This window comes from Streptomyces sp. NPDC048142 (assembly GCF_043202835.1).
In the GTDB taxonomy this organism is placed as follows: domain Bacteria; phylum Actinomycetota; class Actinomycetes; order Streptomycetales; family Streptomycetaceae; genus Streptomyces.
In genome coordinates, this window is sequence record NZ_JBIDBC010000045.1 from 1 (window position 1) to 48,496 (window position 48,496).

49 protein-coding genes and 1 pseudogene are annotated in these 48,496 nt (G+C 70.0%); 28 read left to right on the plus strand and 22 right to left on the minus strand.

Annotated elements, in window-relative coordinates; genetic code table 11:
- From ACGF2Y_RS33725 to ACGF2Y_RS33745, 5 genes are all read left to right on the plus strand, one after another.
- The coding region (locus ACGF2Y_RS33725) for a transposase (RefSeq protein ID WP_392955301.1) at positions 1-368 on the plus strand (368 nt) is incomplete at its 5' end.
- A 103-nt stretch (positions 369-471) separates the two neighbouring features.
- Positions 472-1,038: a hypothetical protein gene (locus ACGF2Y_RS33730; protein ID WP_392955303.1), complete on the plus strand. Its 567-nt coding sequence runs from the start codon at positions 472-474 to the stop codon at positions 1,036-1,038.
- Between the two features lie 753 nt (positions 1,039-1,791).
- The gene (locus ACGF2Y_RS33735) at positions 1,792-2,526 is read left to right on the plus strand and encodes a DUF6879 family protein (protein ID WP_392955382.1); all 735 of its coding nucleotides are present in this window, start codon (positions 1,792-1,794) and stop codon (positions 2,524-2,526) included.
- Positions 2,527-2,546: 20 nt separating this feature from the next.
- The gene (locus tag ACGF2Y_RS33740; protein WP_392955304.1) at positions 2,547-3,398 is read left to right on the plus strand and encodes a helix-turn-helix domain-containing protein; all 852 of its coding nucleotides are present in this window, start codon (positions 2,547-2,549) and stop codon (positions 3,396-3,398) included.
- 175 nt (positions 3,399-3,573) lie between these two features.
- On the plus strand, positions 3,574-3,816 hold the full coding sequence (locus ACGF2Y_RS33745; RefSeq protein ID WP_392955306.1) for a hypothetical protein: 243 nt from the start codon (positions 3,574-3,576) through the stop codon (positions 3,814-3,816).
- A 118-nt stretch (positions 3,817-3,934) separates the two neighbouring features.
- Here the strand turns inward: ACGF2Y_RS33745 and ACGF2Y_RS33750 are convergent, their stop codons facing one another.
- The 5 genes and pseudogenes from ACGF2Y_RS33750 to ACGF2Y_RS33770 form a co-directional block, all read right to left on the minus strand.
- Positions 3,935-4,210, minus strand: a complete 276-nt coding sequence (locus tag ACGF2Y_RS33750) for a hypothetical protein (RefSeq protein ID WP_392955308.1) — start codon at positions 4,208-4,210, stop codon at positions 3,935-3,937.
- 220 nt (positions 4,211-4,430) lie between these two features.
- Complete coding sequence (locus ACGF2Y_RS33755) at positions 4,431-4,619, minus strand: hypothetical protein (protein WP_392955310.1); 189 nt, start codon at positions 4,617-4,619, stop codon at positions 4,431-4,433.
- Positions 4,620-5,558: 939 nt separating this feature from the next.
- Complete coding sequence (locus tag ACGF2Y_RS33760) at positions 5,559-6,788, minus strand: AAA family ATPase (RefSeq protein ID WP_392955312.1); 1,230 nt, start codon at positions 6,786-6,788, stop codon at positions 5,559-5,561.
- 122 nt (positions 6,789-6,910) lie between these two features.
- Complete coding sequence (locus ACGF2Y_RS33765; RefSeq protein ID WP_392955383.1) at positions 6,911-8,146, minus strand: IS701 family transposase; 1,236 nt, start codon at positions 8,144-8,146, stop codon at positions 6,911-6,913.
- Positions 8,147-8,566: 420 nt separating this feature from the next.
- Positions 8,567-8,710, minus strand: a pseudogene (locus ACGF2Y_RS33770) (XRE family transcriptional regulator); the annotation flags it as partial.
- 652 nt (positions 8,711-9,362) lie between these two features.
- Between ACGF2Y_RS33770 and ACGF2Y_RS33775 the strand changes: the two are divergent.
- The 4 genes from ACGF2Y_RS33775 to ACGF2Y_RS33790 all read left to right on the plus strand — a co-directional run bounded on the left by ACGF2Y_RS33775 (position 9,363) and on the right by ACGF2Y_RS33790 (position 13,250).
- Positions 9,363-10,115, plus strand: coding sequence for a LytR/AlgR family response regulator transcription factor (locus ACGF2Y_RS33775; RefSeq protein WP_392955314.1), 753 nt, complete (start codon positions 9,363-9,365; stop codon positions 10,113-10,115).
- An 86-nt stretch (positions 10,116-10,201) separates the two neighbouring features.
- Entirely contained in the window at positions 10,202-10,564 is a 363-nt protein-coding gene (locus tag ACGF2Y_RS33780) for a hypothetical protein (RefSeq protein WP_392955316.1), read from the plus strand.
- Positions 10,561-12,063 carry a cation acetate symporter gene (locus tag ACGF2Y_RS33785; protein WP_392955318.1) on the plus strand — a complete coding sequence of 501 codons (1,503 nt, stop codon included), beginning with the start codon at positions 10,561-10,563 and terminating at the stop codon, positions 12,061-12,063. Before ACGF2Y_RS33780 ends, ACGF2Y_RS33785 begins: the two co-directional genes overlap by 4 nt.
- The gene (locus ACGF2Y_RS33790; RefSeq protein ID WP_392955320.1) at positions 12,060-13,250 is read left to right on the plus strand and encodes a sensor histidine kinase; all 1,191 of its coding nucleotides are present in this window, start codon (positions 12,060-12,062) and stop codon (positions 13,248-13,250) included. Before ACGF2Y_RS33785 ends, ACGF2Y_RS33790 begins: the two co-directional genes overlap by 4 nt.
- A gap of 9 nt (positions 13,251-13,259) precedes the next feature.
- On the opposite strand, the gene ACGF2Y_RS33795 is transcribed toward ACGF2Y_RS33790, so the two are convergent.
- On the minus strand, positions 13,260-13,775 hold the full coding sequence (locus ACGF2Y_RS33795) for a hypothetical protein (protein WP_392955321.1): 516 nt from the start codon (positions 13,773-13,775) through the stop codon (positions 13,260-13,262).
- A 112-nt stretch (positions 13,776-13,887) separates the two neighbouring features.
- On the opposite strand from ACGF2Y_RS33795, the gene ACGF2Y_RS33800 reads away from it, so the two are divergent.
- A complete protein-coding gene (locus ACGF2Y_RS33800; RefSeq protein WP_392955323.1) occupies positions 13,888-14,085 on the plus strand; it encodes a zf-HC2 domain-containing protein in 198 nt (65 codons plus the stop codon).
- Here the strand turns inward: ACGF2Y_RS33800 and ACGF2Y_RS33805 are convergent.
- Complete coding sequence (locus tag ACGF2Y_RS33805; RefSeq protein ID WP_392955325.1) at positions 14,019-14,591, minus strand: sigma-70 family RNA polymerase sigma factor; 573 nt, start codon at positions 14,589-14,591, stop codon at positions 14,019-14,021. The two genes, ACGF2Y_RS33800 and ACGF2Y_RS33805, sit on opposite strands and share 67 nt — an antisense overlap.
- A gap of 267 nt (positions 14,592-14,858) precedes the next feature.
- On the opposite strand from ACGF2Y_RS33805, the gene ACGF2Y_RS33810 reads away from it, so the two are divergent.
- On the plus strand, positions 14,859-16,079 hold the full coding sequence (locus ACGF2Y_RS33810) for a CapA family protein (protein ID WP_392955326.1): 1,221 nt from the start codon (positions 14,859-14,861) through the stop codon (positions 16,077-16,079).
- Here ACGF2Y_RS33810 and ACGF2Y_RS33815 read toward each other — a convergent pair.
- Complete coding sequence (locus ACGF2Y_RS33815; protein ID WP_392955328.1) at positions 16,063-16,524, minus strand: universal stress protein; 462 nt, start codon at positions 16,522-16,524, stop codon at positions 16,063-16,065. The genes ACGF2Y_RS33810 and ACGF2Y_RS33815 overlap by 17 nt on opposite strands.
- A 203-nt stretch (positions 16,525-16,727) precedes the next feature.
- Between ACGF2Y_RS33815 and ACGF2Y_RS33820 the strand changes: the two genes are divergently transcribed.
- Complete coding sequence (locus ACGF2Y_RS33820; protein WP_392955329.1) at positions 16,728-17,579, plus strand: polysaccharide deacetylase family protein; 852 nt, start codon at positions 16,728-16,730, stop codon at positions 17,577-17,579.
- Between the two features lie 80 nt (positions 17,580-17,659).
- Here the strand turns inward: ACGF2Y_RS33820 and ACGF2Y_RS33825 are convergent, their stop codons facing one another.
- The gene (locus ACGF2Y_RS33825; RefSeq protein ID WP_392955331.1) at positions 17,660-18,322 is read right to left on the minus strand and encodes a class F sortase; all 663 of its coding nucleotides are present in this window, start codon (positions 18,320-18,322) and stop codon (positions 17,660-17,662) included.
- A 360-nt stretch (positions 18,323-18,682) separates the two neighbouring features.
- Between ACGF2Y_RS33825 and ACGF2Y_RS33830 the strand changes: the two genes are divergently transcribed.
- On the plus strand, positions 18,683-19,162 hold the full coding sequence (locus ACGF2Y_RS33830) for a hypothetical protein (RefSeq protein WP_392955333.1): 480 nt from the start codon (positions 18,683-18,685) through the stop codon (positions 19,160-19,162).
- A gap of 89 nt (positions 19,163-19,251) precedes the next feature.
- Here the strand turns inward: ACGF2Y_RS33830 and ACGF2Y_RS33835 are convergent, their stop codons facing one another.
- From ACGF2Y_RS33835 to ACGF2Y_RS33845, 3 genes are all read right to left on the minus strand, one after another.
- On the minus strand, positions 19,252-19,809 hold the full coding sequence (locus tag ACGF2Y_RS33835) for a hypothetical protein (RefSeq protein ID WP_392955335.1): 558 nt from the start codon (positions 19,807-19,809) through the stop codon (positions 19,252-19,254).
- Between the two features lie 150 nt (positions 19,810-19,959).
- A complete protein-coding gene (locus tag ACGF2Y_RS33840) occupies positions 19,960-20,745 on the minus strand; it encodes a DUF4239 domain-containing protein (protein ID WP_392955337.1) in 786 nt (261 codons plus the stop codon).
- A gap of 13 nt (positions 20,746-20,758) precedes the next feature.
- Positions 20,759-21,307, minus strand: a complete 549-nt coding sequence (locus ACGF2Y_RS33845; RefSeq protein WP_392955389.1) for a hypothetical protein — start codon at positions 21,305-21,307, stop codon at positions 20,759-20,761.
- A gap of 228 nt (positions 21,308-21,535) precedes the next feature.
- On the opposite strand from ACGF2Y_RS33845, the gene ACGF2Y_RS33850 reads away from it, so the two are divergent.
- The 4 genes from ACGF2Y_RS33850 (at position 21,536) to ACGF2Y_RS33865 (ending at position 25,429) form a co-directional block, all read left to right on the plus strand.
- Positions 21,536-21,829 (plus strand): hypothetical protein, encoded by a 294-nt coding sequence (locus ACGF2Y_RS33850; RefSeq protein WP_392955339.1) that lies wholly within the window; start codon positions 21,536-21,538, stop codon positions 21,827-21,829.
- Between the two features lie 25 nt (positions 21,830-21,854).
- Complete coding sequence (locus ACGF2Y_RS33855; protein WP_392955341.1) at positions 21,855-22,184, plus strand: hypothetical protein; 330 nt, start codon at positions 21,855-21,857, stop codon at positions 22,182-22,184.
- 255 nt (positions 22,185-22,439) lie between these two features.
- Positions 22,440-23,258 (plus strand): SAM-dependent methyltransferase, encoded by an 819-nt coding sequence (locus ACGF2Y_RS33860; protein ID WP_392955343.1) that lies wholly within the window; start codon positions 22,440-22,442, stop codon positions 23,256-23,258.
- Complete coding sequence (locus ACGF2Y_RS33865) at positions 23,255-25,429, plus strand: putative bifunctional diguanylate cyclase/phosphodiesterase (RefSeq protein WP_392955345.1); 2,175 nt, start codon at positions 23,255-23,257, stop codon at positions 25,427-25,429. Before ACGF2Y_RS33860 ends, ACGF2Y_RS33865 begins: the two co-directional genes overlap by 4 nt.
- A 165-nt stretch (positions 25,430-25,594) precedes the next feature.
- Here ACGF2Y_RS33865 and ACGF2Y_RS33870 read toward each other — a convergent pair whose 3' ends face one another.
- Positions 25,595-26,491 (minus strand): LysR family transcriptional regulator, encoded by an 897-nt coding sequence (locus ACGF2Y_RS33870; RefSeq protein ID WP_392955385.1) that lies wholly within the window; start codon positions 26,489-26,491, stop codon positions 25,595-25,597.
- 132 nt (positions 26,492-26,623) lie between these two features.
- On the opposite strand from ACGF2Y_RS33870, the gene ACGF2Y_RS33875 reads away from it, so the two are divergent.
- From ACGF2Y_RS33875 to ACGF2Y_RS33885, 3 genes are read left to right on the plus strand one after another with little or no spacing between them, the layout of a single operon-like run.
- Positions 26,624-27,292, plus strand: a complete 669-nt coding sequence (locus tag ACGF2Y_RS33875) for a succinate dehydrogenase cytochrome b subunit (protein ID WP_392955387.1) — start codon at positions 26,624-26,626, stop codon at positions 27,290-27,292.
- Position 27,293: 1 nt separating this feature from the next.
- The gene (locus tag ACGF2Y_RS33880; RefSeq protein ID WP_392955346.1) at positions 27,294-29,243 is read left to right on the plus strand and encodes a fumarate reductase/succinate dehydrogenase flavoprotein subunit; all 1,950 of its coding nucleotides are present in this window, start codon (positions 27,294-27,296) and stop codon (positions 29,241-29,243) included.
- Positions 29,240-29,986 carry a succinate dehydrogenase/fumarate reductase iron-sulfur subunit gene (locus tag ACGF2Y_RS33885; protein ID WP_392955348.1) on the plus strand — a complete coding sequence of 249 codons (747 nt, stop codon included), beginning with the start codon at positions 29,240-29,242 and terminating at the stop codon, positions 29,984-29,986. Before ACGF2Y_RS33880 ends, ACGF2Y_RS33885 begins: the two co-directional genes overlap by 4 nt.
- 144 nt (positions 29,987-30,130) lie before the next feature.
- On the opposite strand, the gene uvrA is transcribed toward ACGF2Y_RS33885, so the two are convergent.
- Entirely contained in the window at positions 30,131-32,554 is a 2,424-nt protein-coding gene (uvrA, locus tag ACGF2Y_RS33890; protein WP_392955350.1) for an excinuclease ABC subunit UvrA, read from the minus strand.
- Between the two features lie 213 nt (positions 32,555-32,767).
- Positions 32,768-33,886: an MsnO8 family LLM class oxidoreductase gene (locus tag ACGF2Y_RS33895; RefSeq protein ID WP_392955352.1), complete on the minus strand. Its 1,119-nt coding sequence runs from the start codon at positions 33,884-33,886 to the stop codon at positions 32,768-32,770.
- 73 nt (positions 33,887-33,959) lie between these two features.
- On the opposite strand from ACGF2Y_RS33895, the gene ACGF2Y_RS33900 reads away from it, so the two are divergent.
- A complete protein-coding gene (locus ACGF2Y_RS33900) occupies positions 33,960-34,448 on the plus strand; it encodes a hypothetical protein (protein ID WP_392955354.1) in 489 nt (162 codons plus the stop codon).
- Here ACGF2Y_RS33900 and ACGF2Y_RS33905 read toward each other — a convergent pair whose 3' ends face one another.
- Positions 34,449-34,664: a dodecin gene (locus ACGF2Y_RS33905; protein WP_392955355.1), complete on the minus strand. Its 216-nt coding sequence runs from the start codon at positions 34,662-34,664 to the stop codon at positions 34,449-34,451.
- Positions 34,665-34,867: 203 nt separating this feature from the next.
- Between ACGF2Y_RS33905 and ACGF2Y_RS33910 the strand changes: the two genes are divergently transcribed.
- From ACGF2Y_RS33910 to ACGF2Y_RS33920, 3 genes are all read left to right on the plus strand, one after another.
- The gene (locus ACGF2Y_RS33910) at positions 34,868-36,124 is read left to right on the plus strand and encodes an extracellular solute-binding protein (protein ID WP_392955357.1); all 1,257 of its coding nucleotides are present in this window, start codon (positions 34,868-34,870) and stop codon (positions 36,122-36,124) included.
- Positions 36,125-36,409: 285 nt separating this feature from the next.
- Positions 36,410-37,276: a GNAT family N-acetyltransferase gene (locus ACGF2Y_RS33915; RefSeq protein ID WP_392955359.1), complete on the plus strand. Its 867-nt coding sequence runs from the start codon at positions 36,410-36,412 to the stop codon at positions 37,274-37,276.
- On the plus strand, positions 37,273-38,154 hold the full coding sequence (locus ACGF2Y_RS33920; protein ID WP_392955361.1) for a lysophospholipid acyltransferase family protein: 882 nt from the start codon (positions 37,273-37,275) through the stop codon (positions 38,152-38,154). The genes ACGF2Y_RS33915 and ACGF2Y_RS33920 overlap by 4 nt, the downstream gene beginning before the upstream one ends.
- Here ACGF2Y_RS33920 and egtD read toward each other — a convergent pair.
- From egtD to egtA, 4 genes are read right to left on the minus strand one after another with little or no spacing between them, the layout of a single operon-like run.
- Positions 38,097-39,059 carry an L-histidine N(alpha)-methyltransferase gene (gene egtD / locus ACGF2Y_RS33925; RefSeq protein WP_392955363.1) on the minus strand — a complete coding sequence of 321 codons (963 nt, stop codon included), beginning with the start codon at positions 39,057-39,059 and terminating at the stop codon, positions 38,097-38,099. The two genes, ACGF2Y_RS33920 and egtD, sit on opposite strands and share 58 nt — an antisense overlap.
- Positions 39,056-39,811 (minus strand): ergothioneine biosynthesis protein EgtC, encoded by a 756-nt coding sequence (gene egtC / locus ACGF2Y_RS33930; protein ID WP_392955365.1) that lies wholly within the window; start codon positions 39,809-39,811, stop codon positions 39,056-39,058. The genes egtD and egtC overlap by 4 nt, the downstream gene beginning before the upstream one ends.
- Positions 39,811-41,223: an ergothioneine biosynthesis protein EgtB gene (egtB, locus tag ACGF2Y_RS33935; protein WP_392955367.1), complete on the minus strand. Its 1,413-nt coding sequence runs from the start codon at positions 41,221-41,223 to the stop codon at positions 39,811-39,813. The genes egtC and egtB overlap by 1 nt, the downstream gene beginning before the upstream one ends.
- A complete protein-coding gene (egtA, locus tag ACGF2Y_RS33940; protein ID WP_392955369.1) occupies positions 41,220-42,677 on the minus strand; it encodes an ergothioneine biosynthesis glutamate--cysteine ligase EgtA in 1,458 nt (485 codons plus the stop codon). The genes egtB and egtA overlap by 4 nt, the downstream gene beginning before the upstream one ends.
- A gap of 146 nt (positions 42,678-42,823) precedes the next feature.
- On the opposite strand from egtA, the gene ACGF2Y_RS33945 reads away from it, so the two are divergent.
- A complete protein-coding gene (locus ACGF2Y_RS33945) occupies positions 42,824-43,645 on the plus strand; it encodes a TIGR02452 family protein (protein WP_392955371.1) in 822 nt (273 codons plus the stop codon).
- Between the two features lie 106 nt (positions 43,646-43,751).
- Here ACGF2Y_RS33945 and ACGF2Y_RS33950 read toward each other — a convergent pair whose 3' ends face one another.
- A complete protein-coding gene (locus tag ACGF2Y_RS33950) occupies positions 43,752-44,219 on the minus strand; it encodes a type II toxin-antitoxin system PemK/MazF family toxin (protein WP_392955373.1) in 468 nt (155 codons plus the stop codon).
- A 145-nt stretch (positions 44,220-44,364) separates the two neighbouring features.
- Here ACGF2Y_RS33950 and ACGF2Y_RS33955 point away from each other — a divergent pair, with 145 nt between their 5' ends.
- Both ACGF2Y_RS33955 and ACGF2Y_RS33960 read left to right on the plus strand, forming a co-directional pair.
- Entirely contained in the window at positions 44,365-45,387 is a 1,023-nt protein-coding gene (locus tag ACGF2Y_RS33955; protein ID WP_392955375.1) for a LacI family DNA-binding transcriptional regulator, read from the plus strand.
- Between the two features lie 55 nt (positions 45,388-45,442).
- On the plus strand, positions 45,443-45,715 hold the full coding sequence (locus tag ACGF2Y_RS33960) for a hypothetical protein (protein WP_392955376.1): 273 nt from the start codon (positions 45,443-45,445) through the stop codon (positions 45,713-45,715).
- A gap of 173 nt (positions 45,716-45,888) precedes the next feature.
- Here ACGF2Y_RS33960 and trxA read toward each other — a convergent pair whose 3' ends face one another.
- Positions 45,889-46,287 carry a thioredoxin gene (gene trxA / locus ACGF2Y_RS33965; RefSeq protein WP_392955378.1) on the minus strand — a complete coding sequence of 133 codons (399 nt, stop codon included), beginning with the start codon at positions 46,285-46,287 and terminating at the stop codon, positions 45,889-45,891.
- A gap of 125 nt (positions 46,288-46,412) precedes the next feature.
- Between trxA and ACGF2Y_RS33970 the strand changes: the two genes are divergently transcribed.
- On the plus strand, positions 46,413-47,861 hold the full coding sequence (locus tag ACGF2Y_RS33970; RefSeq protein ID WP_392955380.1) for a dihydrolipoyl dehydrogenase family protein: 1,449 nt from the start codon (positions 46,413-46,415) through the stop codon (positions 47,859-47,861).
- The last annotated feature ends 635 nt before the right edge of the window (positions 47,862-48,496 follow it).

Sequence of the window (48,496 nt, forward strand, 5' to 3'; positions counted from 1 at the left end):
AGAAGGTCCGCGTCGCCCGCCCGGGCTCCGGCCGCCCGCGCACCAGGCCCCGCCGGGTCCGTGCCGACAAGGCGTACGCCTCCCGCAAGAACCGCCGCTACCTATGCATACGCGGGATCAAGGCGGTCATCCCGGAGAAGGCCGACCAAGCCGCGAACCGCAAGAAGCGCGGCAGCGCCGGCGGCCGACCCATCTCCCACGACGCCGAGCTGTACAAGGACCGCAACACCGTAGAGCGCTGCATCAACCGGCTCCGCAACTGGCGTGGCATCGCCACCCGCTATGACAAAACCCCGCAGAGCTACGAAGCCGGACTCCACCTCTGCGGCGCGATGCTCTGGATCCGCAGCATCACACCGCACTCATGATCCGAATCCCAGACAGGACCTAGCGGTCCCCCTGGCGGCGGCCAGTGGAAGGCGGACGCATGATGGATGCAGAAGCAGGGGGGCAACCCGCCGGAGAATCGTCATGAAGCTCAAGGCCGCAAGCATCGCAGTCACGACAGCCCTCTTCTTCGGTGGTGCCGCAGCCTGCGGGGACGGCGGCAGCCCCAGCGAGACCTCGCCGACCAGTACACCGCCCATCAGCACGCCGCAGACGCCGTCGCCTCATAAGGCTCCGCGTGAGCTGAAGGAAGGACAAACCATCAAGGTCACGACCGAGGACGGACCTGCCGAGATCACCCTGCTGGCCGTCGACAACACCACGGCTATCGGCGACGCGAAGTCGGATGCCGGACAGCAGTACATCGTGTACACCATGAAGGTAAAGAACCTCGGTGAGACAGAGTGGGACACCGGCTGGCTGGAAAGCCCACGCTGGTCCGGCACGGACGGGGAAGCCGTCAACCCTGTCTTTGTGGTCGGCCCCGAAGACCTCAAGCTAATCCCATACAGGCCGTTCTCCAGCACGCCCGAACCGCGCCCCGGCGAGAATGTCAAGGCAACCGAGGTGCTCGGAGTCCCGGACAACTCCGGCACGTTGCAGTTCGAGGACAGCAACGGCAACGCCCAGTTCAACATCGTCATCAGGTAAGGGGCCTGAAGGAGGAGACCCCGCCCGGCACGTCGGGGGGTGCACTGGTTCGGTAGGCAGTACACGGAACGCGAGTAGCCCTCCGCCTGGAGGCATGGCGCGCGCCGGACCAAAATGGGTGGGTGGCATCGCCCTCCGCTTACGGCTCTGCCCTGACGACGATCGCGAACGACGTCCGGATGCGCCTGAACGCCTTGTGCCCGCTCCGCCCTGTGTGGCTCATGCACTCGACATCGACGGGCTCCGGATCTGTCGCCGGTGTCGACTGCCAGTCGCACCACAAACACTCAGCCTCGTAGGTGACTTCGGTGTCCGGATGCTCAGTGATGCGGTGCAGGACGTACCGGTACGCGGCACGAACAACCCCGGTCACTTGTGCCGCCACCCAGCGCGGTGACGGCCGATCTCAACGTTGACGTCGGTCACCTTCGACCAGTCGCCGGCTCGGGCGGCTTCGGTCCGCTCCCCGACCAGCGCGCCGCATACGTCGCACCCCTTATGAGGCCTCGGAGCTTCCGGAGGGGGCGTCAGGAACACGGGGGGAGCCATCGTCGTCTTTGCGTCGTCCATAGAACGCGACGCTAGAGACAACGAGTTGGTCGCACCATCAAATGTTCTCGCATGTTCTCGCACATTGGCAGGCTGTTCGCCCGTGGTCTCACGCTGGGTCAGGAAACGGGTACTGGCGAGGACGGCCCTCCGGTGATGATGTTGCCGACAGGCAAGGTCTGGACAGAAGAGGATGTGGGGACAGTGGCTCGGAACCTCCGCTTCAACGGCACGGGCTCAGGCGGCGGCGGATGCCCGTCCGTACACGAAGACTTGGACAGCGGCGAGGTGATCGTTCACGGCCCGCCGCTCACCGACGCCGACGATGTCGCCCAGCTTCAGCACCTCAACACCGGAGAGGTTCCGATCGTGGTGCCCCGGGACCTGTTGGTCGACTTCGCGCCCAAGACCCGCACCCCGCGCATCGTCGACCTGGACGAGTTCGGGAAGCTGTTCGAAACGTTCAAGCACACGGCTTGGCGTCTGGAGACGCGCCGCCGGTTCGCGTCCGATGAACTCACCGAAACATACGCCCAGTTCGCCGCTGGCTTGCCCGTCGAGTGGGACTACGATGACGACTGGTGCCGGAATGTCCGGGCTCAGACCGTGGAGGGAAAGCGGTTCGAACGAGTCCGGATCATTGACAGCCCGCCGACGCCGGGGCAGTTGTACTTGCTCGACAACGCGAAGCGTAACTGTGCCGCCGGGGAGGACATCCGGAACTTGGAGCGTGCTCACGCCGACCGGCTGGGGCTCCCCGCCGAAGACTTCTGGATCTTCGACTCACGGATCGTTGCGCTCCTCAACTTCGACGGGGACGACGACCTTGTGGATGTTGAGCTGATCACCGAGCCGGCTGAAGTGAACCGCTACGCCCAGGCTCGGGACGCGGCATGGCATCACGCGATCCGGTACGACGTCTTCGCGGCGAACCTCTGACAGTTAGTAGCGTGTGACCGGTGAGCAGCACAGACTTTCAAACGGCACGGGACGCCCTCGGCGCACGGCTCCGGGAGCTTCGGGTCTCGGGCCCCGGGGGGCGGCTCACCGGTCCGCAACTGAGCGAACGGCTCGGCTGGCCGCACTCCAAAATCTACAAACTGGAGAACGGGCGGCAGACCGCGACCGCCGCCGACCTCCAAGCATGGGCGGAGGCCACCGGGCAGCCCGACGCCGTGGCCGACCTGCACTCACGACTCAAGGGCCTAGAGTCCCACGTCCGGTCGTGGCGACGTCAACTGGCCGCAGGGCATCGCCCGGTTCAAGACGCGATCACCGCCGAACACGCCCGGACAACCACCCTGTACGTCTGGGAGAACGCCCTCATCCCGGGGATGGTTCAGACCCCCGGGTACGCCCGCGCCGTGTTCACCCGGCACGCCCAGTTGATGCGCTCCCCCAGGGACACCGAAGAGGCCGTCCGGGCCCGGGTGCGACGCCAGGAAGCGTTGTACGACCCCAGGAAGCGGCACCGGATCATCATGTGGGAAGGGGCGCTGCGAGCCCTCGTATGCTCCCCTGCGGTGCTGGCCGCACAGCTTGACCGGCTGTCCAGCCTTACCGGACTCGACACGGTGGAGCTGGGGATCGTCCCATTCACCGCACCACTGAAGATCCATCCGGCGAATGGCTTCTGGATTTATGACGACAGGCTGGTCGTCGTAGAGGACTGGCACGCGGAGCTGTGGATCGACGACGCCGACAGCATCGCCGTCTACCAACGCACATGGGACCTTCTACGCGGGTCGGCCGCGTTCGGTGCGGATGCCCAGCGGGTCATCGGCCAGGCACTGCGCGGCATCTCAAGCTGAGGGATCCTCTCATCACTCAGGCCCACTCGGCACCCGGGGCGAAATGCCCACCCCGGGTCGGAGCGCAAGCAAGGTTGGCCTTGTGGGAGTTGAGTTGCTGACGTCTGTGGTCGAGAGCATGATGTGAAGGGAAACAACGTCTTGGGTCGATGACGTTTCGTGAGGGAGTAACCCGATGGGCAATAGAGGATACACAATCAGCGGGAGCGCCGTCATAAATACCCGCGAAGTGACGGCCGAAAAAGTTGGCCTCATTGTCATGGAAATCGTCGCGGCAGGCCACCACGTCGACGTCGAACCTGAAATGTCCAAGGAAAAAGAGGGGATGCTCACAGCGATGATCCGAATCCACCTCATTGGAGACTCATCTCTGGAGCTGCTTCGTAGCCTGAAGCAGAAGTATCGAGACTACCTCTAAGATTGTGCTTGAGGCGTAGCTGGGGAGCGACCCCATTCGCGGCGGGCCGCAACGGGCCGAGAGGGCCCACAAGAGGTTTCGCTCACGCCTCTTTGTGGGCCCTTTTCTATGCCTTCAGTCAGGCAGCGTTCGGGTCAACGTCGTCGAGGTCTACGCCTCTTTCTGCTGCCCATTCACGAGTAGCAGCCCCGGTCGCTCCCTTACTCCGGGTGTACGTGCGTCCGGCTGCCTTGCTGGCAGCTTCCTCAGCTAGGGATTCAGTAAAGTGCCCGGCTCTCCATAGGCGTAACATCTCTTCTGGTGCTGAGCTTTTCAGACTTCTCATGTAGTCCAGGCTGTACTGCTCTACTTCGTTGGTGGGGTCGTTGTACTTCTTCTGGTCTTGAGATCCCATGGTTAGAATTCCTTCCGTGTTGTTTCACCCGTTGATGGGTGGTGGTTCACACGAGTTGTTCCCTGTGAGCGTTGGTTGTGCTGAATCACGCTGCCGTTTCCGTCCGGGATTAGGCATGTGCGTCCTAGGGTTACTTGCCCGTCGAGTCCGTTGCGCATCCAGGGCTTGTGGACATGATTTTCACAAAGGGTTGGATTCGCGTAGTCGGCATCGACAGGGCTCACGCTTTTGGGGAGTCATCAGCCTCCACAAGGCGAATGAGATTATCCCAATGGTCATGCCGAGTGGGGTCCTTGCGCTCGACGGTGAGCCCTGATTCTTTAATCTTGTCGAGTGGCGAACCTGTCATGGCAGACCATGAGAGCATCCATCGTTCGTATTCCAGTCCTCCGACTTTCAGGAAGGTCATGTAGCTCGATGTGTACGGGTTGAATCTGTTAAGCCATTCGGCGCTGCTTCCGTGCGGTCCATCGATACGAACGGTCCCGTCTGGAGAGACGATGACCCCGGCAACTGGGGCCCCTAGAGCGGGAATCCATGACCCGAGCCGGCGATTCGTGCTCTCTGGCCATGTGAAGCCTTCGGGTAACTCCCTAGCCACGGCTTGCATGTTGTCGAACTGTGGCTGTGTCAGAGGGTTTATGAGCGGGTTTTCTGGTGTTCTCTTAGGCATCTCGGCGGGTCTCTCTTTCTCTTCTGCGCATTGTCAGGTCGTAGGGGTCTTTCACGTTTCGGACTCTCATTGGGAGGTCGGCGTCCTCTATGGCTTGTGTAGCCCTGGCTACGTGATCATCGGTGAACCACTTCCGGAACGAAATCCCGCATGATCCACAGGTGTAGTAATAGACAGTGGTGTTCGGCTTGGTAGATGGTTCGCTTCGGGTTGGGATTTCGGTAACCCCTCTTACATACTGGGCACTCCGCTAAGTGGTGTCTGTTTGTCATAATTACTTCCAAAGTTCCCAGCAATCTTCGCAGTTACAGATCCGAGCATGTGCGATCTCTCGGTAGTGGTGAAATAACCTCCGCCATTCCTGGCAGATACCGTGGTCGCATTTGTTGTCGTCGCATACATCGTCATAGCGGGTTGAGTTCATGAAGTCCCGGAGCATACCGGCCTGGTAAAGAGCCATCTCTGATTCTGCTCATCTCTTGCCCTCTCGTTTTGATGATTACTTACTTTGGTTCATTGCCCGATAGGTTGGGCAAGTGGGGTCATGCTTGATCTCTAGCATGACAAGCCCCGGCTTTATCTCATTCAGTTCTGTTGTTGCCAGGCAGTCCCCACAGGGGTTCATCCGGCTATCCAGCATTGCTTCTGTGAGGACGCGGGCTACGTGGTGATGGTTCATGCTATTTCCTCACGCAAGTACCGGGAAACCTGTTGTGCTCGGTCCTGCCGGATTCCCAGCGTGGCTCGCACGTTCGCTACAGTCGGCTTTTCGTCCGGGGCTTCCTGCTGGAACCTGTCCGACAGCTCCTCAACCGTTTCCACTCTGGTGGCCGGGCTAGGCTCGCCCTTAATGCCCTTGATACGGGGGGCTGGTGACACAAGTACGACTGAACTCTCTGGCTCTCCCCAGTAGTTCAGGACTCCGTCCACTTCCCGGATGATGGGTTCTAGCATGACTTTCGATGTGCCGTCATCTTTTGCCTTGGAAGTCTCGACGGTTACCAGATTTTGCTTCCGGTCACGACGGATGAAGATTTCCGATTGCAGCGCCGCCTTAACAGCTCCAGCTCCGCGCCCTTTCAAATTTCCGCCCGTTGTGGACTGGTCTCCCGTGGAATGATGAACGAGAACCACACATACACCGGTCTCGGCAATAAGAGCATCGAGGCTGTTTACTACCTCTGACATCTCTTTATTGGAATTCTCCTCAAGACCTGCCGTACATCTTGACTGGGTATCAAGGACCAAAAGATCGATCTTCTGGTCCTTAATGGCGTTTCTTAGATTCTGCCAGTCCGGACGGTTTTCTCCTCGGTCAATCTGGATGGCCTTGGTAAGGAAGCTGACATTCTCCATGACGCGGCCGTAATACTGTTCCAGGGCTAGCTTTCTCTTACGGATTCCCTCTGCACCTTCTGCGACGACTATCAAGGTCCGGATTCCCTCGGACTGAACTCTATGTCCAAACCACTCTGCTCCCCAGCCCATATGAGCGGCCATTGAGAGCATCACAAAGGACTTGAAACTGGCCGAGTGCCCTACAACCCTGTTAAGCGTCTTCTTGTAGAGAAACCCTTCCAGGATCGGTTCCAGGGTAGGAATCCCGTCCAGGGATTCCGAGTCGTGCCAGTAGCCGGGGAAAGGCTTCTGTTCCTTGCGGGTGATCTCACCGAGCTGATCTTTAAAATCGTCAGGCCACTTGCTGCAAGAATAATTATGTACATGGCCTGCTAGATCGCCCTCGTTGTGTTCCTCTCCACAGGAGAAGGGACGCCAGTGATTCTCCGGGTTCCAGGATAATTTTTTGTGTAGGTCGGGGGTGTGGGTCCTATAGCATTCCCAGACCGCGTCAGCAATCTCGCGCTCTTCGTCGTGCAAGTCCTCGTAGGCTCTTAGTACGCTCACTTTATTGGTTATCTTTTCTGGGCTTGACGTAAGAACAGAAACTGCTTAATCGCTTCTCTGCCCAGGTGGGAAAGGCTTCTGTTCTCTTCTTTGGCTAGTACTCCAGCTGTAGATCGCAATCTTCATGTCTGGGCGGCTTGTCGCTGATAGTGGCTGGCCTGGGATCGGGCCTGGTGGCGGCGTCGCCAATGGGACCAGTCGAGCCGGTGGGTCGCGTCGTGGACGGGCCGGACGGCGAGCGCGGTGAACAGGTGCTGGATCTCGTTGCAGGTGAGTGGTATCAGCCCGTCCGGCTTCGAGTGGCGGGCGTGTTCGTCGGCGCGGACGACGGTGAGGAAGGCGTGGGCGAGCATCGCGAGGGTGACCCAGCGGTGCCAGGACGTCCAGCGTCTGACCTGGTGCTCGTCCAGTCCGGCCAGGCCCTTGCCGGACTGGAAGGTCTCCTCGACCGTCCATCTGCGCCCGGCGACCCGCACCAGGGTGGACAGCGGAACCCGGACTGCTGAGTAGCAGCGGTAGAAGGCAAGTTCACGGGTGCGCCGGTTGCGGCGGACGAGCAGCTGACGGTGGCCCGGCCGGTCGTCGGCGATGTCGGCCAGGGCCCAGTCGTAGAAGCGGTGCCCCTTGGCGCCGTCGCCGGCGGAGAGTTTCTGCCAGGCCCGCTTCGGCAGCATCTTGACCAGGACGTCGGCCCGGAAGTTGCCAGCTCGGGTGGTGATCTGGTGGTCACGGGCCACGGCGAGCACGTAGCCGGTCTCGTGTCTCTCCAGCTCGGTCCGCAGGTGCGGGTTGCCTCCGTAGACCTCATCGCCCGCCACCCAGGATGCGGCAACGCCGGCGTCCAGGGCGCGGCCGATCATGCGGGCGGCGAGGGCGGGTTTCGTGGCGAAGCCGACGGCGTCGGGTATCCCGGCGGCCCGGCAGCGGGCCGGTTCCTCGGTCCAGGAGCGCGGAACATACAGCTCCCGGTCGATCGCCGCGTGCCCGAGCGGGGTTGAGTAGGCGAGGTAGACGGCGACCTGGCTGTTCTCGATGCGGCCTGCGGTGCCGGTGTACTGGCGCTGCACGCCCACCGTGCCGGTGCCCTTCTTCAGGTCGCCGGTCTCGTCCACGACCAGCACCGCGTCCTCGTGGTGCAGGTGCTCAACGACGAAGCCCCGGATGTCATCGCGTACCGCGTCGGCGTCCCATCTGGCCCTCGACAGCAGGTGCTGCAGACCATGCGGATTCGCGTCCCCGGCATGCTCGGCGAGCGTCCAGCAGTTCTTGCGCGGCAGGCCCGACAACAACCCGAGGACGAACGCCCTCGCCCGGCGACGGGGTTCCACCCGGACGAACCGTCCCGCGATACGGCCCATCAAGGCCTCGAACGTCTCCTGCCAGCGAGCAGGATCTATGCTGTGACCCGCGGCCACCGTCTGATCTTCTGTCTTCACACACCGATGATCACCGGTGGCCGCACCCGTTCCCGGACCAGCCCCGCCCAGCAAGATCGCGATCTACAGCTGGAGTACTAGCTCTGCCAGTTCATTCAGTAAGCTTTCCGGTAGCAATACCTGAAGAGATTTTGTAGCCTCTCCATCGGCTAGCCTTGGAGCCCCTGGTCCTCGTGTTGTCATGTTTATACAATTCCTTCCTGATGTGTCCCGGAATGCATCCTGTTCATTAATATAGTATACACGACAATTCGGACATATGCAACCTACAACGAGTTTATGAAAAAACCCCTGGTCAGCCAATGCGGCTCAAGCTCAGGGGTTCTTCGGGTGCTGTCCTGGTTATTCCGGAACGCTGCTGTACCTCTCCAGGGTTGCTTTGCTGGTGGACGTGTCGAGTAGGCGCAGCTCCCACGGGCCTGTGTTTATGTCGAAATCCTTCCCGAACCCGACCCAATTCCCGGCCATACGTCGCCCGGTGGGCTTCAATGACACCGGTTTGACGCCCCCGAGTGACGCCCCTGTGTCGCCTCTTGGCCACCCTCTGTGTCGTCGCAATGGTCATGATCGGCATCGCAGGATCAGGCGCATGGCCACGACGAGAGTTCCCGAGTATCAGACGAACGTTCCGAGCGGACAGACTTGCACCAAGTGCCGCAAGATCATCGGACAGCCCGAATCCGCTCGCCGTATCAGGATTGTCGGCGGTCGCGAAGGCAGTCCCGATGTTGAGTACGAGCACGTTCGCTGCCTGCTCGCTGAGCGCGTGGACAAGTCTCCCCCGATCTTGCTCGTCCGGAAGTGCGGGTGCTCCTGTCATCGCTGAGAGGGCACAGGCAGGGCACAGCCCCCAGAGATACCCCGTGTTCTCCAGTGATCGCGGGGTATCTCGTTTTGGCTGCTCACAGAGGGTTTCAGAGAAGATCCCCAGGTGAGCGTGACTCTGCTGGCCGTACTGCCCGACCTGCCAGACCGGCGGGAAGCCCCTTGCCGACCGGCGGCTCTCGAAGTTCCTGAAGTGAACGCGGGCCCGGCGGTCCTGAAATGACCTGGGGCCCGGCGGTCCTGAAGTGAGCGCTGCCGCCGCCGGGGCCCTTTCCGGCCCCGATCCGCCCCGCACCCCCTAAACTCCGGCCTCATGCTGCGCGTACTCGCCGTCGACGACGAACAACCCGCTCTGGAGGAACTCCTCTACCTCCTGCGCGCCGACCACCGGGTCCGCAGTGCCGAGGGCGCCACCGGTGCGACCGAGGCACTGCGCCGCATCGGCGGCGCGGTGGACGCCGGCCCCGACGACCCGTCCGCGATCGACGTGGTCTTCCTCGACATCCACATGGCCGGACTCACCGGCCTCGACGTCGCCCAGCTCCTCGCCGGATTCGCCGCGCCCCCGCTGATCGTGTTCGTCACCGCGCACGAGGGCTTCGCCGTCCACGCCTTCGACCTCAAGGCCGTCGACTACGTCCTCAAACCGGTCCGCCGCGAACGCCTCGCCGAAGCCGTCCGCCGGGTCGCCGAACAGGTGGCGGACCGGTCCGCACCGGTTCACGACAGCGCGGGCGACCAGATCCCGGTCGAGCTCGGCGGCGTCATCCGCTTCATCCCCATCGAGGAGATCGCGTACGCCGAGGCGCAGGGCGACTACGCGCGCCTGCACACCTCCGCCGGCAGCCATCTGGTCCGCATTCCGCTCACCACCCTGGAGGAGCGCTGGCGCTCCCGCGGCTTCGTCCGGATCCACCGCCGCCACCTCGTGGCGCTGGGCCGGATCGACGAACTGCGTCTGGACGCGGGCAGCATGAGCGTGCGCATCGGGGAAGCCGAGCTCGCCGTCAGCCGCCGCCACACCCGCGCCCTCCGCGACCTCCTGATGCGCCAGGGCGGCCGCTGAAGGAGGCCGTGAGGCCGTCGCTGACCTGCTGCGTTCTTCGGTGATCCCTTCCCACCGGCGCCCGCCGACGCCTACACTCCGAGCCCATGCCCGCAGAGCCATCGCCCCGGCGCGAAGTGGTCACGGGGGAGCCGCGGCGGGTGCGCCCGCTGCCCCGCTACCGCACCCAGTCGGAGATCGACGAGCAGACCGCCCTCGGCGGCGCCTACGTGCGCTCGCTGATGCGCGGCCAGCTGCGCGCCGGGCTCACCGTCTTCGGCGTGCTCGCCCTCGTCGCGGGCACCCTGCCGCTCCTCTTCGCCGCGCTGAACAGCTCCGCCCTGGTCTGGGCGGTGCTCGGCTTCGCCACCTACCCGCCGCTCGTCCTGGCCGCCTGGTGGTACGTCCGCAGGGCCGAGCGCAACGAATGCGACTTCGCCCGGCTGGTGGAGGGCCGCCCCGCCCCGTGAGCACCCCCGCCCCCATGGCCTCCTGGGTGGCCGTCGCCCTCGTCGTCCTCGCCACCGTCCTCGTCGGCGGCTTCGGCCTGCGCATCTCCCGGACGACCTCCGACTTCTACGTCGCCTCCCGCACCGTGCGCCCCCGCCTCAACGCCGCCGCGATCAGCGGCGAATACCTCTCCGCCGCCTCCTTCCTCGGTGTCGCCGGGCTCGTCCTCGTCCACGGCCCGGACATGCTCTGGTACCCGGTCGGCTACACCGCCGGATACCTGGTGCTCCTGGTCTTCGTCGCCGCACCGCTGCGCCGCTCGGGGGCGTACACCCTGCCGGACTTCGCCGAGGGACGGCTCGAATCGCGGCAGGTCCGGCGACTGGTCAGCGCGCTCGTCGTCGGCGCGGGCTGGCTCTACCTCGTACCCCAGCTCCAGGGCGCCGGACTCACCCTGAAGATCCTCACCGGCGCGCCCGGCTGGCTCGGCGACGTGCTCGTCGCCACCGTGGTGACCGTCGCCGTCGCCGCCGGCGGAATGCGCTCCATCACCTTCGTCCAGGTCTTCCAGTACTGGCTGAAGCTCACCGCCCTCCTCGTCCCCGCCCTCTTCCTGGTCCTCGCCTGGCAGGGCGACGGCGGGCCCCGGGTCAGCTTCGACGACCAGCTCGCCGTCTTCCGCGCCGACCACCCGCTCTACGCGACGTACGGACTGATCGTGGCGACCTTTCTCGGGACCATGGGCCTGCCGCATGTCGTCGTCCGCTTCTACACCAGCCCGAACGGCCGCGACGCCCGCCGCACCACCGTCGCCGTGCTCGCCCTGGTCGGCCTCTTCTACCTGCTGCCGCCGGTCTACGGCGCGCTCGGCCGGCTCTACACCCCCGAACTGCGGTACGGGGGAGACGCGGACGCCGCCGTCCTGCTGCTGCCCGCCCGCGTCATCGGCGGACTCGGCGGCGACCTCCTCGGGGCGCTGATCGCCGGCGGGGCGTTCGCCGCGTTCCTGTCCACCGCCTCCGGGCTCACCATGGCCGTCGCCGGAGTCATCACCCAGGACGTCCTGCCCTCGCGCGGGGTGCGCCACTTCCGGCTCGCCACCGTCCTCGCCATCGCCGTGCCGCTCGCCGGTTCCCTGCTGGTGAGCCGGGTGCCGGTGGCCGACGCGGTGGGCATGGCCTTCGCCGTCTCCGCCTCCTCCTTCTGCCCGCTGCTCGTCCTCGGCATCTGGTGGCGGCGGCTCACCCCGCCGGGGGCCGTCGCGGGGCTCCTGCTGGGCGGCGGCTCCGCCCTGCTGGCGGTGGCCATCACCGTCAGCGGAGCCGTACGCCCGCCCGGCTGGCCGCACGCCCTGCTCGCCTGGCCCGCCGTCTGGTCCGTCCCCGTGGGGTTTCTCGCGATGATCCTCGTCTCGCTCGCCACCCCGGGGCGGATACCCCCGGGCACCAACGCCGCTATGACCCGCTTCCACCTCCCCGAAGCCCTCACCTCCGCGCGGACTGCCGGGCGGGAACGATGACCGGCGCCGTGATCGCCGTACTCGTCGTGCTGGTCGCGCTGCTGCTCGGCACCGGGTTCTGGCTGGGCCGCCGCACCGCCCGCCCGCTGCGCCCCAGCGACGTCGGCACACCCGTCGAGCACGCCACGTTCGAGACCCTGCACACCGCGTCGCTGGCCGCCCCGCCGCTGCGGGCGGGCCTCACCGAGGAGAGCGCCCGGCGCGCCGCCGGCAGGCTGCGCTCCCTGCTCGGCACCGACGCCCTCTGCCTCACCGACCGGGACCGGGTGCTGGTCTGGGACGGCGCCGGGCAACACCACGGCAAGGACGTGCTGGAGCACCTGAAGGTGCTGCTGGACAACGGCCGCGGCACCGCCTTCGACAGCGGCTGCGCCGACCTCGACTGCCCGCTCCGCTGGGCCGTCGCCGTTCCGCTCACCGTCGAGAACCGGGTCCTGGGCGCGCTCGTCGCCTACGCCCCGCGCGAATCGGCGGTGCTGGCACGGGCCGCGGGGGAGGTGGCGCGCTGGGTCTGCGTCCAGCTGGAACTGGCCGAGCTGGACCGCTCCCGTACGCAGCTGATCGAAGCCGAGATCAAGGCCCTGCGGGCGCAGATCTCCCCGCACTTCATCTTCAACTCGCTCGCCGCCATCGCCTCGTTCGTCCGGACCGATCCCGAGCAGGCCCGCGAACTTCTCCTGGAATTCGCCGACTTCACCCGCTACTCGTTCCGCCGGCACGGGGAGTTCACCACCCTGGCCGACGAACTGCACTCCATCGACCAGTATTTGGCCCTCGTCCGCGCCCGCTTCGGGGAACGCCTCGCCGTGACCCTCCAGGTCGCCCCGGAGGTGCTGCCGGTCGCGCTGCCGTTCCTGTGCCTCCAGCCCCTGGTGGAGAACGCCGTCAAACACGGACTCGAAGGCGCTGTCACCCGCAGCCGTATCACCATCAGCGCCCTGGACGCCGGCTCGGAGGCCGAGGTGGTCATCGAGGACGACGGAACAGGGATGGACCCCGACCGGCTGCGGCAGATCCTGCGTGGCGAGGGCGGCGCCTCCACCGGCATCGGTCTGCTCAACGTGGACGAGCGGCTGCGCCAGGTCTACGGCGACGACTACGGCCTCGTCATCGAGACCGGGGTCGGGGCGGGCATGAAGATCACGGTGCGGCTGCCCAAGTACCGTGCCGGGGTCCATGGTTCCTGAACAAACGGATCAGCGGAGGTGGACGGCCAGATGGCCCAGCGGCAGCCCCAACTGCCAGGCAGGGGTCCAGATCCGGACCTCGCCCCCGTCCCCGGGGCCGGCCGGGTCATCCCGGGGAGCGGAGCCGATCGCGTCCAGGTCCGCCGCGAGCAGCTCGGTCTCCTCCAGCCAGCGCCAGGCCGCCCGCGCCAGTGCCAGATCGGGGTCGCCGGGCGCGGCGCACCGTCCTGTCTCCGCCAGCCGCTCGCAGACCCAGGCGCGCCAGGCGCACCCGTACGCCGTGAGCGTCCGCAGCTCGTCGACCCGCGGTTCGGGCAGGGCCCGGAGGGCGGGGACGTCTCCGGGGAACGCGCACAGGAACATCGTCAGCGCGAGCGCGTCGCGCCCCGCCCGGAACTCCAGGGTGTCCGGCTCCATCAGATCGCCGGTCCGTAGCACATCGTCGGCGATGTACTCGGTGGACAGCCAGGTCATCGGTACCCGGAGCCCGCTCCCGCCGCTCCCATCCGTATCCTCGGGACGCATCCCCTCTCGCCTCTTTCCTTGCTCGGTACCGGGCTTCACGCAGCATTGAACCGGGGGCGGGCGCCCCGCGTGGGCAGAAGGGGAGGATCGCCCAGGAGATACGAGGCTGTGAATGAGTGCCGACCCCGGTGACGACGGGCATGTGCGCCTGCTGCTGGGCGCGTACGTCCTGGACGCCCTGGACGACGGGGAGACCTGCCGGGTCACCGGCCATCTCCAGGGCTGCGACGACTGTGCCCGGGTCTACGCGGAGGTGGCCGAGGCCTCCGCCCTGCTGGCGCTGCTCCGGGCGGAGGACCTGCGGGAGTAGCCGGGCAGTGTGCGCGCAAGGACCCGCAGGGCGTAGTACGAACGGGACTTGACGGTCCCGGCGGGTATGCCGAGCGCGGCGGCCGTCTCACCGACGCTCAGCCCGCGGAAGTAGATCTGCACCAGCACCGCACGGTGCTCGGGGCTGAGGGTGCGGACCGCCTCGCGGACGTCCAGGGCCCGGACGGCACGGTCCGCGGTGTCCAGGGCGGCCGGAGTGCTCTCCAGCACCGTGTCGCTGACCTCCACGGGGCGGGCCCGGCGCGAGCGCCGCGCGTCGATGGCGAGACGGCGGCCGACGGTGAACAGCCACGGTCGCATCGAGTCGTAGGGCGCGTCGAAGGCCTCGGGATGCTGCCAGGCGCGTACGAGCGTCTCCTGCACCAGGTCCTCGGCCCGCTGCCGGTCCCCGAAGGTCAGACCGAGGAGGAAGTGGAACAGGGCGGGGCCGTGGTCCCGCTGCAACTCCGCGAGGGTCCGCTCATCGGTCGTCGTGGTGGTGTTCATGAACGTCCTCTCCCGCCGAGGCCCCTGACGGCCTCGTTGCCGACTCGCGTATACGAACGCATTCGGCGGCGCGGGAACAGGCGGTACGCCAAGGCGTGCGACGAGCGGTCGCTCAGTGCGGCGAATGGTGCGGTGAACGGTCGAGGGGCCGTCGGGGTCGGCCGGTACGACCAGTTCAGCTAGGTATGCGGCAATGCTCCTTGCTTATGCGGTAGGAAGATATGTGTATTCGGATGGTCTTAATCATCCGGATATGGAGTCGAGCAGATGACGCAGCGCATCCGACCGGGCACCGTCGCCGCCTTCGCCCTCCTGCTCGCCGCGGCCACCGGCTGCACCGGGCAGCCGTCCATGGCCCCCGCGCCGAGCCGACCGCCCGCCGCCCCGGGCGCGGGCGGCCAGGACGCCGATGGGCCCCGCCCGTTCACGCTTCTCGCCGCCGGCGACATCCTGCCGCACTCCTCCGTGATCGACCGGGCCGCCGCCGACGCGGGCGGCAGCGGCTACGACTTCGCCCCGATGCTGGCGGGCGTCGCCCCGGTCGTCTCCGGCGCCGACCTGGCGTTCTGCCATATGGAGACGGTGTACGGGAAGGAGGGCGGCCCCTACACCGGCTACCCGAACTTCAAGTCACCGCCCGAGATCGCCACCGCCCTGCGCACCACCGGGTTCGACTCCTGCTCCACCGCCTCCAACCACACCCTCGACGACGGGTCCGAAGGCGTCCGGCGCACGCTCGGAGCACTGGACAAGGCGGGCATCCGGCACGCCGGCTCCGCCCGTACCGCCGCCGAGGCCGCCCGGCCCACGATCCTGCCCGCCGGACCGGGGAAGGGCGCGGCCAAGGTCGCCCACCTCGCGTACACCTACGGCACCAACGACATCCCGCTGCCCGCCGACCGGCCCTGGACGGTCAACCTGACCGACGAGCGGAAGATCATCGAGGAGTCCAGGGCGGCCCGGCGCGCCGGGGCCGATGTCGTCGTCCTCTCCGCCCACTGGGGCACCGAATGGCAGGACGAGCCCGACGCGCGGCAACTGGAGCTGGCCCGGCGGCTCACCGCCTCCGCCGACGGGGGCCGCCCCGACATCGACCTGATCATCGGCACCCACGCCCATGTGCCACAGGCGTACGAGAAGGTCAACGGCACCTGGGTCGTCTACGGCATGGGCGACCAGATCGCCGGAGCGATGATCAACTACGAAGGGGCCCAGGACCCGCGCGGCAACCAGAGCTCGATGGGCCGCTTCACCTTCGCGCCGCCCGCGAAACCCGGCGAGCGCTGGACGGTGAAGAAGGCGGAGTTCGTCCCGCAGTGGTACGACACCGTCACCGGACGCGCCGTCAACCTCAACGCGGCCCTCGACGACGGGGCCGAGCATCTCCGCGAGGTCCGCGACCGCATCCGTACCGTCGTCCTGGGCCGGGGAGCGGACGAGGACGGGCTGCTCATGGGCGAACAGGCACCATCTACGGCACCACGGTGACCGGCCAGCGACCCGCCTTCACCAGGCGTACGGCCACCGAGCCGACGAAGCGGTGCCCGGCCGACTCCGAGGCCCCGACCACCACCGCGTCCGCCTTCAGCTCGTCGGCCGCCGTCACCAGGCCGTTGTAGGCGTCGCCCCGGAAGGTGTGGAACTCCCAGCGCACGTCCCACGTGTCCCCGAAGCGCTCGGTCGCCGCGCGGATCTCGGCGGCCAGCTCCTTCGCCACCTCGCCCGTGATGTCACCCGCCGGCACGCCCAGCGCGGTACCCGCCGCCATGACCGGCTGGACGTACACCAGGGCCAGCACGGCGTTCTGCCGACGGGCGAGTCCGGCGGCGTAGGCCGCCGCGCGCATCGACGAATCGGAGCCGTCGAGCCCCGCGACGATCACCTTGGGTCCGTCCGTACCGCGTTCGAACCGATGAGACTGCTGCTCTTTCACGGCTCCGAGGCTATCGGCTCACCGTGCAGGGAAGGGTGTGGGCCGTTGGCCGGATCCGGCTGGGACGAACAGGGCGGGCTTCGGCGGAGAGGGTACGAGGCGGGCTCCGGCGGAGAGGAACATATTGCGTCGATCGGGTGCAAAATGGGCGGCGTCCGGTGTCGGCGGCCGGCGCGGACGTCCGGCCGTGCGAGCAGTTGGCCATGAGAAGTGATCGCACCGGACCCGAGCGCCGGACCCTGCTGGGATGCGCCCTCGGCCTCGGAGTCGCCACCACCGTGCACCTGATCGCCGCCGATCCGGCATCGACGCCCAGCCGCCCCGCGCGCGCCGCGGACACCCCTCCCGCCCCGGCGCCAGGGCCCCCGGCGAACGTCCGGGGCCGGCCCTCCCCGTACCGGCTCGACCCGATGACCGCGAACAACCCGCCCCGGTTCAGACCGGCCAGACCGCCCGTGCGGACCCGGCCCTTCGAGCACCTTCCCGAGCTCGGGCACTCGATGGTCCTCAGCTTCGACGACGGCCCCGACCCGCTCCACACCCCCGACATCCTGGCCACCCTGCGCGAGCACCGGGTCCGCGCGATGTTCTTCGTCTGCGGTGAGATGGCCGAGGGCAATCCGGACCTGCTGCGCGAGATGGCCGACGACGGACATGTGGTGGGCAACCACTCCTGGTCCCACCCGCTGATCCCGAAGCTCTCCCGCCCCGCGATCCGCGACGAGCTGGGGCGTACCAGCGAGGTGGTGGAGCGGGTGCTCGGGGCTCCACCGCTGTGGTATCGCGCGCCGTACGGTGCGTGGAACCGCAACTCCTTCGAGATCGGGGCCGAGTTGGGCATGGAACCCATGGCCTGGACCGTGGACACGCTCGACTGGAAGACGCCGGGGACCGGCACGATCGTCCGCCGGGTGCTGGACGGAGCGGCGCCCGGCGTCGTCGTCCTCTCGCACGACGCGGGCGGCGACCGCTCACAGAGCGTCGCGGCCCTGCGCCGCTATCTGCCCCGGCTGCTGGACTCCGGCTACCGCATCACGGTGCCGCACCGCGTCTGAGCCGAGGAGCGCGTACGCGCCTGGCTGTGCCCCCTGGAATTCGCCGACCGCCGGGGGCGCAGCCAGGCGCGTACGTTCGGTCAGCGGGTCTCGATCAGCCGGGCGAAGACCACCACGTTGCCGTCGTAGCCGCCCGCCTTGGAGTAGCCCCCGCCGCAGGTGATGACCCGCAGCTCCGCGTGGCCGGTGTCGCCGTAGACCCGGGGGCCGGGGAAGTCGTTCTTGGAGAAGACCTCCACCCCGTAGACCTCGAAGACCGCGACCCGGCTGTCGTAGCGGGTGACCTCGACGTGGTGCCCCTTCCGGAGCGAGCCGAGGCCGTAGAAGACCGCGGGCCCGGACATGTTGTCGACATGGCCGACGACCACGGCGGTGCCCTGCTGGCCGGGGGCGATGCCGTTCTGGTACCAGCCGGCGAGGTTGGGGTCCTCGGCGGGCGGGGCGTCGATCCATCCGTTGGCGTCCAGGTTGACGTCGATGACGGGGGCGTCCACGTCGATGGACGGGATCGTCACCCGGGAGGCCGGGGCGTACGGCAGCGGCTGCACCGGCTCGCCTTCCACCGGCGGTCCCGCGGTGTCCTTGCCCAGGTCCAGCGAGGCGGCCGCGGCGGGCTGCGGAGGGCCCGCCTCCCCGAACTCCGTGCCGTTGCGCATGAGGGCGAGGCCGCTGAGCAGCACCAGGGCGATCGCACCCCAGGGCACACGTCTGGTCCGCTCGGCGCCAGCGTAGTCCCGGCCCATGGTTCTCCCTTCGTCGCGACGCTGTGAACGCTAAGGGCGCCGCGTCCGGGCGGCGATCAGAGAGGGGCGAACGGGTGGCGGCGGGGCTGAGGGTGTCCGGCCCTGATCCGCCGGACACCCCCTGGAGCCCACCGGATGGCTGCCCATCGGAGTAATGAGCAGATAAAAGTTCTGACGGTCGGTGACCTGCGACTCCGTCAGGTTCGGGGGTTTTCGTACGGCGTGTCGCGTCACCGGGGTGGAGCAACACCGAAGTGCGAGCCGCCGGTCCGCTGGTGAGTGTTCGTCATGGGAGGCGTTCTCGTCGATCCAGCCCGGGGGAGAAGCCCCCGGGGGCGTTTCCCGCTGGAGGTTCACACGATGCGTGTTTCACGCGCTCTCGCGGTCACCGCGACCGCTTTCGCGGCCGTCGGGCTCGCGGCCCCCATGGCCGCGGCCACCAATGGTCCGAGCAACATCACCGTCAACCCGTACTCGGTCCACCAGGGTGCGACCATGAAGGTCACCGCGCAGGGCTGCGGTCACGGCGGGAAGGTCTGGTCGAACGCGTTCCCGACGACCGAGCTCTCCGCGGGCGGCACCGGGCATGCGAAGGCGCACATCCGTCACAACGCCACTCCGGGGCACTACAACCTGTCCGTGAAGTGCAGTGACAACAACCGGATCGAGACGCACAAGTTCACCGTGCTCGCCGGCAACGGCGCGCAGGGCGGGCTCGGCGGCTCGATGGGCCCGAGCTCCGTGGAGATGCAGGTCGGCGGCGGTCTGGTGGCCGCATCGGCCATCGGCGGCGCGGTCTTCCTCGTCCGGCGCCGGCGGACGAGCCATGCGGCGTTCTAAGGCGTCGAACCTCCCGCCCGGCCCGATACGCCCGTCGCCCCGAGTCCTGGATCAGGACCCGGGGCGACTGTCGTGCGCCGCATGCGCGGTCAGTGGCGGCGGTCGGTGGTGCGGCGGCGCGCGAAGTAGAGAGCGCCCGAGGCCGCCGCGACCACCAGGGCCGCTCCGGCGGCGACCTCCACCGTGTCGGTGGTGCCGGAGCTTCCGCCGAGGCCGCCGCGTACGCCACTCGGCACGAGGGCCGTCGAGCTGGCGGTCGGGACCGTGGTGGGTGTCGGGGTGGGCGTGCTCGTGGCACTGCCGGTGATGGTGAGGTTGACGTTCCGGGAGGTCCCGGTGGAGCCGCAGGAGAACGTCACCGCGTAGACGGCGCCCCGGCGGGCGTCCGTGTCGACGGTGGCGGTGGTTGTCGTGCTGCCGCTCGGGATGGTGGCGGTGTCGAAGATGCCCGAGGTGATGGTCGTCTCGCCCGTGCAGCCACCGGCGCCGAGGGTGACCCGGCCGCCCGGTGCGATGACCGACGGACTGATCGTCGGATTGAACGTGCTGGCGGCCCCGTCCGGCGCGGCGTGGGCGGCGGACGGGGCCAGCAGTGTCAGGGCGCCGGCGCCGAGCAGAGCGAGCGGTGCGACACGTATCGCGCGCATGGTGGATCCTCCGGGTTCCCCGAGGGGCAGCTGCGGAACCAATTTCCACATAGCAGGAAAAATGCACCTCGATGCCCGACACGCTAGGAGCGGTCCGACCAGCCCGCGATCGGGGTCCGGCGAATGGGTCAGCGCGGTCCCCCGGCCGGCTCACCGGCCAGGGGGCAGCCCTTGGGCAGCGATCTCCGGGAACATGTCGAGGAAGGGTTCGGCGGTGGCCGAGATGCCCCGGCCGAAGGGCGCGTCGAAGTCCCAGATCAGAAAGAGCAGGAAGGCGATCAACGCGCTGAACAGGCCCGCCAGGAGCAGTTCACGGAACGTTCTGCGGATCTGGAGGGTGAAGATCAGCCCCACGGTCACCAGCGCCCCGATGATCAGCCCGAACCAGACCACCCCGGGCATCGTCGCCCCGGCGTTCTGCCGGCGTGAGCTGCGGGCGTCGTCCGCCGCCGCCACCTGGTCGACCAGCGGCTGGTACGCCTGCCCCTCGTGGTCGGTCTTCGGCTCGTAGTCGGTGACGTCCGCCCGCACCTTGTCCAGCAACTGTGTGCCGCGCTCGGTGAGGGTGTTCCGTTCGGACATCACCTTCCACTCGTCGTGGACGACATGGCTGACATAGGCGTCGACGTCCGCCCGGATGCGGTCGCGGACCTCCACCGGGTAGACGGAGGCCCGCGCCTGCACCTCGTGCAGCGCCTGCGCCTCGATGCGTACGGACTCCTGGGCGGCGCTGCGCCCCTCCCAGACCCCGGCGATGGCGAGCCCCAGGACGATCGCGTAGACCACGCCGATCATCATGGTCATGTACTCGATGACGTCGGGCGTCTCGGACGGGTCGTCGTCATCCCCGACCCGTCGGTTGTTCAGGACGGCGATGGTGAGGACGACCGCGCAGGCGGACGCCATGGCAATGCTCAGTACGAGCCATCCGGACATGAATCTCTCCTGGTCAGCGGGACGATCGCGGCCGCAGCACGGCGACTGCGAACACCGCCGGGGCGGTGATGAGCAGGGCCAGGGACACCAGTGACGGCCCGCCCTTCGGCTGCTTGCGAGTCGGTTTGCGGTACGTGGGCAGGGCGACGGCCCGGGGCTCCGGGGGCTCGGTCCGCTCGGGCGGCTTCGGCGAGGGTGAGGGCTTCGGCGGCGGTGGCGGCTTCGGCGGCGGTGGCGGAGCAGGTGGCGGTGGCGGAGGAGGCGGCTTCACGGCGACCGGAGGCGGGGGAGGCGGCTCCACGAGCACCGGTGGAGGCGGAGGTGGTGGCGGGGGAGGCGGTGGCGGTGGGGGTGGTGGCTTCGGCGGGGGCGGTGGCGGAGGCGGCTCCGGCTCGGAGACCGCGACGCAGCCCCCGTCGCCCGCCACGGCGACCGAGGAACTGCCGTCGTCCTGCCCGATCCTGGCCACCGCGCAGCTGTCGGCGGTCGCGGGCAGCGGTACGGCTGTCAGCCAGATGAGTGCGGCGGCTGTCGTGAGCCGCGCGATGCGTGATCCGTACACGACGGGGAGCCTGATCCACGCCGTCGCGGTGCACGCGGTACTTGCGGGTGATTCGCCTGATCGTGCGAATAATGGGCCATTCGTGTTTACGCCCCGAATTCCGGCCCGCCGCATGCTTCCCGGCCTTCCCTCGAACACGACCCCGACGGCGTTCCGTACCCGGGGTCATGGCCGGCGCGGTCCGCGCCGGCCTCGGAAGCGGTACGACGAAGCACCACGGGAGTCGACATGAACTCCTGGTGCGACGCCTCGCTCGCGGTCACCGCCGACGCCGAGCTGCTCGGGGCGTCCGGCCGTGCCGGCGGCACCGGCCAACTCACCGTCGGCGGCCGGTCGGTGTGCCGGTACGTGAAGGACACCGCCCCGGGCCGGGTCAACGGGCAGGGGGCCGGCGGCACCTGGTTCGCCGCCGCGCCCGACGGCAGCTACGGCACCTCGCCGCGTTGTGGGAACGCCCGAATGCATCCAGTAGGCGGACGTCCCTCCGCCATGCGACGCACCGCGTCCGACGCCGCGCGCTGATCCACCAGGGATGGCGGGACAGCCCTTGGGCGACATCGTGGTGGACGGCCGGGGCGTGACGGTTTACCACTTCACCAAGGACTCCGCCTGGCCGATGAAGACCGCGTGCACGGGCGACTGCCTCAAGAAGTGGCCGGTAGTGGCCACCCTGGCCGAAAATGCGGTGGCCGGTGTGACGGCGAAGGGATTCGTCACCTTCGACCGCCCCGACGGCGTCAAGCAGCAGACCATCGACTACCGGCCCATCCGCACCTTCGCGGGCGACGCCGAGTCCGGCGACACCAGTGGGCAGGGAGTCGGCGAAACCTGGTATGCCGTTTCCCCCGATTTCGAACTCATCGCCGTTTCCACGTAATCACGGACCCCGGCGAACCATCGCCCAGGAGCCCCAAGTGGCCCCGAACCACCGGGAAACGGTGTCCGGAGTGCCGGTCCGTCGTTGTACGCATACGCGGAGCGACGGATCGGCCGTAGATGCCACCGGAGTGTGACCAATAACGGATCCCTGATTTCCGTTTCCACTCGCTCTCTTGGCGGCTGATCAGTAGCCTCTGGTCAACACTGACCATGAACATGGCCGGATCGCCGTGGCGACTTGTTGGAGACATCGATGGAGCGTCCCGCCTGGGCACCGCAGGGCATTGACATTTCGGTGCCGAGCGTGTCTCGCATGTACGACTTCTATCTGGGCGGATCGCACAATTTCGAGGTGGACCGGGAAGCCGCGCGCAAGGCCATGAAGTTCCTTCCGGGCCTTCCCAAGATCATGCAGGCCAATCGCGCCTTTATGCGCCGGGCCGTCCGCTACGCCGTCGACTCGGGCATCGACCAGTTCCTGGACATCGGCTCCGGCATACCGACCTTCGGCAACGTCCACGAGGTCGCCCAGGCCGCCGACCCCGACGCCAGGGTGGCGTACGTCGACCACGACCCGGTCGCCGTGGCCCACAGCCAGGCCGTGCTGGAGGGCAACGACCGCGCGGTCATCGCCGCCGCAGACCTGCGCCGTCCCAAGGAGATCCTGGCCAGCCCGGAGATCACCGGACTGCTCGACCTGGACCGCCCGGTGGCCCTGCTGCTGGTCGCGGTGCTCCACTTCGTCGAGGACGCGGACGACCCGCGCGCCGCGGTCGCCGAACTGCGCGAGTCACTGGCCCCCGGCAGCCTGGTCATCCTGACCCACGCCTCGTACGAGGGCATCCCGCTGCCCGAGGAGCAGGCGGCCGGCACGGTCGGCGTCTACCGCAACATCCGCAACCCGCTGGTCATGCGTTCGCGCGAGGAGATCGGTCAGTTCTTCGAGGGCTACGAGATGGTCGAGCCGGGGCTCGTCTCGATGCCCGACTGGCGGCCCGACACCGCGCAGGCGCCGGAGCAGGAAGACCCGTACGCCTTCTCGGGCTTCGCAGGGGTTGGGCGCAAGGCGTGAGCATTCCCGCCCAGGCGTCCGGGGAACCGGACGCGGAGCCCGACGGTCCGGAAGGCCGGCTCCGGAGATTCGCCAGAATCTGGAGCCGGGCCATCTTTCCCCTGACGGCCACCTCCCTCACCCGGCCGGAGTTCGAACAGCATCTGCTGCCCCTGGCACGCGAGCTGAACGGCATCCTGCACGCCCGCCCCTTCGACGCCTCGCCCGCCCAGCGGATCGGCGCGGCGCTGATCGACGCGCACTGCACCGACCCGGACGCCCTCAGCTCCACGCTCGGCGTCGTCGACTCCTACCTCGTCCTGTACTGCGGCGGCAACGGACCCGCCGCGCTGTCCACCGAGGACGGCCGGGCCCGCTGCGCACGGATCCAGCACACGCTGGCCGCCGGCTTCTCGGCGGCCCTGCGCGAGCGCACGCTCGCCGAGCAGGAGGCCATCGCCCGCTCGGCGCTGACCGCCCGCTCGCACGCCGAACAGATCCTGCACGCGACGGAGGCACGCTTCCGCGCGGTCTTCGAGGACGCGGCCGTCGGGATCGGCATCGCCGACCTGGACGGCAACATCCTGGAGATCAACGACACGCTCACCAGGATGTTCGGCGGGCTGGAGCACCATGTCCGCAGCCACAAGGTCAACGAGTGGGTGCACCCCGAGGACTCGCCCCAGGTGTGGAAGTACTACGACGAGCTGGTACGCGGCGAACGCGACCACTACCGGGTCGAGAAGGCGTTCTACCGCAACGACGGCACCGTCCTGTGGACCAACCTCACCGTCTCGCTCCTGCGGGACGCCGAAGGACGCCCCGAGTACCAGCTCGCACTGATGGAGGACACCACCGAGCGGCGGCTGCTGAATCTGCGGCTGCGCTACGAGGCCACCCACGACGCGCTCACCGGACTGCCCAACCGGACTCTGTTCTTCGAACGTCTGGAGAAGGCCCTCGCCGCCCAGGAGGGGATCCGCTTCGGCCTCTGCTACCTGGACCTCGACGGCTTCAAGGCCATCAACGACAGCCTCGGTCACGCGGCCGGCGACCGGCTCCTGGTCGAGATCGCTGACCGGCTGCAGAGCTGCGCGCCCGCGCCCGGGGAGATGGTCGCCCGGCTCGGCGGCGACGAGTTCGTCGCTCTCACCACCGGCCCGGACACCGCCGAGAAGGTGGACGAACTGGCCGGCCGCATCCTGAACGCGCTCGCCTCCCCCATCCGCCTCGACGGCCGTGAGCTGACCGTCCGCGGCTCGATCGGCATCGTCGAGGGTCCCTCCGGGGAGCGCAGCGCCGCCGAGGTGCTGCGCAGCGCCGACATCACGATGTACCGGGCCAAGGCGGCGGGCGGCAACCGCTTCCAGCTCGCCGACGCGGAGGCCGACGCGCGCGCCATCACCCGGCACGGGCTGACCACCGCGCTCCCGGCCGCCCTGGAGCGGGGCGAGTTCTTCATCGAGTACCAGCCGCTCGTGCACCTGGGCGACGGCACCGTGCACGGCGCCGAGGCGCTCGTACGGTGGTGCCATCCGCAGCACGGGGTGCTCGGCCCCGACCGGTTCATCCCGCTCGCCGAGCACACCGGGCTCATCGTGCCGCTCGGGCGCTGGGTGCTGGAGGAGTCCGTGCGACAGGCGAACTTCTGGCAGGAGCGGCACAGCGACGGAGGTCCCCTGCGGATCAACGTCAACCTCTCGCCGACCCAGCTGCACCATCCCCGCCTCGTCGCCGAGACGGTCGACGTGCTGGAACGTTCCGGTCTGGAGCCGGGAGCGCTCTGTCTGGAGGTGACCGAGTCGGCCCTGATCGGCGCCGACGACGGTCTCCTCAAGCCGCTGCGGCAGCTCGCGGAGATGGGCGTCGACATCGCGCTCGACGACTTCGGCACGGGCTACTCGAACCTGGCGAACCTGCGCCGGCTGCCGGTGAGCGTGCTCAAGCTGGACCGTTCCTTCACCCGGGGCATGCAGCAGCACCCGGCGGACCCGGTCGACCTGAAGATCGTCGAGGGCATCGTGTCGCTGGCCCACAGCCTGGAGCTGGCCGTCACGGTGGAGGGCGTGGAGACGGGCGCCCAGGCCGAGCAGCTGCGCCGTCTGGGCTGCGACACCGCCCAGGGCTGGTACTACGCCCGCCCCGGGGCCCCGGACCGCATCCACTCCCTGCTGCTGGCGGACGCGGTCTGAACCGTCGCCGGGCGGGGGCGGGCCGCCCGGCGGACCGGTGGACGGCGCGCCCGGCAGGCCGAGCGTCCGGCGGACAGGCAGGCCGCGCGCCCGGTCAGCCGGCGGGTAGGCCGCGCGCTGGGCAGGCCGCCCGGCAGACCGTGTGCCGGCCGGCCCGCCGCCCGGTCAGCCGGGGACCTGGCCGTGCTCCAGGAGCATCCGCTGGAGTTCGCGCGCGGCCCGGGGCGGGGCCACGTCGCTGCGGTGCGCCAGCGCGATCGTGCGCCGCAGCCCGGCACCGGCCAGCGGGGTCCTCCGCAGGTCGTGGCCGGCCCGCGCGGCGGCCATGCCCGGCACCACGGCGATGCCGAGCCCCGCCCGTACGAAACCGAGCACCGCGTCCATCTCGCCGCCCTCGACGGTGAACGAGGGCTCGAAGCCCTCCGCGCGGCACGCGGCGAGCGTCAGCTCCCGCAGGTTGTACCCGTGCCGGAACATCACCAGCGGCGCCCCCTCCAGATCCGCGATCCGGATCCGGCCGTTCCGCCCGGGGGGCGGCTCCGCCGCCGAGGACACCACCACGAGGTCCTCGTGCAGCAGCTCCACCGTGGTCAGTGCGGGGGAGGCGGCCGGCAGGGGCAGCACCACCAGCGCCAGATCGAGCGCTCCCCGCGCCAGCTGACGTACGAGGTCGTGCGAGCCGCCCTCCTCCAGCAGCAGCCGCACCCCCGGATGCCGGTCGTGGAAGGCGCGCAGCACATCCGGCAGCAGTCCGGTGCACAGACTCGGCGTCGCCCCCAGCCGCACCCGGCCGCTGCGCAGCGAGACCAGCTCCTGGACCTCCTGCCGAGCCGTCTCCGCGTCGGCGAGGATCCGCCGGGCCAGCGGCAGCAGCGCCTCTCCCGCGTCGGTGAGGGCGATGTTGCCCCGGGCCCGGCTGAACAGGTCCGCGCCCAACTCCGTCTCCAGCGCCCGGATCTGCTGGGAGAGAGAGGGCTGTGACACATGCACCGCCTCGGCGGCCCGGGTGAAGTGCCGGGCCTCGGCGACGGCCACGAAATAGGTGAGCTGCTGGAAGTGCACCATCCGACGATAGCGTCAGTCGATAGCGAATGCCTATGGAGATCAGCCGGACCATGTCTTGGACTGATCAGGTCTCTCGCCCCTACCGTCGTGTCCATGGCATTGGCAACGCGGACGGACCGACGGCCGTCGATGACGCGTACGCTCTGGAACTCGACCGTCGGCAAGAAAACGATCATGGCAGGGTCCGGCCTGATCATGCTCGGATTTCTCGTCGTCCACATGGCGGGCAACCTGAAGGTCTTCTTCGGGCCCGGTGAGTTCGACGGGTACGCCCACTGGCTGCGCACCCTGGGCGAACCGGTCCTGCACTACGAGTGGGCGCTCTGGATCGCCCGAGCGGGGCTGGTCGCCGCCGTCGTGCTGCACGGCGTCTGCGCGTACCAGCTGAGCCGCCGCGACATCAGGGCGCGCCCGGCCAAGTACGTCCACAAGAAGCCACGGGCGAGCTACGCGACCCGCACCATGCGCTGGGGCGGGATCATCCTCGCGCTCTTCATCGTCTGGCACATCCTCGACCTGACGACCGGCACCGTGCACACGAGCTTCGAGGCCGGGCACCCCTACCAGAACGTCATCGACACCTTCTCGACCTGGTACGGCAACGTCATCTACATCACCGCGGTGCTCGCCATGGGCCTGCACGTCCAGCACGGCTTCTGGAGCGCCGCGCAGACCCTGGGCGTCGGCAACGCGACCCGCGACCGCGTCCTGAAGACCCTCGCCAGCCTCCTCGCGGCGGTGCTGACGGTGGGCTTCATCTCCGTACCCGTCGCCGTCATGACCGAAGTGGTGAGCTGACATGCCCGACTACTCGCAGTACCGCACGGGCGAGCCCGTGCTCGACACGAAGGCCCCCGAGGGCCCCGTCGCCGAACGCTGGGACACCCGCCGCTTCCAAGCGAAACTCGTGAACCCCGCCAACCGGCGCAAACACACCGTCATCGTCGTCGGCACCGGACTGGCCGGCGGAGCGGCCGGCGCCACACTCGCCGAACAGGGCTACCACGTCGTCCAGTTCTGCTTCCAGGACTCACCCCGGCGCGCCCACTCGGTGGCCGCCCAGGGCGGCATCAACGCCGCGAAGAACTACCGCAACGACGGAGACTCCATCCACCGGCTGTTCTACGACACCGTCAAGGGCGGCGACTTCCGCGCCCGGGAGTCCAACGTCCACCGGCTCGCCCAGATCTCCGTCGAGATCATCGACCAGTGCGTCGCCCAGGGCGTCCCCTTCGCCCGCGAGTACGGCGGTCTGCTCGACAACCGCTCCTTCGGCGGCGTCCAGGTCTCCCGTACGTTCTACGCACGCGGCCAGACCGGACAGCAGCTCCTGCTCGGCGCGTACCAGGCGCTGTCCCGGCAGATCGCCACGGGCGGCGTCGAACTCCACGCCCGTACCGAGATGCTGGACCTGATCGTGGTCGACGGCAAGGCGCGCGGCATCGTCGCCCGCGACCTGGTCACCGGGAAGATCGACACCTACTTCGCCGACGCGGTCGTCCTGGCCACCGGCGGCTACGGCAACGTCTTCTACCTGTCGACCAACGCGATGAACTCCAACGCCACCGCGATCTGGCGGGCCCACCGGCGCGGCGCGTACTTCGCCAACCCCTGCTTCACCCAGATCCACCCCACCTGCGTCCCGCGCACCGGCGACCACCAGTCCAAGCTCACCCTGATGAGCGAGTCGCTGCGCAACGACGGCCGCATCTGGGTCCCCAGGGCCAAGGGCGACGACCGCCCCGCCAACCGGATCCCCGAGGACGAACGCGACTACTACCTGGAGCGGATCTACCCCGCCTTCGGGAACCTGGTGCCCCGCGACATCGCCTCCCGCGCCGCGAAGAACGTCTGCGACGAGGGACGCGGCGTCGGTCCCGGCGGACAAGGCGTCTACCTGGACTTCGCCGAGGCCATCGGACGGATGGGCCGCGAGGCGGTCGAGGCGAAGTACGGCAACCTCTTCGACATGTACCAGCGGATCACCGACGAGGACCCCTACACGGTCCCCATGCGGATCTATCCCGCCGTGCACTACACGATGGGCGGCCTCTGGGTCGACTACGACCTCCAGACCACCATCCCCGGCCTCTTCGCCATCGGCGAGGCCAACTTCTCCGACCACGGGGCCAACCGGCTCGGCGCCTCCGCGCTGATGCAGGGTCTCGCCGACGGCTACTTCGTGCTGCCCTCCACGATCAACGACTACCTCGCCCGCAATCCGGCCGCCGAGAAGATCGACGCCGAACACCCGGCCGTGGCCGAGGCGGTGGCCGAGACCGAGGACCGCATCAACCTGCTGCTCGCCGCCGACGGCGACCGCACCCCCGACTCCTTCCATCGCGAGATCGGTGAACTCATGTGGGAACACTGCGGGATGGCCCGCACCGAGGACGGTCTGCGCGAGGCGCTCGCCAAGATCCCCGAGATCCGCGAGGAGTTCTGGCGCCGCATCAAGGTCCCCGGAACCGGCGAACAGTTCAACCAGTCGCTGGAGAAGGCGAACCGCATCGTCGACTACCTGGAACTCGCCGAGCTCATGTGCCTCGACGCCCTGCACCGCGCCGAATCCTGCGGCGGCCACTTCCGCGAGGAGTCCCAGACCCCGGACGGCGAGGCCGAGCGGCGCGACCAGGAGTTCTCCTACGCCGCCGCCTGGGAGTTCACCGCCACCGGCGGCGCCCCCGTCCTGCACAAGGAAGACCTCGTCTTCGCCTACGTCCACCCCACCCAGCGGAGCTACGCATGAAGCTCACCCTGCGCGTCTGGCGCCAGCGCAACGCCGAAGAGCCCGGCGCCATGGCCACCTACGAAGTCGACGGCATCTCCGCCGACATGTCGTTCCTGGAGATGCTCGACACCCTCAACGAGGACCTCACGCTCGCCGGGGACGAGCCCGTCGCCTTCGACCACGACTGCCGCGAGGGCATCTGCGGCGCGTGCAGCCTCGTCATCAACGGCGACGCCCACGGCCCGGAGCGCACCACCACCTGCCAGCTCCACATGCGGTCCTTCGCCGACGGCGACACGATCGACATCGAGCCCTGGCGGGCCTCCGCCTTCCCGGTCATCAAGGACCTGGTCGTGGACCGCTCCTCGTTCGACCGGATCATCCAGTCCGGCGGCTACATCTCCGCCCCCACCGGCACCGCTCCGGACGCCCACGCCACCCCGGTGCCCAAGCCGGACGCCGACTTCGCCTTCGAGCACGCCGAGTGCATCGGCTGCGGAGCCTGCGTCGCCGCCTGCCCCAACGGCTCGGCGATGCTGTTCACCTCGGCGAAGGTCAACCACCTGGGCGTCCTGCCGCAGGGCGCCCCCGAACGCGAGACCCGCGTCCTGGACATGGTGGCCCGGATGGACGACGAGGGCTTCGGCGGCTGCACCCTGACCGGCGAGTGCGCCACGGCCTGCCCCAAGGGCATCCCGCTGCCCTCGATCGCCGCGATGAACAAGGAATGGCTGCGGGCGACCCGTAAGGTCCGCCGCTGACGTCTGCCGGACGGCTGCCTCAACTCTGCGCTGAGGTCTGCCTCATGCCTGGGCCGAGGTCTGGGCCGATGTCTGCCTGATGTCCGCGCTGATGTCCGCGTCGACATCTGCGCTGATCCCGAACGGCCGCGCCGCCGGACGGGATCAGCGCCGCAGCGCCTTCGCCAGATACGACGCCGTACGGCTCCCGGTGGCACGCGCCACCTCCGCCGGGGTGCCGGCCGCCACGATCCGGCCGCCCCGGTCCCCGCCCTCGGGGCCCAGGTCGATGACATGGTCCGCGCCCGCCACCACGGCCATGTCGTGCTCCACGACCACCACCGTGCTCCCGCCGTCGACCAGCGAGTGCAACTGGCGCATCAGCACCTCCACATCGGCCGGATGCAGTCCCGTCGTCGGCTCGTCCAGCAGATACAGCGTGTGCCCGCGCCGGGTGCGCTGGAGCTCGGCCGCCAGCTTGATGCGCTGTGCCTCACCGCCGGACAGCTCCGTCGCGGGCTGGCCGAGCCGCAGATAGCCGAGTCCCACCTCCAGCAGGGTGGTCAGCGCACGCTCGGCGGCCGGGGTCCCGGCGAAGAAGTCCGCGGCCGACTCCACCGTCAGATCCAGGACTTGAGCGATCGTCAGCCCGCTCAGGGTGACCTCCAGGGTCTGCGGGTTGTAGCGCGCACCGTGACAGTCCGGGCAGGGCGCGTACGTGCTGGGCAGGAACAGCAGCTCCACCGAGACGAACCCCTCGCCCTGGCAGGTCTCGCACCGTCCGCCCGTCACATTGAACGAGAACCGCCCCGCCGTGTACCCCCGCTCCCGTGCCGTGTCCGTCCGTGCGAAGAGCTTCCGCACGGCGTCGAACAGGCCGGTGTACGTGGCCAGATTGGACCGGGGCGTACGGCCGATGGGCTTCTGGTCGACCTGGACGAGCCGGTCCACCGCCTCCAGGCCGGTGGCCGCCGCGCAGTACCGCTCACCCGCCGCGGGCTCCTCGCCCGCCTGCCGGTCCGCCAGCACCCCGGCGAGCGCCTGGCCGACCAGGGTCGACTTGCCCGAGCCGGACACCCCGGTCACCGCCGTGAACACCCCGAGCGGGAACGCCGCGTCGACGCCCCGCACATTGTGCCGCTCCACGCCGGTGAGCCGGATCCACCCGGACGGGGTGCGCGCCTCGCGTGCCGGCCCGGTGTCCCGGCCGTCCTCGGGGAACAGGAAGCGGCGCGTCGCCGACTCCGGGACCTGGGCGAGTCCTTCGGGCGGCCCGCTGTGCAGCACCCGCCCACCGTGCTCCCCGGCCAGCGGACCCACGTCCACCAGCCAGTCCGCCCGCCGCACCACGTCCATCTGGTGCTCCACCACGAAGACCGAGTTCCCGGCCTCCTTGAGCCTGCCCAGCACCCCGAGCAGCGCCTCGGTGTCCGCCGGGTGCAGCCCGGCCGACGGCTCGTCCAGGACGTAGACGACACCGAAGAGCCCCGACCGCAACTGCGTGGCCAGCCGCAGCCGTTGCAGCTCACCGGAGGACAGCGTCGGGGCCGTCCGGTCCAGGCTCAGATAGCCGAGCCCCAGCTCCGTCACCGTCCCGATCCGCGCCAGCAGATCACCCGTCAGGATCCGGGCCGTCTCCTCGCCGCCCGCCCCCGCCCCGGACAGCACCTCGGCCAGGGCGGACAGCGGCAGCCCGGCCAGCTCCGCGATGGTCCGCCCGGCGAAGGTCACCGCCATCGCCTCGGGCCGCAGCCGGCCACCGCCGCACACCGGGCACGGGGCACTGGTCAGGAAGCGCTCGGCCTTCGCCCGCAACGTCCGGCTCTTGGTGTCGGCGAAGGTGTGCAGCACATAGCGGCGCGCACTCATGTACGTGCCCTGGTACGGGCGTTGGATGCGGTCCGCGTCCCGTACCGGATGCACCGTCACCACCGGCTGCTCGTCGGTGAACAGGATCCACGCCCGGTCCTCCGGCTCCAGCTCGCGCCACGGCCGGTCGACGTCGTACCCCAGCGCGTCCAGCACATCACGGAGGTTCTTGCCCTGCCAGGCGCCGGGCCACGCGGCGATCGCCCCGTCCCGGATCGACAGCGAGGGGTCCGGGACGAGCAGCTCCTCGTCCGTCCGGTGGATCCGCCCCAGCCCGTGGCACTCCGGGCACGCCCCGGCGGCGGTGTTGGGGGAGAAGGAGTCGGAGTCCAGCCGCTCGGCCCCCGGCGGGTATTCCCCCGCACGGGAGAAGAGCATGCGCAGCGAGTTGGAGAGCGTGGTCACCGTCCCGACGGACGACCGGGCCCCCGGGGCGGAGCGCCGCTGCTCCAGCGAGACGGCCGGCGGCAGCCCGGTGATCTCCCCGACGGCGGGCGCGCCCACCTGATGGATCAGCCGCCGGGCGTAGGGGGCCACGGACTCGAAGTAGCGTCGCTGGGCCTCCGCGTAGATGGTCCCGAAGGCCAGCGAGGACTTCCCCGAACCCGACACGCCCGTGAAGACGGTCAGGGTGTCGCGCGGGATGTCGACCCGGACGTCCTTGAGATTGTGCTCACGGGCACCGCGCACCCGGACGTACGGATCGTGGGGGGAGTGCATGGGGCTCGGCTCCGTACGCGTGGGGGTGCTGACACCGGCAGGGACAAACAGCCCGATTCTAGGCGTCAGCTCCGCCGACGGCCGCGCCGGATCCGGCGGCGCGCCTCACGGGGTGCGGCCGCGGAGCGCCGTGCGCACCGCACCGAGGTCTTCCTGGTGGCCAGGACGTCCTGGGGGTCTGTTCCACCCTCTCGAACGCGGCCCGGGTGTCGCTCATCGCCCGGAAGAACCGCTCCGGGCCGGGCCCGCTTTCCGGGTCCTCCCGGTCGGGTCCGGCGGTTGTCGGACGCCGAGGTCCCCCTGTGGAACCCGCTCGCCGAACCGGCCCTGCGGGCGGGCGATCCGGGCGAGCCGCCGCAGCGAGTCCACCAGTCCTTCCCGGTCGTAGGTGCTGGTGGTGACGAGCACCTCGTCCGCCCCGGTCTCCTCGATCGCCCGCTCCAGCTGACCGGTCACCTGGTCCTCGGTGCCGTGGATATGGCCGTCGAGCCCCCGCTCGTACAGCGTCCGTTCCTTGGCCGTCATGGTGAGGGACTCGACGCGCTCCGCCGGGGCCAGCGACGGAAATTCCCCGTGCGTACGGGAGTACGCCATGGCCCACGCCTCGGGTACGAGCAGCCGGCGGGCCTCCTCCTCGGTGCCGGCGACGGCCACCGTGCCCGCGACGATCACCTCGGGCCGCTCGGCGCGGGCGGAGGGGCGGAAGCCGCGGCGGTAGACCTCGATGGCGCGCAGCACCTTCTCCCGGCCGCGCAGATCGCCGATGACGAGGGGGAGCCCGGAGGCCGCGGCGACCGATGCGCCCTCACCGACGGCCAGGACGTACGCGGGGATGCGCAGGCCCTCCGCCGGATGGGCGTGCACCCGGGGGTGGGCCCGCTGGGTGCCGTCGATCCAGCCGAGCAGTTCGGCGAGCCGTCCGGGGAAGTCCTCGGCGTCCTCCTTGCCGTGGCCGAGCGCCCGGCGGACGCCGTCGGTGAACCCCACGGAGCGGCCGAGCCCCATGTCGATCCGGCCGGGGAAGAGCGAGGCGAGCACCCCGAACTGCTCGGCGACGACCAGCGGCCGGTGGTTGGGCAGCATCACTCCGCCGGTGCCGACCCGGATGGTGGAGGTCGCGGCGGCGACGGCGGCGGCCAGCACCGTCGGCGCGGACCCCGCGACCCCCGGCACACCGTGATGCTCGGAGACCCAGAAGCGGTGGAAGCCCAGCGCCTCCGCCTCCCGGGCCAGGTCGACGGTGTCGCGCAGCGCCCGGGGGGCGTCGTGCCCCTCACGGGTACGGGAACGGTCCAGGACGGAGATTCGGGTCGAGGCGATCACAGAGCTCACGCTCTCTTCAACGCGCTCGCTCCGTGGGGATTCCCGCGCAGCTTCCCGAGGCGGGGCTTCCTAAGCTGGGGGAGTGGACAACGACGCACGGCCGCTGGCCGTTTTCGACCTGGACGGCACGCTCGCGGACACCGCCCACCGGCAGTACTTCCTGGAGGGCGCGAAGCGCGACTGGGCCGGCTTCTTCGCCGCTGCCGCGGCCGACCCGCCACTCCCGGAGGGTGTACGGATGGTGCTCGCGAGCACCAAGGAGTGCCGAATCGTCTATCTGACGGGCCGGCCCGAGCGGTGCCGTCGCGACACCGTGCGGTGGCTGAGCCGTCAGGGGCTGCCCGAGGGCACGCTGTTCATGCGGCGCAACGACGACCGGCGCCCCGCACGCCGGACGAAGCTGGACATCCTCCGGCGGTTGGGGCGGACGGGGCAGGTACGCATGTTCGTGGACGACGACGAGTTGGTCTGCGATGCGGCCGAGGTGGCCGGATTTACCGTGGTGCGGGCCCGCTGGGCCGACCCGTCGGCGGTGCTGAAGGATGCGCAGGAACGCGAGGGCCGTACCTGATCAGGTGCTTTCGTCGAGCCGGAAGCCCACCTTCAGGCCGACCTGGTAGTGCGCGATTCGGCCATCTTCGATATGGCCGCGAACTTGGACAATCTCGAACCAGTCGAGATTGTGCAACGTTTCCGCCGCTCTTGCGACGCCGTTCCGGATCGCCGCGTCGACGCCCTCTTCGGAGGTTCCTACGATCTCAGTGACCCGATAGGTGTGATTCGCCATTGTTTGTCTCCTCTCCTGAGACCACGTTCCCCCAATCCGTGGTGTCCCGCGAGGGGGCGGGTGGGGCGAATCGGGATGTGCACCCGCCTTGACCTAATGATTGGTACATACCAAAATTCAGCCAACCACCCGTGCGAGCGCTGCCCGCAATCCCCCCACACCGGGTCCCGATTTCGTTGTGCCGTTTCGCAGAAGGTGACCACGTGAAGAACCGCATCCTGGCCGGAGCCGTCGCGCTCGTCTCATCCGTCGCACTCGGCGGATGCGGCTACATACCGGGCTCGGGCAGCGGTGACCGTACGGTGACGGTCTGGCTGATGAAGGACAGTGTCTCGCCCGGCTTCCTGGACAAGTTCACCCGCTCGTACGAGGAGGAGAACCCTTCGGTCGAGCTGGACTTCAAGATCCAGGAATGGGGCGGCATCGGCCCCAAGGTTCTCTCCGCACTGGAGGGCGATGACGCCCCGGACGTGATCGAGGTCGGAAACACGCAGGTCGCGCAGTACGCGGAGAGCGGCGGCCTGCGCGATCTGACCCTCGAATCGATGCGCGATCTGGGCAGCGAGGACTGGCTGCCCGGCCTGGCCCAGCCCGGCAGCATCAACGGTGTGCAGTACGGGATCCCCTGGTACGCGGCCAACCGGGTGGTGATCTACAACAAGGAGATCTTCGAGGAGGCGGGCATCGACTCCGTCCCGAAGACGCGCGCCGAGTGGATCGCCGACACCGAGAAGATCAACAACGCGGGCAGCCAAGGCATTTACCTGGCCGGTCAGAACTGGTACGTGCTCGCCGGATTCATCTGGGACGAGGGCGGCGAGCTCGCCGACGAGAACGGCGGTGACTGGCAAGGCGGCCTGGACACCCCGGAGGCCCTGGCGGGCATGAAGTTCTACCAGGAACTCCAGGCGCTCGGCGACGGTCCGACGGACGCCGACGAGGAGAAGCCCCCGCAGACCGACGTATTCGCCGAGGGCGGCGTCGCCCAGATCATCTCGGTGCCGGGCAGCGCCGCGCTCATCGAGCAGAAGAATCCCGAACTCGCGGGGAAACTCGGCTACTTCCCCATTCCCGGCAAGTCCGCGAAAGCCCCCGGCTCGGTGTTCACCGGCGGCTCCGACCTCATCGTCCCCAAGAACGCCGACGAGCGCAGCGCCGGCATTGACGTCGTCAAGGCGCTGGCGGGCGAGAAGTGGCAGACGGAACTCGCCCGGGGCATGAGCTACGTCCCCAACAAGCCGAGCCTCGCCCATGTCATCGAGGGCGACGAGGGCACCGCGGCGATGGCGGAAGGCGCCACCCGCGGCCGCGCCACCCCCAACTCGTCCCAGTGGGCCAGGGTCGAGGCGGAGAACCCGATCAAGCCCTATATGACGGCCGTACTCGAAGGCGGCGACCCGGTGCGGGAGGCCAAGGCCGCCTCCGAGCGGATCACCGCCATGCTCACCGGCAGCGGCTGATCCCTCCCGGCCGGCGCCCCCGTGCCCGGCGCCCCCGTGCCCGGGGTACGGGGGCCTTGGGGTACGGCGTCCGTGGGAACACGCCGTGCCCGGGACACGCCGTATCCCAGGAACACGGCGTCCCCGGGGATACGGCGTCCCTGGGGATTCAGCCGTCGCACATCCCCGCTCCCCACAGCGGTCATGTCGAATCCAGCCCGTGACGGAAGAAGTAAGGGGCCGGGCCGTCGCACTCCCGCGACGACCCGGCGACGCCCCTTGCCGCTTCCGTCCTCGGAGACCGCCATGACCGTACTGCCCACCGCCCCGCTCCCCGCCACGGCTCCCGTCGCCCCCTCCGCCCCCGTCCCGGCGCAGGCCCCCGCCCCCACGCACGCCCCTGTCCGCTCGACGGCCCGCGGCCCGGTCACCGCCCCGGAACCCGCCTACCGGGTCTCCCTCGCCACCTGCCAGGAAGACATACGCGCGGCCCAGCGCCTGCGCCACCTGGTGTTCGCCGGTGAGCTCGGAGCCCGGCTGGAGGGGCCCGAACCCGGCCTGGACAGCGACGCCTTCGACGCGTACTGCGACCACCTGCTGGTCCGTGAGACCGCCACCGGGGACGTCGTCGCCACCTACCGGCTGCTGCCGCCGGACCGCGCCCGGATCGCCGGACGCCTCTACGCGGAGAGCGAGTTCGACCTCACCCGGCTCGCCCCGATCCGCGACGACCTCGTCGAGGTCGGCCGCTCCTGCGTCCACCCCGCACACCGCGACGGCGCGGTCATCGCCCTCGTCTGGGCCGGACTCGCCCGTTACATGGAGCGCACCGGCCACACCTGGATCGCCGGCTGCTGCTCCCTGCCGCTGGCCGACGGCGGCGCGTCGGCCGCCCGGAGCTGGAACACCGTACGCGCGGGACACCTCGCGCCGGAGAAGTACTGGGTCACCCCGCACCGCCTCTGGGACTCCTCCGCGCACGGATCGGAGACCGGCTCCCGGGCGGACCTGCCGCCCCTGCTGCGCGGCTACCTCCGGCTCGGCGCCCAGATCTGCGGAGCCCCCGCGTACGACCCCGACTTCAACGTCGCCGACCTGTACGTCCTGCTCTCGCTGCGCCGCACCGACCCGCGCTACCTGCGCCACTTCCTCTCCCTGGCCCCGCTGCGATGAGCACCTGGCTGCCCGTCGCCCCGTGCACCCCGGACGGCTGCGCCCGGCACACCGCAGCCGTACGCGCCCCGCTGCCCGCCGCCCTCCTGCTGCTGGCCGGCTGCGCACTGGTCCTGCTGGGGGTGGCCTGCGTCCCGCTGGTCCGGCTGCTCGGTGCCGCCCGCCGGGAACAGCTGGTACGGCGCTGGGCGCGCGCCGTTCCCCGGGCCTTCGGCGTACGCGTAACGGTCCGGCGGCATGCCCCGGAACCCGCCGTCGGCGGCGGGCTCGTCGTCGCCAACCACATCTCCTGGCTCGACGTCCCGCTGATCGCCTCCGTGCTGCCCGGCCGGATGCTCGCCAAGAGCGAGATCCGGCGCTGGCCCCTGCTCGGCCCCCTCGCCGCGCTCGGCGGCACCCTGTTCATCGACCGCGACCGGCTGCGCGCCCTGCCCACCGCCGTACGGACCGTCGCTACGGCCCTGCGCTCCGGCTCCCGGGTCGTGGTCTTCCCCGAGGGCAGCACCTGGTGCGGGCGTGGCGGCGGCGCGTTCCGGCCCGCCGTGTTCCAGGCGGCGATCGACGCCGGCGCGACGGTCCGGCCGGTCCGCATCGCCTACCGCACCGCCGCGCACGCATCGGGACCGGCCGCGGGAGCCGTGGCGTTCGTCGGGGACGATCCGCTCGCCGCCTCGCTCTGGCGCGTGGTCCGGGCGGCCGGGCTCACCGCCCGGGTCGACGTTCTCGCGCCGATCCCGGCGAACGGCGAGGACGGCCGCCGTGCCCTGGCCCGCAGGGCACGAGCGGCCGTCCTCGGTTCCGCGGAGCCCCTCCGGCCCCGTCAGACCGCCGTGGCCAGCGACAGGGCGAACCGTCCTGCGGAGTCCGTCCACCACTGAGCCAGCCGCATATCGGCGGCGGCCAGCTCCTCGCGGACGTCCTCCTGACGGAACTTCGCCGACACCTCCGTACGCAGCTCCTCACCGGCCTCGAACGGCACCACGAGGTCCAGCTCCCGGATCTTGACGCTCAGCGCCCGGCGGGCCCGCAGCCGCATCTCGATCCACCGGTCCGCCGGATTCCACACCGCGCGGTGCTCGAAGTCGCCGAGCGGGAAGTCGGCCCCCAACTCGCGGTTGACGACGTTCAGGACGTTCTTGTTGAAGGCCGCCGTCACTCCGGCCGCGTCGTCGTACGCGGCCACCAGCGTCTTCTCCTCCTTCACCAGGTCCGTGCCGAGGAGCAGCGCGTCCCCGGGCGAGAGCAGCGAGCGCACCGACCGCAGGAACGCGGCCCGCTCCTCCGGCAGCAGATTGCCGATCGTGCCGCCCAGGAACACCACCAGCCGGGGCCCCGGCGTCCCCGGCAGGGCCAGGCCGCCGGTGAAGTCCGCGATCAGCGCGTGGACGGACAGCTCCGGACGCTCGGCGAGCAGCGACTCGGCCGCCCCCGTCAGCGCGCTCTCGCTCACGTCCACCGGGACGTAACTGTGCAACTCGGGGAGGACGTCCAGAAGATGGCGGGTCTTCTCGGACGAACCCGAGCCCAGCTCGATCACGGTCCGGGCCCCCGACGCCGCGGCGATCTCCTCGGCACGATCCTGAAGGATCTCCCGCTCCGCGCGGGTCGGGTAGTACTCCGGCAGCCGGGTGATCTCCTCGAACAGCTCGCTGCCGCGGGCGTCGTAGAACCACTTCGGCGGCAGCGTCTTGGGATGCCGGGTCAGGCCGCTGAGGACGTCGGCGCGCAGCGCCGCGTCCGTCGCGTCCACCGGCAGGGTGCGGGTCAGCAGGAAAGGACTCACGCGGTGGGCTCCTCGATCGGGGTGAGCAGGACGTCCGAGGCGGTCGCGACCAGCAGGGTGCGGTCGGGGACCTCGCGCCAGAGCGGGTCGTCGTCGTACGGCTCCGAGGCGACCGCGGTGCGGCGGCCCGGTGTGGTGAGGTACCAGAGGGTGTCGCCCCAGGCGGTCGCGGTGATCGTTTCCCCGTCGGTGAGGAGCAGATTCAGCCGGGAGCCGGGCGCGGCGGCCGCGACCTCGCGGACGGTCTCCGCGACGGCGCGCGGCACATCGTCCCCGGCGTCGGTCCGGTGGCGGATCAGCGCCCAGAGCAGCGCCGAGTCGTTCCGGGCGGCCAGCGACAGGAGCTTCTCGGCGGGCAGGGCGGCGGCCGCACCGGCGAGCGAACCCGGCCAGCCCCGCACCGCCCCGTTGTGGCTGAACAGCAGCCGCCCGGCGGCGTACGGCGCGGCCGCGGCCTCTTTGTCCGCACCCGTCTCGGTGGCATCCCGTACGGCGGCGAGCAGCGCGGTGCTGCGGACCACCCGGGCCAGATCGGTGAAGGACTCATCACCCCATATGGGGCCCTGACGGCGGTAGCGTCCGGGCACCGGGTCGCCCTCCGCGTACCAGCCGACGCCGAAACCGTCCGCGTTGACCGTGCCGTAGCGCTGGCGGCGCGGCTCCCACGACTGCCGAACCAACGCGTGCGAGGGGCGCAGCAGCAGCTCGCCGAGCGCCACCGGCTCGCCCACATAGGCGATATGACGGCACATCAGGCATCCCTCGCGGTACGGAAGCCGGAGAAGATCTGCCGCCGCACCGGAAGGTCCCAGTTACGGAACGTGCCCCGGCAGGCGACCTGGTCCACGGCGAACGAACCGCCGCGCAGCACCTTGTGCCCCGGCCCGAAGAACACCTCGGAGTACTCGCGGTAGGGAAACGCCACGAACCCCGGATAGGGCAGGAAGTCGCTGGAGGTCCACTCCCACACATCGCCGATCAACTGCCCCGCCCCGGCGGGCGACCGGCCCCCCGGGTACGCCCCGGACCGCGCCGGACGCAGATGGCGCTGGCCCAGATTGGCCCGCTCCGGCGTCGGGTCCTCGTCGCCCCACGGGTAGCGCCGGGAGCGGCCGGAGACCGGATCGTGCCGGGCGGCCTTCTCCCACTCGCTCTCCGTGGGCAGCCGCCGCCCCGCCCAGCGGGCGTACGCGTCCGCCTCGTACCAGCTGACGTGCAGGACCGGCTCGTCGTCCGGCACCGGCTCGGTCACCCCGAACCGGCGGCGCAGCCACTGGCCCGCCTCCCGCCGACAGAACAGCGGTGCGGCCAGGTCGTGTTCACGGACCATGGCCCAGCCCTCGGGGGCCCACCAGCGCATCTGCCCGTACCCGCCGTCCTCGACGAAGCGGAGGTAGGCGCCACAGGTGACCGGCGAGGTGTCCAGGTGGAACGCCGGCACGTCACGCCGGTGCGCGGGCCGCTCGTTGTCCAGGGCCCACGGCTCGGCGGAGGTCCCCATCGTGAACGGGCCCCCGGGGACCAGGATTTCGTCCGGCAGCGCCTCGGCTTCGGCGGGTGCGGGCGGGGCGGGCGCGGTGAGCGCTGCCGGACCCGCGCGCAGCTGATGGGTGATCAGCATTGTCTCGTCGTGCTGCTGTTCGTGCTGGGCGATCATCCCGAAGGCGAACCCGGCCCGCTCCAGCGGGCGTCCGCCCTCGTGCAGCGGTGTGCCCTCCAGCAGCTCCAGTGCCCGCCCCCGCACATCACAGGCGTACGTCCTGGCCTCGGCGGGGGCCAGCAGCGGCAGCGAGGGGCGTGCGGCGCGCGCGTGCTCGAAGGCGTTGTACAGCCCGTCGATCTCCGGGCGCAGTGCCTCCCGGCCGCCGACCGCGCGCAACAGCCATTGCTCCTCCTGGTTGCCGATGTGCGCCAGGTCCCAGACCAGGGGCGACATCAACGGAGAGTGCTGGGCGGTCAGTTCGCCGTCGTCCACACTGTCGGTGAGCAGAGCGGTGCGCTCGCGCGCGACGAGCAGCGCGTCGAGGGCACGTCGGCGCAGGGTCTCCGGGTCGATGCCGGGCGCGACGGGGAAGCCGTCCGAAGCGGTGGAGCGGGCCGGATCGAAGGCGTCGGAGTGCTCGCGGTGTTCTGGGTGCTGGGTGTCTTCACGGTGCTCGGTCATGCTGAGGCCGCCTTTCCGGGACGCGGCGGGACCGGAGGGACCGGCGGGATCGGCGGCGGGCCGGCGACAAGGCCCTCACGTCCCCGCACGGCCCGCTCGGCCGGTCCGGCCTGCACACCGGGGTCGGCCGGCAGGCTCGGACCGGCCGACAGGCCCAGCTCGGTCAGCAGGCCCAGATCGGTCAGGTCGCCCGGCTCCGGCAGATCGTCGGCCGGACATCGGCCCCGGGCGACATAGCGGTCGGTGAAGGCGGCCACGGTGTCGCGCACCGCCCCGCTCGCGCCCATCCGCTCCAGCGCCGGGAGCGCCGCCCCGAAGCAGGCGGTGGCCGCGGCCCGCAACTCCGGGTCGGCGAGGCCCTCGCGGGCCGCCGTCGTCCAGAGCGGATTGCGCGGGGCCGCCGCCGCACCCGCCGTCTCGGCCAGCGGTTTCACGGTGCGGTACGCGGTCTCGGCGGCCTCCGGATCGTCGAACAGGGCCGTGGCGACGGCGAGCGGCACCAGCCACCCGTCGGGCCCGCTCTGCGCGTCGATCATGCGCAGTTCGAGATGACCACGCGGCCGGACCGGTGGGAACAACGTGGTGAGGTGGTAGTCGAGATCCGCCCGCACCGGAGGGCGGGGCGACCCGGTGCGGATCCACTCGCGGAAGGTGAGCCCCAGCGGCGCGTCCCACGGGCCGGCCTCGCGCCGGATGCACAGCACGGACGTGTCCAGCACATGCGCGGCCCAGGCCTCGCGCGGGGCGCGCCCGGTGCCCGGGGCAAGGGTCCGGCCCGGGTCGAGGTCGGCCCACAGCGACTGGCGGGTGGAGCGCCAGCCGGTCCGGCGGCCCTGCTGGAACGGCGAATTCGCGAACGCCGCCACCAACACCGCGCCCAGCAGGTGCGCGAGCTGCCAGCGCCGCCCGTAGCCGAGCGGCCCCGGCTCCGCCTCGCCCGCGTCCAGGCAGACCTGGACCGAAGCGGAGCTGCACATCATCGCCCGCCCGGCCGGCCCCGCACGGTCCAGCGCGGCCTCCATCGCCTCGTAACGCGGTTCCCGCAGCCTGCGGTGCGGCGACTGCCACGGGTCGACGCCGAGCCCGACCGGCGCGAGCCCCGCCGCACCGAGCGAGGCACGGACCGCCGCCAGATCGGCCGCGGTGGTGTCGACGCACTCCATGAGGGAGCCGGCCGGCTGCGAGCTGAGCTCCAGCTGCCCGCCCGGCTCGGAGGTCAGCGCCGCGCTGAGCGGCAGCGCACGGACCGCGTCGACGGCGCTGTCCAGCCGCTCCTGGCCGACCGGGAGATGAGGATGTTCCCGGTCGTGGATGAGCCATTCGAGTTCCACCCCGACGGTTCGGGGAGGGCCCGTCTTGAAACAGATGCCACGCAGTAAATCCTCTGCCCCGCTCTCGTCGAGCGGGGCGGCGTCCGGGCGTGAGCCGGTTGCGCCGGGAATGTCCGAGCCCATGAGGGCCTCCTTCGCAGCTGCTTGCCTACCAGCCAAACCCGTACCCCGAGATCGCACAAGGGTGCCCGTGGGCCAGGAGAATCCGGTTGCGCCCCGGCCGGTTCCCCCGTCAGCATGCCTCGTATGCACCACAAGGGGGAGCGCCGGTGAGCGCGCGGCTGCGCGGTATCGCGCGCGAGACGGAAGCGGTCGTCGAAGCCGGGCGATACCGCAACGCAGCAGGTCAGGACGTGTCCATCGAACGCGATGTGACCGCCGCCCTGTCGGGTACCAGGCTCTACGGACCGGCCCCGGTGCCCGTCGACGCGCTCGGCACCGACCGCGTCCCGGACATCGAGGTCACCGGTGAGAGCAGCCTCGCCGCGGCCCGCCGGATGACCGGCGAGGCCCCCGGCCGGGTCGCCGTCCTGAACTACGCCTCGGCCCGTAACCCCGGCGGCGGCTACCTCAACGGGGCGCAGGCCCAGGAGGAGGCCCTGTGCCGTGGCTCGGCCCTCCACGCGACGCTTCTGCGCGCCCCCGAGTACTATGCCCACCACCGTGCCGAGCGCAGCGCCTTCTACACCGACCGGGTGATCCACTCGCCCGCGGTGCCGGTCTTCCGCGACGACCGGGGCCGCTTCCTGGACGCCCCGTACACCGTCGGATTCCTCACTTCGCCCGCGCCCAACGCCGGAGTGATCCAGCGGCAGACCCCCGAGGAGGCCCACCGCATCCCGGCCGCCCTGGCCTCCCGCGCCGAACGGGTACTGGAGGTCGCCGCCGGACGCGGCTACCGCAGGCTCGTCCTCGGGGCCTGGGGCTGCGGAGTCTTCCGGAACGACCCGGCGCAGGTGGCGGCGGCGTTTCGGACACTGCTCGGCGCGGGCGGCCGGTTCGGCGGCCACTTCGAGCAGATCGTCTTCGGGATCCTGGACCGGGACCCCGACTCCACTGTCCGGGCCGCCTTCGCCCGGACCTTCGCCTGACCCGGGATCTGCCGGGCCCGCTCGGCGGCGCCGCCGAGCGGCTCCACCCGTGCAGCTCGCGCCGGGGCCACGAGGCCCGGCGCGCCGCCTCCCGCCCTGGCGCCGCTCAGCTCCACCCGTACCGCTCGCGCAGCCGCCCGGTGACCCGGTCGAAACGCTCCCGGTCCAGGGCGCACGCCTCCCGGCGCATCCCGTCCTCGTGGACCCGCAGTACCCGGTCCAGATCGACCCAGGACGGCCGCCCCGAGCTGTCCCACGGGCCCGCGCCCAGCGCCACCCACTCGTGGTCCCGGTCGTGCTGCTTGCTGGAGAGCTGGACGGCGAGCAGCGTGCCCGCCTCCTCACGGGCCACGACGAGCACCGGCCGGTCCTTCCCCCGCCCGTCGTTCTCCTCGAAGGGCACCCAGGTCCAGACGATCTCGCCGGGGTCGGGATCGCCGTCGCGATCGGGGGCGTAGGAGGTGCGCACGGCACCCACATCGTCGGGGTCGGCCTGCACGGTGGCGGTGGGCCCGCTGCTGCCGGGCACGTCAAAGGGGTTGTCGGAGCGGTACGCGCTGTCGTGGAACGTCATCGCAACACCGTAGAACCTCCCCCGCCCGATCCTGGGAGGGGGGCGTCGGACCGGGGCCGCAGGGTGGCGTTCAGGCCACCGTGACCGGAGCTGCGGGCCCCGGGCCGAAACCCGCTCCCACGGGTCTGGAAGACTGCCCGACGCCATGAGCCAGTTACCCAAACAGCCAGCCGAAGTCTCCGTTCCGACCAGCGCCGATGTCGCGCGCCTCGCCGGAGTGTCCCGGGCCACCGTGTCGTACGTACTGAACAACAACGCCACCGTCCGGATCAGTGAACCCACCCGACGCCGGGTCAGGGAGGCCGCCCTCCAGCTCGGTTACGTCCCGCACGCGGCTGCCCGCAGCCTGCGCGCCGGACACAGCCGCATGGTCCTGCTGCCCTCGGGACACATACCGGCGGGACCGCTGCACCAGCACTTCTTCGAGGAACTCCAGTCGGGTCTGCGCCGCCTGGACTACACCGTCGTCCAGTACGGCAGCGTCGGTCTCACCGCCGACGAGGCGGCCACGGCCTGGGCCGAACTGCGGCCCGTCGCCGTCGTCGTACCGCCGGGCATCGCCCTGACCCCGCACGGGACGGACATACTGACCCGTTCCGGCGCCAAGGCGGTGATCACGCTGGGCCCCGACCCGGTGGCCGGAGCGCACGGACTGGTCATGGACCAACGCCAGGTCGGCGCAAGGGCGGTGGAACACCTGCTCGCCCGCGGCCGTCGCCACATCGGCGTGGTCATGCCCCAGGAAGCGTGCCGGGCGCCCTTCTCCGAACCCCGCCTCACCGGGGCGCGACGCGCCGCCGAACCGGCGGGGGCCCGGGTATGCCCGCTCCCGCTGCGGTACGAGGAGGAGTCCGCGCACCAGCTGGCCGCCCGCTGGCCGGAACTGGGACTGGACGCGGTGTTCGCGTACAACGACGAGTACGCCATGCTGCTGATGCGGGCCCTCCAGGACGCGGGGGTCGACGTGCCCGCCGACACGGCGGTGATCGGCGCGGACGACTCCCTCATCGGAAGGCTGCTGCGCCCCCGGCTGAGCACCGTCCGCATGGAACTCGCCCTGCCGCAGCCGCCGGCCGAGACGATCGACCGCATGGTCCAGCACCCGGGCGGGCCGCCGGTCCATTACGACCTGCTCCGCACCAGCGCCGTACACCGGGAATCCAGCTGACCGCCTCCGGCGCGACGACATGCGCTGCGCACGGCGGATGTCTAGCGTCGGAGGTATGAGCCATCCGCAGAATTACGAGCTCCTCCTGATCCCCGACCACAGCAGGACGCGGACCGGAGCCCCCGGCCGCCCGATCCGGTCCGCGGTCGTCGCCGCCACCGGCGAGACGGGGGCCTCGGGCTACCCCCGGTACGCGGGCGAGGGCATGGAGGCGGACATCGACCCGGAGACCCGGACGGTGGAGGCCGTGCTCATCGACGGCGAGGAACTGGACTACGGCATGTCGGTCCGCGTGGCGGGGGCCGAGGGCGAGCGCCCGGCGCCCTGAGAACGAAGAAGCGAAAGGGGTCCGCAGCCGTCGAAAGAGGAAGCGAAAGGGGTCATCGGCCGTCTTAGGGCTCGCCGCGCCGGGACACGACCGAGGGACCCCGACCACGCACACCGTCAGCTCCACGGTGCCGGTCGGGGCCCCTCGCCCCATGCCGTACGCCGATCGGGCGGCTACGGGGACTCCGGCTGCCCCTGTCCGGCCTCGGCCGCCCGCTTCTGCTCCTCGACGGACTTGCGGACCTCGTCCATGTCCAGCTTCCGGGCCTGTCCGATGACGTCCTCCAGAGCCGCCTCGGGCAGCGCGCCGGGCTGCGAGAAGACCGCCACGTTGTCGCGGACGATCATCAGCGTCGGGATGGACCGGATCTCGAAGGCCGCCGCCAGCTCCTGCTGCGCCTCGGTGTCGACCTTGGCGAAGACCAGGTCGGGGTGGCGCTCGGAGGCCGAGTCGTAGACCGGCGCGAACTGTTGGCAGGGGCCGCACCAGGAAGCCCAGAAGTCGATCAGGACGAACGCGTTGTCACTGACGACCTGATCGAAGTTTTCCTTGGTGAGCTCGACGGTGCTCATGCTTGAGATACCTCTTCCTGTGCCCGTGGGGTCCTGTCGGGTTCTGCCCGCACAACGGTGACTGCACTTGCGCTATTCCGCCTGCCCGTGTGGCCGGGGCGCACACCCACGACGACACTGTTTCCATGACTGACGCAGTGAAGATCTCCGAGGGCTCCCCGTACGACGTCGTGGTCATCGGTGCAGGTCCGGTGGGGGAGAACGTGGCAGACCGGGCCCGCGCCGCCGGGCTCTCCGCAGCGGTGGTGGAGTCCGAACTGGTCGGCGGCGAGTGCTCCTACTGGGCCTGCATGCCGAGCAAGGCGCTGCTGCGCCCCGTCGTCGCCCGCGCCGACGCCCGCCGGGTGCCGGGCCTGAGCGCCGCCGTACAGGGCCCTCTCGACGTCCAGGCCGTCCTCGCCCACCGGGACGAGGAGGCGAGCCACTGGAAGGACGACGGCCAGGTCGCCTGGCTGGAGGGCGTCGGAGCCGACGTCTACCGGGGTACGGGCCGGCTCGCCGGCCCCCGTGCGGTCACCGTCACCGCCCCCGACGGCACGGAGCACCGGCTCACCGCCCGGCACGCCGTCGCCGTCTGCACCGGAAGCCGGGCCGTCGTCCCCGCCCTCCCCGGCGTCGCGGAGGCCCGCCCCTGGACCAGCCGGGAGGCGACCAGCGCCAAGGAGGCGCCCGGCCGGCTCGTGATCGTCGGCGGGGGCGTCGTGGGCGTGGAGATGGCGACCGTCTGGCAGGCGCTCGGCTCCGAGGTGACCCTGCTGGTCCGGGGCAGCGGCCTGCTCCCGAAAATGGAGCCCTTCGCGGGCGAACTGGTCGCCGACGCCCTCACGGAGGCCGGCGCCCGGATCCGTACCGGCGTCTCCGTCACCGCGGTCCACCGCCCCGCACCGGACGGCCCGGTCACCGTCGACCTGGACGACGGCGACCGCGTCGAGGCCGACGAGATCCTCTTCGCCACCGGCCGGGCCCCGCGCACGGACGACCTGGGCCTGGAGACGATCGGCCGGGAACCCGGCTCCTGGCTCACCGTGGACGACAGCTGCCGCGTCGAGGGCACGGACTGGCTGTACGCGGTCGGGGACGTCAACCACCGAGCCCTGCTCACCCACCAGGGCAAATACCAGGCCCGCATCGCAGGCGCCGCGATCGCCGCCCGCGCCCGGAAGGTCCCCCTCCTGGAGACCGACCCCTGGGGCGCCCACGCGGCCACCGCCGACCACGCGGCCGTCCCCCAGGTCGTCTTCACCGACCCCGAGGCCGCATCCGTCGGCCTCACCCTCGCCGAGGCCGAACGCGCAGGCCACCGCGTACGCGCCGTCGACCACGACCTCGCCTCGGTCGCCGGCTCCGGCCTCTACGCCGACGGCTACCGGGGCCGCGCCCGGATGATCGTGGACCTGGACCGCGAGATCCTCCTCGGCGTCACCTTCGTCGGCCCGGGTATCGGCGAACTCCTGCACTCGGCGACGATCGCGGTCGCGGGGGAGGTCCCCATCGACCGCTTGTGGCACGCGGTCCCGGCGTACCCGACCATCAGCGAGGTGTGGCTGCGGCTGCTGGAGACTTTCAGGGGGTAGGAACCGCCGTTAAGTCGGGTAGCCGGGTCACGTCGCCGTGACCCGGCTACCCGACCAAGTACACACAGCGGGTGTGGCCTCGATGCGCTGTGGGACTCCGAGCCCTTCGCAGGGCGGTGTGGACCATCTCTCAAGTCCCATGGACGGCTCACTTCCGCAGCCGGTCGTGGTCACCCTTCCACGACCGAAGTGCTTGGGCAGGTCCACCCACGGAGTCCCGGTCCGGTACTTGAGCACCATCGCCCGTCATCTGCCGGTGATCCCGCATTGTCCACGCCGCTTCGGCGTGCCGATCCTGCAGTAACGCTCGATCCCGTGCCCGCTGCACGTCAGCCAACGATACGCATCAACCAACGATCAGATGATCCGAAAGAAGCGGCCCAGGAGTCACAAGATCATCACGAATCCCGGAGGTGTCTTGCGGGTCCCTGCGCAGCCCCTATAAACCCCTCATATCTTCATCACACTTGTGGGGGTTTTCTGTGCGTGCTGTGCGTTCGCTGGCGTTTGCTGCTGCCCTCACGATGACATCGCTCATCGGGGGACCTGTCCCCGAGTGGTGGACACCTCTGAGCCCGGCCCCGGCAGGGGCCGGGGAGGAGGGATCTCTTATGGTGATGAAGGTCTACTCGCCC

What these genes read in the sequence shown, in the direction of transcription:
- ACGF2Y_RS33835 (WP_392955335.1), bottom strand. Translation starts at nt 19,809, where the DNA reads ATGCGCGCGATACGTGTCGCACCGCTCGCTCTGCTCGGCGCCGGCGCC.
- ACGF2Y_RS33825 (WP_392955331.1), bottom strand. Translation starts at nt 18,322, where the DNA reads ATGGGCCGGGACTACGCTGGCGCCGAGCGGACCAGACGTGTGCCCTGG.
- ACGF2Y_RS33960 (WP_392955376.1), top strand. Translation starts at nt 45,443, where the DNA reads ATGAGCCATCCGCAGAATTACGAGCTCCTCCTGATCCCCGACCACAGC.
- ACGF2Y_RS33955 (WP_392955375.1), top strand. Translation starts at nt 44,365, where the DNA reads ATGAGCCAGTTACCCAAACAGCCAGCCGAAGTCTCCGTTCCGACCAGC.
- ACGF2Y_RS33765 (WP_392955383.1), bottom strand. Translation starts at nt 8,146, where the DNA reads ATGGGCCGTATCGCGGGACGGTTCGTCCGGGTGGAACCCCGTCGCCGG.
- ACGF2Y_RS33750 (WP_392955308.1), bottom strand. Translation starts at nt 4,210, where the DNA reads ATGGGATCTCAAGACCAGAAGAAGTACAACGACCCCACCAACGAAGTA.
- ACGF2Y_RS33745 (WP_392955306.1), top strand. Translation starts at nt 3,574, where the DNA reads ATGGGCAATAGAGGATACACAATCAGCGGGAGCGCCGTCATAAATACC.
- ACGF2Y_RS33810 (WP_392955326.1), top strand. Translation starts at nt 14,859, where the DNA reads ATGACGCAGCGCATCCGACCGGGCACCGTCGCCGCCTTCGCCCTCCTG.
- ACGF2Y_RS33755 (WP_392955310.1), bottom strand. Translation starts at nt 4,619, where the DNA reads ATGACCTTCCTGAAAGTCGGAGGACTGGAATACGAACGATGGATGCTC.
- ACGF2Y_RS33730 (WP_392955303.1), top strand. Translation starts at nt 472, where the DNA reads ATGAAGCTCAAGGCCGCAAGCATCGCAGTCACGACAGCCCTCTTCTTC.
- ACGF2Y_RS33775 (WP_392955314.1), top strand. Translation starts at nt 9,363, where the DNA reads ATGCTGCGCGTACTCGCCGTCGACGACGAACAACCCGCTCTGGAGGAA.
- ACGF2Y_RS33790 (WP_392955320.1), top strand. Translation starts at nt 12,060, where the DNA reads ATGACCGGCGCCGTGATCGCCGTACTCGTCGTGCTGGTCGCGCTGCTG.
- ACGF2Y_RS33970 (WP_392955380.1), top strand. Translation starts at nt 46,413, where the DNA reads ATGACTGACGCAGTGAAGATCTCCGAGGGCTCCCCGTACGACGTCGTG.
- ACGF2Y_RS33860 (WP_392955343.1), top strand. Translation starts at nt 22,440, where the DNA reads ATGGAGCGTCCCGCCTGGGCACCGCAGGGCATTGACATTTCGGTGCCG.
- ACGF2Y_RS33915 (WP_392955359.1), top strand. Translation starts at nt 36,410, where the DNA reads ATGACCGTACTGCCCACCGCCCCGCTCCCCGCCACGGCTCCCGTCGCC.
- ACGF2Y_RS33875 (WP_392955387.1), top strand. Translation starts at nt 26,624, where the DNA reads ATGACGCGTACGCTCTGGAACTCGACCGTCGGCAAGAAAACGATCATG.
- ACGF2Y_RS33880 (WP_392955346.1), top strand. Translation starts at nt 27,294, where the DNA reads ATGCCCGACTACTCGCAGTACCGCACGGGCGAGCCCGTGCTCGACACG.
- ACGF2Y_RS33920 (WP_392955361.1), top strand. Translation starts at nt 37,273, where the DNA reads ATGAGCACCTGGCTGCCCGTCGCCCCGTGCACCCCGGACGGCTGCGCC.
- ACGF2Y_RS33820 (WP_392955329.1), top strand. Translation starts at nt 16,728, where the DNA reads ATGAGAAGTGATCGCACCGGACCCGAGCGCCGGACCCTGCTGGGATGC.
- egtB (WP_392955367.1), bottom strand. Translation starts at nt 41,223, where the DNA reads ATGACCGAGCACCGTGAAGACACCCAGCACCCAGAACACCGCGAGCAC.
- ACGF2Y_RS33840 (WP_392955337.1), bottom strand. Translation starts at nt 20,745, where the DNA reads ATGTCCGGATGGCTCGTACTGAGCATTGCCATGGCGTCCGCCTGCGCG.
- ACGF2Y_RS33905 (WP_392955355.1), bottom strand. Translation starts at nt 34,664, where the DNA reads ATGGCGAATCACACCTATCGGGTCACTGAGATCGTAGGAACCTCCGAA.
- ACGF2Y_RS33850 (WP_392955339.1), top strand. Translation starts at nt 21,536, where the DNA reads ATGAACTCCTGGTGCGACGCCTCGCTCGCGGTCACCGCCGACGCCGAG.
- ACGF2Y_RS33780 (WP_392955316.1), top strand. Translation starts at nt 10,202, where the DNA reads ATGCCCGCAGAGCCATCGCCCCGGCGCGAAGTGGTCACGGGGGAGCCG.
- ACGF2Y_RS33795 (WP_392955321.1), bottom strand. Translation starts at nt 13,775, where the DNA reads ATGCGTCCCGAGGATACGGATGGGAGCGGCGGGAGCGGGCTCCGGGTA.
- ACGF2Y_RS33950 (WP_392955373.1), bottom strand. Translation starts at nt 44,219, where the DNA reads ATGACGTTCCACGACAGCGCGTACCGCTCCGACAACCCCTTTGACGTG.
- egtA (WP_392955369.1), bottom strand. Translation starts at nt 42,677, where the DNA reads ATGGGCTCGGACATTCCCGGCGCAACCGGCTCACGCCCGGACGCCGCC.
- egtC (WP_392955365.1), bottom strand. Translation starts at nt 39,811, where the DNA reads ATGTGCCGTCATATCGCCTATGTGGGCGAGCCGGTGGCGCTCGGCGAG.
- trxA (WP_392955378.1), bottom strand. Translation starts at nt 46,287, where the DNA reads ATGAGCACCGTCGAGCTCACCAAGGAAAACTTCGATCAGGTCGTCAGT.
- ACGF2Y_RS33800 (WP_392955323.1), top strand. Translation starts at nt 13,888, where the DNA reads ATGAGTGCCGACCCCGGTGACGACGGGCATGTGCGCCTGCTGCTGGGC.
- ACGF2Y_RS33830 (WP_392955333.1), top strand. Translation starts at nt 18,683, where the DNA reads ATGCGTGTTTCACGCGCTCTCGCGGTCACCGCGACCGCTTTCGCGGCC.
- ACGF2Y_RS33805 (WP_392955325.1), bottom strand. Translation starts at nt 14,591, where the DNA reads ATGAACACCACCACGACGACCGATGAGCGGACCCTCGCGGAGTTGCAG.
- uvrA (WP_392955350.1), bottom strand. Translation starts at nt 32,554, where the DNA reads ATGCACTCCCCCCACGATCCGTACGTCCGGGTGCGCGGTGCCCGTGAG.
- ACGF2Y_RS33885 (WP_392955348.1), top strand. Translation starts at nt 29,240, where the DNA reads ATGAAGCTCACCCTGCGCGTCTGGCGCCAGCGCAACGCCGAAGAGCCC.